This window comes from Xanthomonas sp. LF06-19 (assembly GCF_034105425.1).
GTDB classification, from domain to species: domain Bacteria; phylum Pseudomonadota; class Gammaproteobacteria; order Xanthomonadales; family Xanthomonadaceae; genus Xanthomonas_A; species Xanthomonas_A sontii.
Window position 1 is genome coordinate 338,411 of record NZ_JAXGGH010000002.1, and the last position, 56,102, is coordinate 394,512.

The 56,102-nt window shown below is 69.6% G+C and carries 51 protein-coding genes, 1 tRNA gene, 1 pseudogene and 2 riboswitches (2 of these 55 running past the window's edge); of the genes and pseudogenes, 21 read left to right on the forward strand and 32 right to left on the reverse strand.

Features of this window, described 5'->3' with window-relative positions; genetic code table 11:
- From SLW55_RS05515 to SLW55_RS05525, 3 genes are all read left to right on the forward strand, one after another.
- Nucleotides 1–801: the 3' portion of an FtsX-like permease family protein gene (locus tag SLW55_RS05515; RefSeq protein ID WP_017908953.1), read on the forward strand. It extends 357 nt beyond the left edge of the window; the window shows 801 of its 1,158 coding nt (coding positions 358–1,158); the start codon falls outside the window, past its left edge; the stop codon is at nt 799–801.
- 64 nt (nt 802–865) lie between these two features.
- On the forward strand, nt 866–2,176 hold the full coding sequence (locus SLW55_RS05520) for an ABC transporter permease (protein ID WP_320744787.1): 1,311 nt from the start codon (nt 866–868) through the stop codon (nt 2,174–2,176).
- A 150-nt stretch (nt 2,177–2,326) separates the two neighbouring features.
- Nucleotides 2,327–3,469: an alpha/beta fold hydrolase gene (locus SLW55_RS05525; protein ID WP_320744788.1), complete on the forward strand. Its 1,143-nt coding sequence runs from the start codon at nt 2,327–2,329 to the stop codon at nt 3,467–3,469.
- A gap of 132 nt (nt 3,470–3,601) precedes the next feature.
- Here SLW55_RS05525 and rarD read toward each other — a convergent pair whose 3' ends face one another.
- Nucleotides 3,602–4,504 (reverse strand): EamA family transporter RarD, encoded by a 903-nt coding sequence (gene rarD, locus SLW55_RS05530; protein WP_320744789.1) that lies wholly within the window; start codon nt 4,502–4,504, stop codon nt 3,602–3,604.
- Complete coding sequence (gene yedA, locus SLW55_RS05535; protein ID WP_295964540.1) at nt 4,501–5,397, reverse strand: drug/metabolite exporter YedA; 897 nt, start codon at nt 5,395–5,397, stop codon at nt 4,501–4,503. Before yedA ends, rarD begins: the two co-directional genes overlap by 4 nt.
- A 122-nt stretch (nt 5,398–5,519) precedes the next feature.
- On the opposite strand from yedA, the gene SLW55_RS05540 reads away from it, so the two are divergent.
- Both SLW55_RS05540 and SLW55_RS05545 read left to right on the forward strand, forming a co-directional pair.
- Nucleotides 5,520–5,933, forward strand: coding sequence for a Rap1a/Tai family immunity protein (locus SLW55_RS05540; RefSeq protein WP_320744790.1), 414 nt, complete (start codon nt 5,520–5,522; stop codon nt 5,931–5,933).
- A gap of 473 nt (nt 5,934–6,406) precedes the next feature.
- On the forward strand, nt 6,407–6,988 hold the full coding sequence (locus tag SLW55_RS05545; RefSeq protein ID WP_320744791.1) for a hypothetical protein: 582 nt from the start codon (nt 6,407–6,409) through the stop codon (nt 6,986–6,988).
- Nucleotides 6,989–7,369: 381 nt separating this feature from the next.
- On the opposite strand, the pseudogene SLW55_RS05550 reads toward SLW55_RS05545, so the two are convergent.
- From SLW55_RS05550 to SLW55_RS05560, 3 genes and pseudogenes are all read right to left on the reverse strand, one after another.
- Nucleotides 7,370–7,480 (reverse strand): annotated as a pseudogene (locus SLW55_RS05550) (peptidase); the annotation flags it as partial.
- A gap of 107 nt (nt 7,481–7,587) precedes the next feature.
- A complete protein-coding gene (locus SLW55_RS05555; protein WP_267103629.1) occupies nt 7,588–8,520 on the reverse strand; it encodes an MBL fold metallo-hydrolase in 933 nt (310 codons plus the stop codon).
- Nucleotides 8,521–8,881: 361 nt separating this feature from the next.
- Nucleotides 8,882–10,174 (reverse strand): tryptophan--tRNA ligase, encoded by a 1,293-nt coding sequence (locus SLW55_RS05560; protein ID WP_152236650.1) that lies wholly within the window; start codon nt 10,172–10,174, stop codon nt 8,882–8,884.
- A gap of 156 nt (nt 10,175–10,330) precedes the next feature.
- Here SLW55_RS05560 and SLW55_RS05565 point away from each other — a divergent pair, with 156 nt between their 5' ends.
- Complete coding sequence (locus tag SLW55_RS05565) at nt 10,331–11,233, forward strand: hypothetical protein (RefSeq protein ID WP_320744792.1); 903 nt, start codon at nt 10,331–10,333, stop codon at nt 11,231–11,233.
- A gap of 70 nt (nt 11,234–11,303) precedes the next feature.
- On the opposite strand, the gene SLW55_RS05570 is transcribed toward SLW55_RS05565, so the two are convergent.
- From SLW55_RS05570 to rocF, 4 genes are all read right to left on the reverse strand, one after another.
- The gene (locus tag SLW55_RS05570) at nt 11,304–11,519 is read right to left on the reverse strand and encodes a CsbD family protein (protein ID WP_043093613.1); all 216 of its coding nucleotides are present in this window, start codon (nt 11,517–11,519) and stop codon (nt 11,304–11,306) included.
- A gap of 186 nt (nt 11,520–11,705) precedes the next feature.
- Nucleotides 11,706–11,840, reverse strand: coding sequence for an entericidin A/B family lipoprotein (locus SLW55_RS05575; RefSeq protein WP_026143575.1), 135 nt, complete (start codon nt 11,838–11,840; stop codon nt 11,706–11,708).
- A gap of 52 nt (nt 11,841–11,892) precedes the next feature.
- The gene (locus tag SLW55_RS05580) at nt 11,893–12,045 is read right to left on the reverse strand and encodes an entericidin A/B family lipoprotein (RefSeq protein WP_017908941.1); all 153 of its coding nucleotides are present in this window, start codon (nt 12,043–12,045) and stop codon (nt 11,893–11,895) included.
- Between the two features lie 142 nt (nt 12,046–12,187).
- Nucleotides 12,188–13,111 (reverse strand): arginase, encoded by a 924-nt coding sequence (rocF, locus tag SLW55_RS05585; RefSeq protein ID WP_026144365.1) that lies wholly within the window; start codon nt 13,109–13,111, stop codon nt 12,188–12,190.
- A 47-nt stretch (nt 13,112–13,158) separates the two neighbouring features.
- On the opposite strand from rocF, the gene SLW55_RS05590 reads away from it, so the two are divergent.
- Nucleotides 13,159–13,608, forward strand: a complete 450-nt coding sequence (locus tag SLW55_RS05590; protein ID WP_267118058.1) for a hypothetical protein — start codon at nt 13,159–13,161, stop codon at nt 13,606–13,608.
- A gap of 233 nt (nt 13,609–13,841) precedes the next feature.
- On the opposite strand, the gene SLW55_RS05595 is transcribed toward SLW55_RS05590, so the two are convergent.
- The 4 genes from SLW55_RS05595 to birA form a co-directional block, all read right to left on the reverse strand.
- Nucleotides 13,842–13,917: transfer RNA gene (locus tag SLW55_RS05595), tRNA-Thr, on the reverse strand.
- 102 nt (nt 13,918–14,019) lie between these two features.
- Nucleotides 14,020–14,868, reverse strand: a complete 849-nt coding sequence (locus SLW55_RS05600) for an SPOR domain-containing protein (protein ID WP_295964524.1) — start codon at nt 14,866–14,868, stop codon at nt 14,020–14,022.
- A gap of 122 nt (nt 14,869–14,990) precedes the next feature.
- A complete protein-coding gene (locus SLW55_RS05605) occupies nt 14,991–15,740 on the reverse strand; it encodes a type III pantothenate kinase (RefSeq protein ID WP_320744793.1) in 750 nt (249 codons plus the stop codon).
- Nucleotides 15,737–16,714 (reverse strand): bifunctional biotin--[acetyl-CoA-carboxylase] ligase/biotin operon repressor BirA, encoded by a 978-nt coding sequence (gene birA, locus SLW55_RS05610; protein ID WP_320744794.1) that lies wholly within the window; start codon nt 16,712–16,714, stop codon nt 15,737–15,739. The genes SLW55_RS05605 and birA overlap by 4 nt, the downstream gene beginning before the upstream one ends.
- A gap of 143 nt (nt 16,715–16,857) precedes the next feature.
- Here birA and SLW55_RS05615 point away from each other — a divergent pair, with 143 nt between their 5' ends.
- Complete coding sequence (locus SLW55_RS05615) at nt 16,858–17,142, forward strand: hypothetical protein (protein WP_017917075.1); 285 nt, start codon at nt 16,858–16,860, stop codon at nt 17,140–17,142.
- A complete protein-coding gene (locus SLW55_RS05620; protein ID WP_152238998.1) occupies nt 17,109–17,897 on the forward strand; it encodes a M90 family metallopeptidase in 789 nt (262 codons plus the stop codon). The genes SLW55_RS05615 and SLW55_RS05620 overlap by 34 nt, the downstream gene beginning before the upstream one ends.
- Before the next feature lie 181 nt (nt 17,898–18,078).
- Here the strand turns inward: SLW55_RS05620 and SLW55_RS05625 are convergent, their stop codons facing one another.
- The 6 genes from SLW55_RS05625 to dusA all read right to left on the reverse strand — a co-directional run bounded on the left by SLW55_RS05625 (nt 18,079) and on the right by dusA (nt 25,149).
- Nucleotides 18,079–19,269 (reverse strand): DUF1501 domain-containing protein, encoded by a 1,191-nt coding sequence (locus SLW55_RS05625; protein WP_152238999.1) that lies wholly within the window; start codon nt 19,267–19,269, stop codon nt 18,079–18,081.
- A 29-nt stretch (nt 19,270–19,298) separates the two neighbouring features.
- Nucleotides 19,299–20,882 carry a DUF1800 domain-containing protein gene (locus tag SLW55_RS05630; protein ID WP_320744795.1) on the reverse strand — a complete coding sequence of 528 codons (1,584 nt, stop codon included), beginning with the start codon at nt 20,880–20,882 and terminating at the stop codon, nt 19,299–19,301.
- Nucleotides 20,883–21,097: 215 nt separating this feature from the next.
- Nucleotides 21,098–22,468: a sensor histidine kinase gene (locus tag SLW55_RS05635; protein WP_320744884.1), complete on the reverse strand. Its 1,371-nt coding sequence runs from the start codon at nt 22,466–22,468 to the stop codon at nt 21,098–21,100.
- Between the two features lie 82 nt (nt 22,469–22,550).
- Complete coding sequence (locus tag SLW55_RS05640) at nt 22,551–23,234, reverse strand: response regulator transcription factor (protein ID WP_003469280.1); 684 nt, start codon at nt 23,232–23,234, stop codon at nt 22,551–22,553.
- Between the two features lie 73 nt (nt 23,235–23,307).
- Complete coding sequence (locus SLW55_RS05645) at nt 23,308–23,691, reverse strand: hypothetical protein (RefSeq protein ID WP_039726258.1); 384 nt, start codon at nt 23,689–23,691, stop codon at nt 23,308–23,310.
- A 414-nt stretch (nt 23,692–24,105) separates the two neighbouring features.
- Nucleotides 24,106–25,149 (reverse strand): tRNA dihydrouridine(20/20a) synthase DusA, encoded by a 1,044-nt coding sequence (gene dusA / locus SLW55_RS05650; RefSeq protein WP_152236658.1) that lies wholly within the window; start codon nt 25,147–25,149, stop codon nt 24,106–24,108.
- 238 nt (nt 25,150–25,387) lie between these two features.
- Here dusA and SLW55_RS05655 point away from each other — a divergent pair, with 238 nt between their 5' ends.
- The 5 genes from SLW55_RS05655 (at nt 25,388) to SLW55_RS05675 (ending at nt 32,758) form a co-directional block, all read left to right on the forward strand.
- Nucleotides 25,388–25,717, forward strand: coding sequence for a type II toxin-antitoxin system RelE/ParE family toxin (locus SLW55_RS05655; protein ID WP_226978545.1), 330 nt, complete (start codon nt 25,388–25,390; stop codon nt 25,715–25,717).
- Nucleotide 25,718: 1 nt separating this feature from the next.
- Nucleotides 25,719–26,006, forward strand: a complete 288-nt coding sequence (locus SLW55_RS05660; RefSeq protein ID WP_148827261.1) for an XRE family transcriptional regulator — start codon at nt 25,719–25,721, stop codon at nt 26,004–26,006.
- A 63-nt stretch (nt 26,007–26,069) separates the two neighbouring features.
- On the forward strand, nt 26,070–27,356 hold the full coding sequence (locus tag SLW55_RS05665) for a hypothetical protein (protein ID WP_152236659.1): 1,287 nt from the start codon (nt 26,070–26,072) through the stop codon (nt 27,354–27,356).
- A gap of 410 nt (nt 27,357–27,766) precedes the next feature.
- Nucleotides 27,767–28,020, forward strand: a riboswitch (cobalamin riboswitch).
- 210 nt (nt 28,021–28,230) lie between these two features.
- Nucleotides 28,231–30,522 (forward strand): 5-methyltetrahydropteroyltriglutamate--homocysteine S-methyltransferase, encoded by a 2,292-nt coding sequence (gene metE, locus SLW55_RS05670; protein WP_320744796.1) that lies wholly within the window; start codon nt 28,231–28,233, stop codon nt 30,520–30,522.
- A 238-nt stretch (nt 30,523–30,760) separates the two neighbouring features.
- Nucleotides 30,761–32,758 carry a choice-of-anchor X domain-containing protein gene (locus SLW55_RS05675; protein ID WP_320744797.1) on the forward strand — a complete coding sequence of 666 codons (1,998 nt, stop codon included), beginning with the start codon at nt 30,761–30,763 and terminating at the stop codon, nt 32,756–32,758.
- Nucleotides 32,759–33,012: 254 nt separating this feature from the next.
- Here SLW55_RS05675 and purU read toward each other — a convergent pair whose 3' ends face one another.
- The 5 genes from purU to SLW55_RS05700 all read right to left on the reverse strand — a co-directional run bounded on the left by purU (nt 33,013) and on the right by SLW55_RS05700 (nt 38,253).
- On the reverse strand, nt 33,013–33,864 hold the full coding sequence (purU, locus tag SLW55_RS05680; RefSeq protein ID WP_017911840.1) for a formyltetrahydrofolate deformylase: 852 nt from the start codon (nt 33,862–33,864) through the stop codon (nt 33,013–33,015).
- Nucleotides 33,865–34,687: 823 nt separating this feature from the next.
- Nucleotides 34,688–35,128 (reverse strand): XVIPCD domain-containing protein, encoded by a 441-nt coding sequence (locus SLW55_RS05685; protein ID WP_017908683.1) that lies wholly within the window; start codon nt 35,126–35,128, stop codon nt 34,688–34,690.
- Between the two features lie 121 nt (nt 35,129–35,249).
- Nucleotides 35,250–36,128, reverse strand: coding sequence for an NAD(P)-dependent oxidoreductase (locus tag SLW55_RS05690; RefSeq protein ID WP_320744798.1), 879 nt, complete (start codon nt 36,126–36,128; stop codon nt 35,250–35,252).
- A gap of 58 nt (nt 36,129–36,186) precedes the next feature.
- On the reverse strand, nt 36,187–37,284 hold the full coding sequence (locus tag SLW55_RS05695) for an NADH:flavin oxidoreductase/NADH oxidase (RefSeq protein ID WP_152239010.1): 1,098 nt from the start codon (nt 37,282–37,284) through the stop codon (nt 36,187–36,189).
- Between the two features lie 87 nt (nt 37,285–37,371).
- Nucleotides 37,372–38,253 (reverse strand): NAD-dependent protein deacetylase, encoded by an 882-nt coding sequence (locus tag SLW55_RS05700; protein WP_267124028.1) that lies wholly within the window; start codon nt 38,251–38,253, stop codon nt 37,372–37,374.
- 243 nt (nt 38,254–38,496) lie between these two features.
- Between SLW55_RS05700 and SLW55_RS05705 the strand changes: the two genes are divergently transcribed.
- Nucleotides 38,497–39,237 (forward strand): response regulator transcription factor, encoded by a 741-nt coding sequence (locus SLW55_RS05705; RefSeq protein ID WP_152236666.1) that lies wholly within the window; start codon nt 38,497–38,499, stop codon nt 39,235–39,237.
- Here SLW55_RS05705 and SLW55_RS05710 read toward each other — a convergent pair.
- On the reverse strand, nt 39,218–40,618 hold the full coding sequence (locus SLW55_RS05710) for an ATP-binding protein (RefSeq protein ID WP_320744799.1): 1,401 nt from the start codon (nt 40,616–40,618) through the stop codon (nt 39,218–39,220). The two genes, SLW55_RS05705 and SLW55_RS05710, sit on opposite strands and share 20 nt — an antisense overlap.
- A gap of 135 nt (nt 40,619–40,753) precedes the next feature.
- Here SLW55_RS05710 and SLW55_RS05715 point away from each other — a divergent pair, with 135 nt between their 5' ends.
- Nucleotides 40,754–43,108 (forward strand): YadA-like family protein, encoded by a 2,355-nt coding sequence (locus SLW55_RS05715; RefSeq protein ID WP_267093079.1) that lies wholly within the window; start codon nt 40,754–40,756, stop codon nt 43,106–43,108.
- 65 nt (nt 43,109–43,173) lie between these two features.
- Nucleotides 43,174–45,138 (forward strand): S8 family peptidase, encoded by a 1,965-nt coding sequence (locus SLW55_RS05720; RefSeq protein ID WP_320744800.1) that lies wholly within the window; start codon nt 43,174–43,176, stop codon nt 45,136–45,138.
- A 37-nt stretch (nt 45,139–45,175) separates the two neighbouring features.
- Here the strand turns inward: SLW55_RS05720 and SLW55_RS05725 are convergent, their stop codons facing one another.
- Together SLW55_RS05725 and SLW55_RS05730 are read right to left on the reverse strand one after the other, a co-directional pair.
- Entirely contained in the window at nt 45,176–45,556 is a 381-nt protein-coding gene (locus SLW55_RS05725; protein WP_267098812.1) for a VOC family protein, read from the reverse strand.
- A gap of 33 nt (nt 45,557–45,589) precedes the next feature.
- Entirely contained in the window at nt 45,590–46,843 is a 1,254-nt protein-coding gene (locus tag SLW55_RS05730) for an MFS transporter (protein WP_017908688.1), read from the reverse strand.
- 99 nt (nt 46,844–46,942) lie between these two features.
- Here SLW55_RS05730 and SLW55_RS05735 point away from each other — a divergent pair, with 99 nt between their 5' ends.
- Complete coding sequence (locus tag SLW55_RS05735; RefSeq protein ID WP_267098813.1) at nt 46,943–47,848, forward strand: LysR family transcriptional regulator; 906 nt, start codon at nt 46,943–46,945, stop codon at nt 47,846–47,848.
- Between the two features lie 106 nt (nt 47,849–47,954).
- Here SLW55_RS05735 and SLW55_RS05740 read toward each other — a convergent pair whose 3' ends face one another.
- The 5 genes from SLW55_RS05740 to SLW55_RS05760 form a co-directional block, all read right to left on the reverse strand.
- A complete protein-coding gene (locus SLW55_RS05740; RefSeq protein WP_017911175.1) occupies nt 47,955–48,287 on the reverse strand; it encodes a thioredoxin family protein in 333 nt (110 codons plus the stop codon).
- Nucleotides 48,288–48,375: 88 nt separating this feature from the next.
- Nucleotides 48,376–48,936 (reverse strand): flavodoxin, encoded by a 561-nt coding sequence (locus SLW55_RS05745; protein WP_152236672.1) that lies wholly within the window; start codon nt 48,934–48,936, stop codon nt 48,376–48,378.
- Between the two features lie 120 nt (nt 48,937–49,056).
- Nucleotides 49,057–50,097: a ribonucleotide-diphosphate reductase subunit beta gene (locus tag SLW55_RS05750; RefSeq protein ID WP_010340146.1), complete on the reverse strand. Its 1,041-nt coding sequence runs from the start codon at nt 50,095–50,097 to the stop codon at nt 49,057–49,059.
- 108 nt (nt 50,098–50,205) lie between these two features.
- The gene (locus SLW55_RS05755) at nt 50,206–52,620 is read right to left on the reverse strand and encodes a ribonucleoside-diphosphate reductase subunit alpha (RefSeq protein ID WP_320744801.1); all 2,415 of its coding nucleotides are present in this window, start codon (nt 52,618–52,620) and stop codon (nt 50,206–50,208) included.
- 180 nt (nt 52,621–52,800) lie between these two features.
- Nucleotides 52,801–53,020, reverse strand: a riboswitch (cobalamin riboswitch).
- Between the two features lie 187 nt (nt 53,021–53,207).
- Complete coding sequence (locus SLW55_RS05760; RefSeq protein ID WP_320744802.1) at nt 53,208–53,681, reverse strand: hypothetical protein; 474 nt, start codon at nt 53,679–53,681, stop codon at nt 53,208–53,210.
- 178 nt (nt 53,682–53,859) lie between these two features.
- Here SLW55_RS05760 and ompR point away from each other — a divergent pair, with 178 nt between their 5' ends.
- The 3 genes from ompR to SLW55_RS05775 form a co-directional block, all read left to right on the forward strand.
- Nucleotides 53,860–54,588: a two-component system response regulator OmpR gene (gene ompR, locus SLW55_RS05765; RefSeq protein ID WP_267098816.1), complete on the forward strand. Its 729-nt coding sequence runs from the start codon at nt 53,860–53,862 to the stop codon at nt 54,586–54,588.
- Nucleotides 54,585–55,853: an ATP-binding protein gene (locus SLW55_RS05770; RefSeq protein ID WP_295942154.1), complete on the forward strand. Its 1,269-nt coding sequence runs from the start codon at nt 54,585–54,587 to the stop codon at nt 55,851–55,853. Before ompR ends, SLW55_RS05770 begins: the two co-directional genes overlap by 4 nt.
- 77 nt (nt 55,854–55,930) lie before the next feature.
- Nucleotides 55,931–56,102 carry the 5' portion of an alpha/beta hydrolase gene (locus SLW55_RS05775; protein WP_320744803.1) on the forward strand. Its footprint extends 749 nt past the window's final position, so the window shows 172 of its 921 coding nt (coding positions 1–172); the start codon lies at nt 55,931–55,933; the stop codon falls past the right edge of the window.

A 56,102-nucleotide genomic window follows, 5' to 3' on the forward strand; every position in this document is an offset into this window, starting at 1 on the left:
CCGGAGCAGCTCAAGGCGTTTCGCGACACCCGCACCGGTGCGGCGGTGGGCGAGGCGCTGGCGAAGAAGAACGGCTGGAAGGTCGGCGACGTGATCCCGCTGCAGGCCACCATCTTCCCGCGCGGCGGCAGCAACGACTGGCCGCTGGAACTGAAGGCGATCTTCCGCGCCAAGGACCGCGCCAACGTGCAGGCGGAGAACCAGTTGATGATGAACTGGAAGTACTTCGACGAGAGCAACGACTACATCAAGGGCCGGGTCAGCTGGTACACGGTGCGGCTGGACAACCCCGAGCACGCCTCGCGCGTGGCGCAGGCGATCGATGCACTGTCGGCCAACTCCGACCACGAGACCAAGTCGCAGACCGAGTCGGCGTTCCAGCAGGCCTTCGTCAAGCAGTTCGCCGACATCGGCCTGATCGTCACCTCGATCATGGGCGCGGTGTTCTTCACCCTGGTGCTGCTGACCGGCAACACCATGGCGCAGGCCGTGCGCGAACGCATTCCGGAACTGGCCACGCTCAAGACCCTGGGCTTCCAGGACCGCACGGTGCTGACCCTGGTGATTGTGGAGTCGGTGCTGCTGATCGTGCTCGGCGGCCTGCTCGGCATGGCGCTGGCGGCGGCGGCGATCCCGGTGCTGGCCAGCGCCAGCCGCGGCGCGCTGCCGGTGCACGCTGTGCCGGCGCAGACCTGGCTGATCGGCGTGGCACTGATGCTGGTCATCGGCGTGGTGGTCGGCCTGCTGCCGGCGCTGCGCGCGCAGCGGCTGAAGATCGTCGACGCCCTGGCCGGGCGCTGAGCCCGCCCCTTCTCTCCAGCACAGCGATGCCACGGACGGCGACGCAGACCCGAGGAACAACGCAATGAAGATGCAATGGTTATGGAATGTCCTGGCGATCGCGGCGCTGGCGCTCGGCCTGGGAATCTGGATCGCCCTGCCCTGGTTCCTGGTGCTGGCGCTGGTGGCGGTGCTCGCCGTGCTGCTGCTGGCCACCCGCAGCGGCCGGCTGTCGCTGGCTGCCGCGCGCATCGGCATCGCCAGCCTGCCGCAGCGCTGGGGCGCCAGTTCGGTGATCGTGGTCGGCATCGCCGGCGTGGTCGGCGTGCTGGTGGCGATGCTGGCGATGGGCCAGGGTTTCCAGGCCACTCTGGACAGCACCGGCGACGACACCACCGCCATCGTCCTGCGCGGCGGCTCGCAGGCCGAGACCAACTCGGTCATCACCCGCGACCAGGTGCCCTTGATCGCCAGCCTGGCCGGTGTGGCGCGCGGCGCCGACAACCGCCCGCTGGTCTCGCCGGAACTGTCGCAGGTGGTGAACCTGCAGTCCAAGTCCGACGGCACCGACGTCAACGCGCAGTTCCGCGGCGTCGGCGAGCAGGGCTGGGCGGTGCACGACAAGGTCAAGCTCCTGCAGGGCCGTCGCTTCCAACCGGGCCTGCGCGAGATCGTGGTCGGCAAGGGCGCGCAATCGCAGTTCCGCGGCCTGCAGCTCGGCCAGACCCTGACCCTGGGCAACCAGGCCTGGACCGTGGTCGGCGTGTTCGCCAGCGGCGACGCGCACGACTCGGAGCTGTGGACCGACACCCAGACCCTGGCCACCACCTACAACCGCAGCGCCTACCAGTCGATCAGCGTGCGCACCCAGGGCCAGGACGGCTTACGCCAGTTCAAGGCGGCGATGGACGCCGACCCGCGGCTGAAGCTGGACGTGTTCACCACCCGCGAGTACTACCGCAAGCAGGGCGGCAACCTCAGCAAGGTGCTGGAGGTCCTGGGCACCTTCATCGGCACCATCATGGCGATCGGCGCGGTGTTCGGCGCGCTCAACACCATGTACGCGGCGGTCGCCACCCGTGCCCGCGAGATCGCCACGATGCGCGCGCTCGGCTTCCGCGGGTTGCCGGTGGTGGTGGCGGTGATGCTGGAGACCATGCTGTTGGCGCTGCTCGGCGGGGTGCTGGGCGGGCTGATCGCCTGGGCGATCTTCAACGGCTACAGCGTCTCCACCCTGGGCAGCAACTTCAGCCAGGTGGTGTTCCAGTTCAAGGTCTCCCCGCCGCTGCTGTGGACCGGGCTGAAGTGGGCGCTGGGCATCGGCCTGGTCGGCGGCCTGTTCCCGGCGCTGCGCGCGGCGCGGCTGCCGATCACCACCGCCCTGCGCGCGCTGTAGCGCCAGGGCTGAACGCGCCGGGCCGGGACCGCTGTCCCGGCCCGGCCCAATGGCGGCTGACGCGTCATCGTTCCGTCATCGAAACGCGGTAGAACGGCCGCCGCCGAGGCGCTAGCCTGCGCGGCCATTTGGTTCCACGCCGCCACGCCCATGTCCTCGCGCCTGCGCCTGCTGCTCGTCCTCTGCGCCAGCCTGTGGCTGAGCGCCTGCTCCTCCACCTCGCTCAGCGACCGCCTGGTCGCGCCGGGCGGCGTGTCGCCGTTGATGGACGAGGAGCGCATCCAGAGCCTGCTGGCGACCCTGCCCAACCGCAGCGGCCACGTGGTGGTGCCCGGCGGCATCCCGATCTTCTGGCGCGCCATCGACCCGGGCGACTACCACATGCGCTACCGCTACGAGCATGCCGGCCGCGACGCCAGCGGCCACGAGCACGCCGATTTCGCCATGGACGTGGCCACCCCGGCGCCGACCACGCACATGGCCCCGCGCGGCACCGTGGTGCTGCTGCACGGCTGGATGATGGACGGCGACTCGCTGCTGCCGTGGTCGCTGGACCTGGCCCAGGCCGGCTACCGCAGCATCAGCATCGACCTGCGCAACCACGGCCGCTCCGGCGGCGGCCCGGCCGGCTACGGCACCCGCGAGTCCGACGACGTGGTCGCGGTGATCCGCGCCCTGCGCGCCAGCGGCGAGGTGCAGGGTCCGGTGTACCTGTTCGGCGTGTCCTACGGCGCGGCCACCGCGCTGTTCGCTGCGCAGAAGCTCGGCGATCAGATCGACGGCGTGGTTGCCATGGAATCCTTCGCCAACGCCGGCCGCGGCATCCGCGACATGATCCCGCACATGCTCGCCAGCCGCCCGCGCGGCTGGATGGCCAGCGCGGCGATGGACCTGGCGCGCTGGCGCTACGGCGGGCAGAACCTGGATGCGGTGATCGCCAACGCCAACCAGCGCCTGGCGCTCAACCTGGACCAGGTCGACGTCACCGCCGCCGCGCGCGCCGCACCGGCCTGCGTGCTGCTGCTGCACGGCAGCGCCGACCAGCACATCCCGGTGGCGCACGGCCGCCTGCTGGCGCTGGACGCCCCGCGCGCGCACTACCTGGAAATGCCCGGCGAGAACCACCTCAGCCTGCCGATGCGGCTGGACCTGCTGGCGCCGACCGTGGAGGACTGGTTCGCCGACCTGCAGTCGCCGAGCCACGGCGGCCGCTGCCCGCAGCCCTTGCCGCCGCGTGCGGATCCCGAGTTGCAGCTGACGGGTGGGCCGGCGGCGAGCGATAGCCGCGGCTGAGCGGCGGGATGACCAGCCATTCGGCTGTGGAAAGCAGGGAGTCGGGATTGGGGATTCGTAACAGCGGGCTGTACTGTCGGCCTGCTGGTTCCGCGGCGGCTCATGCTCTTGCCAATCCCCAATCCCCAATCCCTAATCCCTAATCCCCGCTCGCCGCCACAAGCTCTCGCCGGCGAACAGCAGCAAGCCGATCCAAATGGCGGCAAAGCCGATCGCCTTGCCCGCGTCGAACGGCTCGCGGAAGAACCACACGCCCAGCAGCAACTGCAGGCTCGGTGCGATGTACTGCAGCAGCCCCACCAGCGACAGCGGGATGCGCCGCACGCCGTAGGCGAAACCGATCAGCGGCACCGCGGTGACCACGCCGCCGAATGCCAGCAGCAGGTCGTTGCGCCAGCCCCACGCACCGGCGAAGCCGCCGCCGTGGCCGGCTTCGCCCCACAGCACGAAGCCCAGCGCCGGCAGGAACAGGTACAGGCTCTCCACGCCCAGCCCGGCCACCGCATCCACCTGCACCAGCTTGCGCAGCAGGCCGTACAGCCCGAACGAGCCGGCCAGGCCCAGCGCGATCCACGGCAGCGTGCCGGCGTCGACGGTCAGCCAGGCCACGCCCAGCGCGGCGCAGGCAACGGCCAGCCATTGCAGCGGACGCAGCCGCTCGCGCAGCACCAGCACCCCGAGCAGCACGTTGACCAGCGGATTGATGAAGTAGCCCAGGCTGGTCTCGATCACGTGGCCGGCATTGACCGCCCAGATGTACAGGCCCCAGTTGAAGGCGATCGCCACGCTGCTCAGCGCCAGCGTGGCCAGCGCGCGCGGCTGCGCGGCAATGCGCCGCCACCACTGCAGGCGTGCGCTGTACACCAGCCAGGCCACCACCAGCAGCGTGCTCCAGACGATGCGGTGGGCGATGATGTGCGGCGACGGCACCGCCTGCAGCAGGTGCCAGTACACCGGCACCACGCCCCACAGCGCGAAGGTCGCCGCGGTGATCCACAGGCCGCGCCGGGCCTCCTGCGCGGCGACCGCGGTCATCGCCGGGTCCTCGCCACGGTGATCACCACCACGCCGGCCAGGATCACCGCCATCGCACCGAAATCGCTGGCGCTGAAGCGTTCGCTGCCGAGCCAACTGCCCAGCGCCACCGCGATCACCGGATTGACGTAGGCATAGCTGCCGGCCAGTGCCGGGCGTACGTTCTGCAGCAGCCACACGTAGGCGGTGAAGGCGACGATCGAGCCGAACACGCACAGGTAGGCCACCGCCAGCATCCCCTGCGTACTCGGCAGCGTGTGCAGGCGTTCGCCGCTGAGCAGGCCGATCGCCACCAGCATCACCCCGCCGCACAGCATCTGCCCGGCGGCGGCCATGAACGGCATCGGCAGATCGCGCCCGCGCGACCACACCGAGCCGATCGCCCAGCCGACCGGCGCGATCAACAGCAGCACCAGGCCCAGCGGGCTGGCATTGAGACTGCTGCCGGCGTTGAGCCACACCACGCCGGCGAAGCCGACCACGATCCCCAGCCATTCGCCGCGGCTGGCGTGATGGCCGCGCAACGTGCCGAACAGCGCCATCCACAGCGGCACCGAGGCCACCGCCACCGCCGCCAGCCCCGAGGACACCTGACGCTCGGCCAGCACCACCAGACCATTGCCGCAGACCAGCATCAGCGCACCGAGCATGGCCAGCGGCCGCCACTGCGCGCGCGTGGGCGCGGGCACCCCGCGCCAGCGCAGCACCGCGTACAGCACGCTGCCGGCGATCACGAAGCGCGTGCCGGAGACCACGCTCAACGGCGGCGCGCCGCCTTCCAGGGCGAAGCGGATCGCCAGATAGGTCGAGCCCCAGACGACATAGACCAGGAACAGGGCGAGAACGACGAAGCCGCCGCGCGCAGGCGCAGCGGCGACAGGAGCAGAAGGCATCGGACGGCGCCAGAGACAGCGGGGGCGCTATTCTAGAGCACCTGGTCTGCGCGCAAGCCGTCTCGCCCGCGCGCGGCGCGCTGCCGCGGCGTACAGATCGTTCGTCGAGAAAGGAGTCGTGGATGACATCACACCGCACCTGGCTCGCGCTGCCCCTGCTGGCGGCGCTGGGCAGCAACAGCGCGGCACGCCCGCCTGCCGGACCCTGGGACTTGAACGGACATCAGTTGCTGGAAGCCCCGCTGGACGGCTCGCTGGCAGACGACCTGGGTCCGCAGCAACCGCAGGAACTGCGGGTCATCGTGTCCTCGCGCACGGCGGCCGCCTACATGCTCGGCATCGCGGCCGGCAGCGAGGGCGCGCGATGGTGCCGACCGGCCGGCCAGTCCGGTCCACCGGATGTCCAGGCCCTGGTCGCCGATCTCGTCGCGCTGCCCGATACGCGCCTGGACGAACGCGCCAGCGACCTGGTCGTGCAGGCCCTGGCCAAACGGTACCCCTGCAAACCTGCCAAGCCACGCCGCCCATCGCACTGAGGGCGCCGCCTGCCTCAAGGTCGCGTCGGCGCGACGAGGCAGTGATGAGCCGCTGGCGCGACGATGCGTCGGGTGCCGCACGGGCATCCACACTGGCACCGCAGCCACCGCCAGCGGCGCCCGGCGCTCCACCGTGATCACCAGGCCGCGGCGCTGCAGGTCCGCGTGGGCGCGCCAACAGCCAGACCAGCAGCGCGCAGCAGATGAAGGATCTCAATCAGGTCGCGTCAGCTGCCGCCACTGCGCATGGCCGACCCGCGCCGCGCTCTGGCCGAAGAAACGAGACCGGCCTCGCGCAAGGAGCGTGCTGCTCAATGCAGTTCTGACCCCTGAAGTTTCCACCGATCAGCCGACGTCCAAGACAGCGCAACTGCAGCCCGCTCCGGCGCTCCGCAGCCCCCGAAAAACCTAAGAGACGGTTCAGCCGCACGGGCGTATCTGTACGCACACACACCTGCTCGCTGCGCACTGCCATGGCCATCGATACCGCACTGTCGCCGCTCGGCACCGTCACGCCTTATGGCACGTCGCCCTATGGCTTTTCCGCAGAGAGTGCCTCCAGCGGTTCGGCTCAAGCCGGCAACCCGATCGTGGCCAGCAACGACCCGGCAGCGGTGCAGCAGGCGGTGGAATTGTCCGGCGAGGCCTCGGTGATCTTCAGCCTCGGCGGCCTCGCGGGAACCATCCCGGCCGACACGGGCCTGACCTACAACGCGGCCGGGCTGTTCAACAGCATCGTCAGCGCCGGCCCGAGCGATGTGGCCTCGTCTGCCGGCACTTCCACCTCGACCGCCGGCGCGTCGACCTCGACCGGCACCGCGCCCTACCCCACCCTCGATCAGGCCACGCAGACATACGACCAGGGCCTGCTCGGCACCATCACCGCGCCGCCGTCGACCCCGGGCCTGTACAACGCCTCCGGTGTCTTCAGCAGCCAGGGCCTGACCCCGCAGCTGTCTTCGCTGCTGCAGTCCGATCCCAGCCTCAGCGGCACGGTCAGCGGCGACCTGCTCAATCAGGGCATCGTCGGCGGGTTGATCGACACCACTGCCTGAGCAGTGCGGCATGGTCGCCTGCGGCACCCGCACGCACCTGGCACGGTAGAAACGGCTTCAGGCCACTTCTAGCGCGCGCTTTTCGCAGCCTTGCCGAACACCGCGTTGTTCTCTCGCAGGAGCGGCTTCAACCGCGACAGGCATTGCCGGTCACGCCCCGTCGCGGCTGAAGCTGCTCCTACGCGTGGCCTTGCGCCACCCGCGAAGATCCCCTTCTACCGCATCCCCAGCGCAACGCACGTATCGCCGGCCATGGCCAACGGCTCCGGCACCGCCCAGCCAACGTGCTGTGACGGCACTCGTATGTCGCTCGACCGGCGTCGCTCAGCCCGGCATCGCCGGACCACAGGCCTCGGCCGGATCGCTGTTCGCCGGCAAGGCATGCCGCTCCAAGGCATCGGCGTCGCCGCCCGCATCGCCGGCCAGCGCATCGTTGGCCGCCTGTGCCGCACCTCCCATGAACAGGGAAGCGGACAGCAGCAACATGCGCATCGGGTTCACGGTCACGACCTGGCAACAAGCGGGCCGCACAGTGTAGAGAATGGCGTCGTGCGGAGACAGCACGGCGACGCATTCGTGTGCGCGAAACCGGCCGCCGTTCAGCGCGCGGGACGATCCAGCCAGCAGGCCAGGCCCTGCGCATTGAGTTCGATGTCCATGTGCAGCACGCGCTCCACGCCGGCATCGTCCAGCGGACAGCCATGCAGCCGCGCCCGCTCCAGATACAGCGCGGTCAGCGCCGCGACCAGGCAGCGATGGCGGTCGGAACGGCCGTCGCAGCCACGCGCGATCGCCACCATCGCCTCCAGTTGCTCCAGCAGCTCCGCCGCCAGCGTCTCGGCGCCCTCCACCGGACCGTAGTGGGTGAGATACAGCGTCTGCGGCGCGTAGCCGAGCATGCGCTGGATCGAGGCCTGCATCGCTTCCGGCTCGAACTGCACCGGCGACGAGGTCGGGATCGCGAACGCACCGCGCGCGCTGTCCAGTTCGCGGTAGGACAGGCCGAAGGTGTCGCCACTGAACCAGCTGCGGCTGCGTGCGTCCCACACGCACAGGTGATGGCGGGCGTGCCCGGGGGTGTCGATGCACAACAGCTCGCGCCCGGCCAGCGACAGGCGATGGCCGTCCTCGGCCACCACCACGCGCTCCGCCGGTACCGGCACGATGCTGCCGTAGCTGCGCGCCATCTCCGCCTCGCCGTACACCGCGGTGGCGCCGGCGATCAGCCGCGCCGGATCGATCATGTGCGGCGCACCGCGCGGATGCACCAGCAGACGCGCGTTCGGCAGGTGCTGCAGCAGCGCACCCGCACCGCCGGCATGGTCCAGGTGCACGTGGGTGAGGATCAGCCAGTCCACGTCGGCCGGCGCCAGACCGGCGTGCGCCAGGGCGTCCAGCAGCAGCGGCACGGCATGGCTGGTGCCGCAGTCGACGAAGGCGCCGCGCCCGTTCTCCACGATCAGATAGGCGGCATCGAACTGCGCGCGCTGGAAGCCGGTATCGACGAGATGGATGCTGGGATCGCGTGGCATGGCGCAGAAGCGTGGCTGGGCGAAGCTCCATTCTAGGCGGTATGGAGGATGCTGCCAGTGCCGGGCGGCAAGGGCCGGATGAGGACGAATAACGGAAACGCCGGAGACCCGACAGCCCATTGTGGGAGGGACTTCAGTCCCGACTGCATGCGGCCGGCAAACACACGCGCTTCGGATGTCGCGATGGAACGCGTCATTTGTCTGTAGGAGTCGACCGTCATGCAGCCGCGAAAAGCGAAGCCGAGCGCCGCCTGACACCCTCCGTCGTCGGGACTGAAGTCCCTCCCACAATGCAATCCTCCGACAAGGCTTAGTGCCGCCCTGTCGGAGCCGCTTCTACGACGGACCGCCGCGCTTGCGCTCAGCCCGCCTCGCGCAAGCGCGCCAGCGCCGCCAGCACCGTCTCGGCCGGCGCCTCCAGAATCACCGGCGCCGCCTGCAGCGCCTCGGCCTGTGCAGCCTGCTTGAGCGCAGCGATGGTCTGCCCGGCATCGCGCGGCGAGGCGAAGCCGCCGCTCTGCAACAGCAGCACGCCCTCGCCATCAAGCAGCTTGAAGTAGAACTGGCCGTCGGCCTCGCGGTACTGCTTGAAGCTCGGCAGCGCCTGCTTGGCCGTCGCCGCTTCGGTAGCGCCATCGGCCTGCGCCGACAGATCGCGCAGGCCCACCGCGTGCCGCAGCTCGGCCAGGAACGGGATCGCATAGCGTTCGCGCAGGCGCTGCGCGTTGTCGCGCAGGATCGCCTCGATGTCCTGCGGACGCGCCATCAGCGCTTCGTAGCGCACGCGCATCGGCGCGATCTCGGCATCGATGCGCTCGAACAGCTGCTGCTTGGCCTCGCCCCAGCCGATGCCGGCGGCGAACGCCTGCGCGAACGCGGCCGTCTCCTCGGCGCTGGCGAAGGCCTGGTACAGCTGGAACAGCGCGGAGCCCTCGGTCTCCTTCGGCTCGCCGGGCGCGCGCGAATCGGTGACGATGGCGAACACCCGCTTCTTCAGCTCCTCGCGCGGGGCGAACAGCGGAATGGTGTTGTCGTAGCTCTTGCTCATCTTGCGCCCATCCAGCCCGGGCAGCGTCGCCACCTGCTCGTCGATCAGCGCATCGGGCAGCACGAAGTGCTCGCGGCCGTAGACGTGATTGAAGCGCTGCGCGAAATCGCGCGCCATCTCGATGTGCTGGATCTGGTCGCGGCCCACCGGCACCTGCTGCGCCTTGAACAACAGGATGTCGGCGGCCATCAGCACCGGATACATGAACAGGCCGGCGGTGACCCCGGCATCGTCGTCCTCGCCGTCGGCGCGGTTCTTGTCCACCGCCGCCTTGTAGGCGTGCGCGCGGTTGAGGATGCCCTTGCCGGCGACGCAGGTCAGGAACCAGGTCAGCTCGTTGGTCTCCGGCACGTCCGACTGGCGGTAGAACCACACCTGCGCCGGATCCAGGCCCGCCGCCAGCCAGGTCGCCGCGATCTCCAGGGTCGAACGCTGGGTCCGCGCCGGGTCCTGCGCCTTGATCAGGCTGTGCAGATCGGCCAGGAAGAAGAAGCTCTCGATGCCGGGACGCCGGCTGGCCTGCAGCGCGGGGCGGATGGCGCCGACGTAGTTGCCAAGGTGCGGCGTGCCGGAGGTGGTGATGCCGGTGAGAACGCGGGTGGTCATGCGGAATGGACGGTCAGGGGGAAACCCGGCGAGTTTACCCGCTGCGCGACAACCCCGTTCCGGCGCGTGGTGCGTTCAATCCGGCGTCCCCGTCCTGGAGTCGCCGCGATGCACGTTCCTGCTCCTTCCCTGCCCCGCCGTTCCCGTTCCCTCGCCGTGCTCGCCTTCGCGCTGCTGTGCATCGGCGGGCTGTGCGGCTTTCGTCCATGGCCGTCGCCACCGAGCTCGGCGCCGGCGGTGCAGCTGCAGGTGATCGATCGCGATGCCGGCGACGATCCGCTGCCCGCGCATGCCTGGCGCGGCGAGCGCTGGATCGCCGCCACGCCCGGCCACCGCTACGCGTTGCGCCTGACCAACCTGACCGGGGCGCTGGTGCTGGTGGTGCTGTCGGTGGACGGCGTCAATGCGGTCAGTGGCCAGACCGCGGCCAGCGACCAGCGCGGCTATGTGCTGGCGCCGTGGCAACAAACCGAGATCGCCGGGTGGCGCAAATCGTCCGAGGACGTGGCGCAGTTCGTGTTCACCGACCTGGAGGACAGCTATGCGGCACGCACCGGACGTCCGCGCAACGTCGGCGTGATCGGCATGGCGGTGTTCGACGAAGCGCGGGCATGGCCCGATACCGTCCCGGGGAACGCAGGCGTCGACGCCGAGAGAGCTGCCAACGCAGCCGCGCGCGCGGCAACGCCCGGCGTCCCGACGCCGGAAGCAATGCCTGCACCGGCAGCGGCCGCCGACGCCCCGCAACGCAGTGCGGCCGCACCCCTCGCGGCGGCACCGTCCGCGGACGCACGCACGTATGCACGCGAAGGCACCTCCGCTGCCCGCGTGCAGCAGCGCCTGGGCACCGGCCACGGCGCGCGCGAATGGTCGCCTTCGCGCGTCACAGAATTCGAGCGCGCCAGCGACGTGCCGATGCAACGGACCGAGCTGCGCTACGACAGCCGCGCACGGCTGATCGCACGCGGCGTGCTGCCGCGGAACCTGCCGCCGCGGCGCGTGGCGGTTGCGCCAAGCGCGTTTCCCGGCGACTACGTGCCCGATCCGCCGGAGCGCTGAGCGTCCCGCGCACCAAAAAAGCACGGGCCGCAATGCGGCCCGTGTCGACGACGCTGGGGCGGTGTGCGCCTCAGTCGTGGTATTCCTTGCCCAGGCCGTCGCGGAACGCGTGCACTTCCTTCTCGGCGCGATCGCGCGCCCAGCCGTAGCGCTCCTGCAGCTTGCCGGCCAGGTACTGGGTGTTGCCTTCGGCGACGTCGAAGTCGTCGTCGGTGAGGTCGCCCCACTGCGCCTTGATCTTGCCCTTGAGCTGGGTCCACTTGCCGGCAATGATGTCTTTGTTCATGGCATCTCTCGTGATGTGTAAGCGGCGCCTTACGCCGCCCGCGCAGCATTGCGCGGCCTGCGTCGCGAACCGATCAACGCAGCGTCAGCGATGCATGAGCATCGTGAACCGTTACGCGGTGGTCGGCAGCCGCGCAAAAAAAAACGGGCCGGCAAGCCGACCCGTTTCTGGTCACCGAGACGAGGCTCAGTTCTTGGCGGCGTCTTGGACCTTCTCGCCCGCCTTCTGCACGTCCTTGCCGGCACCGGCAACGGTGTTGCAACCGGCCAGCAGGCCCACAGAGAACATCGCCAGCAGCATCCACGCAAACGTACGCTTCATGGGTTTAACTCCTTCACTTGGTCATGGGACGCGGCACACGGCCGCGCGAAACTCAGCACTTGCCCGCGCTGCAATCCTTGGCGGTGTCTTCCACCTTCTCGCCCGCCTTCTGCATGTCCTTGCCGGCGCCGGCAACGGTGTTGCAGCCGGTCAGCACACCAGCGCAAAACAGGGTCAGCATCAACAGGGTGGTCAGTCGCTTCATCGGGTCGTCCTCGGCAATCGCAGGTGGTCGGGGTGGGCGGCGATAGGCGTCGCCGCGCTACCGTCTGGGGGTGAATCTGCCGTCACGACTGTGGATTTCACGTGAATGAACCGGCGACCCATTCAGGGTAAGCCCGCGTCGCTCAGTCCCGCATCAGGGTCGATTTGCCGAACAGGCTCTCCACCAGGTCCACGGCCAGCTCCGCGGTCAGGTTGCGGTGGTCCAGCACCGGATTCAGCTCCACGATGTCCAGCGAGGCCATGCGCCCGCTGTCGGCGATCATCTCCATCACCAGCTGCGCCTCGCGGTAGTTGGGGCCGCCAGGCACGGTGGTGCCGACACCCGGGGCGATGCTGGGGTCGAGGAAGTCCACGTCGAAGCTGACGTGCAGATGGGTGTCGGCGTCGAGCCCGTCCAGCGCCGCCTCCATGGTCCGCTTCATGCCCATCTCGTCGATGTAGCGCATGTCGTACACGTCCACACGATGCTGCTTGATCAGCCGCTTCTCGTCCGGGTCGACCGAGCGGATGCCGATCTGCCGCACCTGCTCCGGGCGCAGCGCCGGCGCGCTGCCGCCGAGCTCGGTCAGCGCCTGCGGGCCCAGCCCGCACAGGCAGGCCACCGGCATGCCATGCACGTTGCCCGACGGCGTGACCTCGCTGGTGTTGAAGTCCGAGTGCGCGTCCAGCCACAGCACGCGCAGCTTGCGGCCCTGCTCGCGGCAGTAACGCGCCACCGCGGTGATCGAACCGATGCCCAGGCAATGGTCGCCGCCGAGCACGATCGGCATGCGCCCGGCGCGCAGCTCGGCGTAGCTGGCCTCCATCAGCGCGCGGTTCCAGGCCACCACCTCGTCCAGGTGGCGGTAGCCGTCGACCGGCGCCTGCCAGGGATTGCGCGGGCCATCGATGTTGCCGATGTCGCGCACCTCCACGCCACGATTGGCCAGCGCCTCGTGCAGGCCGGCGATGCGCAGTGCCTCCGGCCCCATGCGCGCACCGCGGTGGCCGGCCCCGATATCGGTGGGAACGCCGATCAGGGACACCGGCAGAAAGGACGACTTCATGCGCATACGCTCCAGCCAAAAAAGTGGCCCAGTCTAGCGGGACCGGCATGTCACGACTCGCCGCGGCGCAGCAGGCGGAGGCGCGCGGTTGGACGTCGATGGCAGCGCCTGGCTACGCTGCTCCGCCGTTTCTGGAGATCGCCTTGGAAAAACCGTTGACCGTGACCCTGGAGGCCGCGTTCGCCGGGCTCACGTTCCTTCCCTGGTTCGCGTGGGCGCACAACAGCCTCAACCCCATGCTGATCCTGCACGCGGACCACGTGGAGTACCGCGTGCTTCGCACGCGCACCCGTCCGTACAGCGAGATCGCCAGCGTGGACTATCGGAAGGCATGGGGAACCGAGAACGTCGTGCTGGCCTTCCAGGGAGCGAAGACGACCTTCATCGCGAACACCGGGCTGCTCCGGCGCACCAGAGAGGCCATCGCCTTCTTGCAGCAGCAGGGTTGTCCGCTTTCCGCGCGCGCGCAGTTCTTGCTCATGCCGCGAAGCCCGTAGCGCAGCTCGCGACAACACGCGGCGATCCAACCGCGCTTCGGTTGAGCGGCTGTTGCCTCGCGGTTGTGCTGCTGCGTGCTTGCCATCCGCCACGCCACACCCTGCTCGCGTGACGCGCAGTTGCTCCCTGCTCGACTGGATGTTCGTGAGGGCACGCGACAGAAAGCAAAAACCGCTGTTTCAGCGGATTGATGGCGCAGCGCTGACATCTGCGGATGCCGGCGGATCGAAGATGGTGCCGCTTATCCGAATCGAACGGATGACCTACTGTTTACAAGACAGTTGCTCTACCGACTGAGCTAAAGCGGCAAGGTGGACGACGCCCGCGGGCGGGCCCGGGGCAGTCTACCTGCTGGCGCGGGCCTCGGCACGCGCGACGGCGCGGCGCCGAACACCGGCAGGCGCGGCATTCTAGCGCAGCGTGCCGCAGTCCACGGTGCGCTGGCGCGCGGCGCCGAGCTGGCGGCGCAGGGTCGCGGCCTGCGCCGCGGAGTCGGCGCGCAGGTCCAGCCACCAGCGCGACTGACCGCTGCCGCCGCTGGGGATCAGGTCGGCGTTGAAGCCGGCACGGGCCAGTTCCTGGCGGCGGCGCTCGGCCCCCTCGCGGCTGCGGTACTGGCCCAGGGCGATGGCATTGCCGGCATCGCCCTGGCGCAATGGGTAATAGTCGCGGATGCCGGCGGCGACGATGCGCTCGGTGGCCTGCCTGAGGCCGTCCTCGCCGCCGATGGTCGGCAGGATCACGCGGAAGCTGGTGGCATCGCTGTCGGCGGCCTCGCGCAGGCGTGGACGCGGCGCGCCCGGGGCCAGCGCGGCGACGGCCGCCTGGGCGGCATCGCGATCCGGGTAAGGCCCCACGCTCAGGCACACCGCCGCGTCGGCAGGGGGCTTCGCCGCAGGCTCGACCTGGGCCTGGGTTGGAGCGGGCGCAGGCACGGCAGCGGGCGGCGCGGGCGCATTGGAGGGTGCAGCTGTGGTCGGAGCCACCGGCGCGTCAGCCTGCGCCGGAACCGCTCCGACAATATCGGCGGCGACGGCGGTGTCCGCTTGCGCATCGGCTGGCGCGGCGACAGGCGCAGACGCCGGCGGAGTTGGCGCAGCAGCCGGCGCCGGCGCTTCATTGACCAGTTGCAGCGTCGCCACCCCGGCCGGCACGGCCGGCATCGGCACCGGGGGCGGCGTCGGCGGCTGCATCGCCCACCACACCGCGACGCCGAGGTTGAGGATGGTCAGGACGACGAGCAGGGCGCGAACGAGCATGGCCGGATTCTAGAGCGTGCGATGCACGTTGGGAGAGACAGTGGCGTTTGCGTGGGACGTTGCGACTTCGGCGCAACGTCCGCCTTCGCCGCGCCGCATCGCGGCCGCCTGCGCCGGCCGGCTCAGGCGGCACCGGCACCGGCACCGGCCACGGCGTGCGCCTGCGCCCACAGCGCCAGTCCGTCCAGGACCAAGGCGGGGCGATGCTCGGCCGGCGGCAGCGCGTGCAACAGCGGCGGCACCCCACCGCCGTGCAGCAGCAGCCGCGGTCGACGTCCGAGCAAGGCCTCGCCCTGCTGCAGGCTGCGCTCGATCAGCGCCACTGCCGCGCCGTCGCAGCCGGAGGCCAGGGCGTCGGCGGTGTCGGCGGCGAACTCGTGGTAGTCGCCGCCCTCGGCCGGCAGCTGCGCCGCCTTCTGCTGTAGCGCCTGGCGCATCACGGTCGGCGACGGCGCGATGCGGCCGCCGTGGTGCAGGCCGTCGCGATCGAGCAGGTCCACGGTCAGCGCCGTTCCCACGCCCACCACCAACACATCGCCGCCGCCATGCGCGGCGAGCAGGGCCAGGAACCGGTCCACGCCGAAGGCCTGCGGTCGCGCGTACGCAATCCGCACCCCGACGCACGCGGCCTCGGTGCGCGCCACCTGCACCTGCGCGAAGCGGCTGCGCAGCGCCTCCAGCACGGTGGCGGTCAGGGCCGGCGCGGCGACACTGGCGACGTAGGCGGTGCCACCCTGCGGCAGCGCCGCGACCGCCGCCGCGTCCATCGCCTCGGCACCATGCGGCCAGGCCTGCACCGCGCCCACCTGCCCGTGTTCCAGCGCGGCGAACTTGAAGCGCGAGTTGCCCAGGTCGAACAGCCAGTCGCTCATGCCGGCCTCACGCTGACGTCGCCCGCATGCACCAGCTGCTCGCCGTCGGCGAAGGCCACCCGCAGCGCGCCGTCCTCGGCCAGCCCCAGGGCCGTGCCTTCGCGCACCTGGCCGCCATCGTCGATGCGCACGGCGCGTCCGGCCAGCAGATCCAGCGCGGCGTAGCGCGGCAGGAACGGCGCCAGTCCCTCCGCGTCGAACAGCGCCAGCGCCGGCAGCAGCTGCGACAGCACCGCCGCGGCGATCGCGTTGCGCGACACCGCGCCATCGGCCAGCCGCGTCAGGTCGGTCCACGGCTGGTCGATGTCCGCGGCAGCGGCCGCCGGCATCGCCACGTTCAGGCCCAGGCCGATCACGGCCCGCGCCGGCCCGGCGAACTCGCCGCCGCCTTCCACCAGCAGGCCGCCCAGCTTGCGCCCGTCGGCCAGCAGGTCGTTCGGCCACTTCAGCCCGACCGTGGCGAATCCGGCCGCACGCAGGGCTTCGGCCACGGCCACGCCGGCCGCCAGGCTCAAGCCGCCCAGCCGGCCCAGCCCGCCCTGGAAGCTGCGCGCCACCGACAGATACAGATGCGCCGCCAGCGGCGAGGCCCAGACCCGGCCACGGCGGCCACGGCCGCCGGTCTGGCGCTCGGCCATCAGGACTTCGCTGCCCTGCGCCGGCGCCGGCCGCTGCAGCAGGGTGGTATTGCTGGAGACCAGGCTCCAGGCGATCTCCAGCCCGGCCAGCTCGGCGCCCGCCGGCCCGCTCAGTCCGGCCCGGATCGCCGCGGCGTCGAGCAGTTCCAGCGGCCGTGCCAGGCCATAGCCTTCGCCGGCCCGGCCCTCGATCTCCACCCCGGCCGCGCGCAGCGCCTGAATGCGCTTCCACACCGCCGCCCGGGTCAGCCCGCAGGCGCGCGCCAGGGCATCGCCGGACAGGGGCCCCTTGCTGAGCCTGGCCAACAGTTCGCGCTCGTCCAACGCCGGTTCCATCGCCTCGTTCCGCCCCTGGGCGTGCAGTGGCGCGCCCTCGTGAACCGAAAAGTATGCGGCAACGCCCCCCGGGCGCCCAGGGCCGGGGCCCTGCATTGGGTGAAAACCGCGTTAGAATCGGGATTCACCGCCGCTCGCCCTGGATGCCGACGATGCGCCGTTCCCTGCCCTGCCTGCTCCTGTTGCTGCTGCCACTCGCCGCCGCCCACGCGTCCAACGTGCTGGCGGAGAAGCCGCACACCGACTGCACCTACGGCGACGCGGCCGATGCCGACAGCACGCCGACGCGCCCGCCCGCGGCGCTGCATGCGCCCGCCTCCACCGGCAAGCCGGCCTCGACCACCACGGGCGGCGGCAGCGACAGCGACCTGGTGCCGCGCATGCGCATGCCGAAGTGGCACAGCTTCCTGCCGGGGATGTTCCGCTGATTCCACGCTGGCTGCGCGGGCTGTGGTCGAAACCCGCCGCCATCGATGACCCTACCTGGCAGGCCGTGCGCCGCGACTGCGCCTGGGTCGCCGCCCTGGATGCGCCGCGCGAACAGCGCCTGCGTACGCTGGCCAGCGAATTCCTGCATCGCAAGACCATCTCGCCGCTGGGCGGCCTGCAGCTGGATGCCCGGCAGTGCGGCCTGCTCGCCGCACTGTGCTGTCTGCCGCTGCTGGAGTACGGCAGCGAGGGCATGCGCGGCTGGTCGCAATTGCTGGTCTACCCGGACGCGTTCCGCGTGCAGCGCAGCCATGTCGACGCGGCCGGCGTGCTGCACGAGTGGGAAGACGAACTGATCGGCGAATCCTGGGACAGCGGCCCGTTGATCCTGTCCTGGGCCGACGTGCAGGCCGACCTGGACGATCCACGTGCCGGCTACTGCGTGGCGGTGCACGAGATGGCGCACAAGCTCGACGTGCTCGACGGCGCCCTGGACGGCACGCCGCTGCTGCCGCGTACGTGGCAACGGCAATGGGCCGACGATTTCCAGCGCAGCTACGATACCTTCTGCGCGCGCGTGGACCGCGGCCGCGCCAGCGAGATCGACGCCTACGCCGCCGAAGCGCCGGAAGAATTCTTCGCGGTGGTCAGCGAATATCACTTTTCCGCGCCAGAGCGGCTGCAACGCGAGATGCCGGAAGTGGCGGCGCATCTGGCGCGGTTCTATGGTCGCTCTCCGTTTGCCGCGGACTGAGCGGCCATCGCGTCTTGAGGCATCGCTTCAAGACGTCGCCGCGATGAACGCGACAACGCATGCGTTACGGGGAGTCGAGCGCGTCACGCGTCGGGACTGAAGTCCCTCCCACAGTGCACCCGTCGCGGCTGAAGCCGCCCCTACAGGACATTTCCCGAATCCCTCCATCGCGGAAAACGCATCACACCAACTTCAAATCCCGCGCATGCGCCTGCGGAAACACCTTCTGCAGTTGCGTCGGCGACAGGCCCCACATGCGGCCGAGCAGGCCGGCGAACATGTCGCGGTAGTTGGTCAGCACCGGATAGTCGCGGTCCTGGAACAGCTTGTCCTTGCTCACCGCCACCTGCTCGCCGGCGATGCGGCCGCCGTTGACCCCGCCGCCCAGCACCCAGTACGTGGTGCCGTGGCCGTGGTCGGTGCCCTTGTCGCCATTCTCGCGGAAGGTGCGGCCGAACTCGGACAGCACCACCACCACCGTATTGCGCCACTCCGGCCCCAGCGCCTCGGCATAGGCCGACAGCCCCTCGGACAGGTTGGCCAGGTTGTTGGCCAGCGCGCCGTCGGTGCTGCCCTGGTTGACGTGCGTGTCCCAGCCGCCGACATCGACGAAGCCGAGCCGGTAGCGCTCACGCATCAGCGTGGCGATGCGCCGTGTCTCGTCGGCGAAGGTGCGCGCGCTGGCGGCGCCGCGGTTGGCCTGCTGCATCTCGTCGCGCAGGGCCTGCGAGACCTGCTGGCGCAGCGCCAGGCCGTCGTGCGCGGCACTGGCCAACTGGGTGCCGTGGTACATGCCGGCGAGGATGTCGGCCTGGCGCTGGTCGAAGGCCGGGGTCGGATTGCGCTTGAGCGAGAGATTGGGAATGTCGCCGCCGCCCTGGAAACTCAGCGGCAGCGAGTCGGTGAAGGCGATCGACGGCGTGCCGGTGGCCACCTGCGACAGCCGCGCCAGGAAGCCGGTGCGGTAGTCGCTGCGCTGCCCGGCCGGTTGCCCGGCCTCGATGCTGTCCTGGGTCTCGAAGTGGCTGCGCGACAGGTCGTCGGTGCCGGCGAAAGGCACAAAGGCCAGCTGCTTGTCGGTCCACAGCGGCATCAGCGTGTCGCGCAGCCTTGGGTTCAGGCCCCACTGCGTGTCCAGCGCGATGGCGCTGTTGGGATTGGCCGGATCCGGCCTGGCGATGGCCAGGCTCGGCCGCGAGGCGTAGTAGAAGTCGCTCGCGTACGGGACCAGCAGGTTGTTGCAGTCGTAGCCGCCACGCAGGAATACCACCAACAAACGCGGCGACGGCGCCGGTGCGGCGAACAGGCGCCCGGCGAACGGCAGGCTGGCCGCGGCGGCGGCGGACGCGAGCAGGAAGCGGCGACGGTGCATGGCGGATCTCCGTGCGGCGAAGGCCGCGGTCAGCGGTAATTGAAATCGGGCGAGGCCAGCAGGTAGCCGTTCCACTCCTGCTGCGAGCGCGCCTGCGCCAGCGCCTGGCGCGTGGCGTCGCTCAGTTGCGGCTCGATCGCGTGGTAGTACAGCGGCGTGCTCAGTTGCGGAAAACCGCCGCGCTGCTGCCCCTCGACGGTGAACAGCTGGGTGTTGCCGTTGCCGATCGCACGCGCGATCTCGAAGCGCTGCGCCATTTGCCCGGAACTGTTCCAGGCACTGGACTGCAGCGACCAGCCATCGGGCGTGATCCGTCCGAAGCTCGGCTCGCCCATCTGGTTCAACCAGCCCAGCAACGGCTGCGGATTGACGATGGTCTGCCCGTCGTAGGCCAGGCGCAGCGCCGAGACCAGGAAGCGGTACGGATCCTTGAACTTGTGTGGCGCGCCGGCCGCCATCTCCGGTGCGGTGAACATCACCTGCAGCACCGCCGCGATATCGCCGTCGCTGCGCTGGAACGTGCGCGCCATCTTCTCCACCAGCGCCGGCGGCGGATCGTCGGCGACGAAGTACTCGGCCAACTGCCGCGAGATGAAATGCGCGCATGCCGGCTGGCGCACGATCAGTTGCACCGCGCGCTCGACCTCGTCGAAGCCGCCGCCGGCGATGCGCTGGCCGAGCAAGGTCTTGTCGCCGGGTTCGTGCCGCGCCGGGTTGAACTCGAATGCACCGCGACGCACATACTGCGCCTGCAGCGCAGGCGGCAACTTCGGCGGACCGTCGCGGTCGACCGGCGCGATGCCGACGCCGGTGAGGATCAGCGCCAGTTGCTGCACGTCCTTCTGCGTGTAGCCGGCATCGACGCCGAGGGTGTGCAGTTCCATCAACTCGCGCGCGTAGTTCTCGTTGACCTTGCCTTTGGCGTTCTGCGCGTTGTCCAGGTACTCCAGCATCGCCGGACTCTCCAGCGTCGCCATCACCAGGTCGGAGAACTTGCCCAGCGCGTGCGGGCGGATCGCGTTGTCGGCGTAGTCGGCCACGGTCCAGTGCAGGCGGCCCTTGTCGGCGAACACGCTGAAATGGTTGAGCCAGAACCACACCATCTGCTCGCGCAACTGGTCGGGCGCGTAGATGGCGCGCAGCAACTGCGCCTGGCGTGCCTGGTTCAACAGCAGGTCGCCGCGCTGCTGCGCGGCCTTCTTCGCCGCGACCTTGGCATCGCCATCCGGCATCGCCTTGATCGCCTGCTGCGCGGCGGCCTGCTGCTTGAGCAGTTCCTGGACCGGCGTGTGCAGCGCGGCGTAGCCGTCCAGTTGCGCGCGCACCGGCGCCGGCAGGGCGGCATCACCACCGTCGGCCTGCAGTTGCTCGCGCAGGAAGCGCTTGCGGCCATCGCGCTCGAACTGCGCCACGCTGGCGCTGTCCAGGCCGGTGGTCATCGACTGCAGCCAGCGCGCGTCGTCGCGCTTGAGCACCTTGTCGGTGGCAGCGATGGCGCCGACGGTGAACAGCACCAGCAGCAACGACAGCAGCAATCGCTGGGTATTGCGCAGCGCGCGCCGGCCGCGCACGCGCAGACGCGTTGCTGCAGGACGATGCCGGGATGCGGACATGCGGGGCTCCTGGACGAAAAGCGGCGTGAAGACCGGCGCAGTATCGCCAGCTGGACGTCGGTCGCGTTAAGCCACTGTCGGAAACCTCCCGGTCATTTGCACGGGATTCACCTGCTGCTGCACTGCAGCGGCGCGCGCGTCTGCCCGATTGGCGCGGGTCGTCGCTGCGCAGCGGGATGCCGGTCCCAGACCAGCACAGGAGCGCGCTGTCGGGCTTACAACCCCGGCGGCAGGGTGACCAGGAAGCGCGCCCCGCCCAGTTCCTCGGAGCGGCTGACCTGCAGCTCGCCGCGGTAGCCCTTGACCAGGTCCTGCACGATCGCCAGGCCGATGCCGTGGCCATGCACGCGCTCGTCGCCGCGCACGCCGCGCTGCAGGATGTGGGCGACCTCTTCCGGCGCGATGCCGGGGCCGTCGTCCTCCACGGCGATGATCAGGCCGGCGCGGCGGCTGCCGGCGGCCGGCTCCGGCCGCACGCTCAGCAACACCCGCCGGCGTGCCCACTTGAAGGCGTTCTCGAGCAGATTGCCGAGCAGTTCCTGCAGGTCGCCGGGCTCGCCGTGGAAGCGCGCGCTCGGCTCGATGTCGAACTCGCACAGCACGCCCTTGGCGGCATAGACCTTCTCCAGGCCGCGCACGATCTCCTCGGCGTTGGGTTCGATCGGCAATGGCGCGGCGAACAGCTTGTGGCCGCTGGAGGCGGCGCGGGCCAACTGGTAGGACACCAGGTTGTTCATGCGCCGCAGCTGCACGTCCAGCTCTTCGCGCAGTTCCGGCCCCTGCGCGCCGCTGTCGAGCTGGGTGCGCAACACCGCCAGCGGCGTCTTCAGGCTGTGCGCCAGGTCGGCCAGGGTGTTGCGCTGGCGGTCCAGGTTCTCGCGCTCGCTCTCGATGAAGGCATTGATGCTGTCGGTCAGCGGCTCCAGTTCGCGCGGGTGGCGATCGCCCATGCGCAGCGCTTCGCCGCGCTGCACCTTGGTCAGTTCGTTGATCACCCGGCGCAGCGGGCGCAGGCTCCATTGCAGGATGAAGGCCTGCAGCACCAGCAGGATCAGGCCGGCGCCGCCGAGGTTGAACCACACCCGGCCGCGGAACACGCGCAGCTGCGCGCCCAGCGCGCGGGTGTCCTCCATGATGTAGATGGTGACCGGGGTTTCCTTGTCGCGGCGCACGTAGGCCAGGCCGATGCCGTAGCGGTAGACCTCGCCTTCGCTGCCGTCGATCTGGGTCATCGGCCAGGGCCCGTCGAAGGTTTCCTGGCGCGGTTCGAGCATGCCCCCGCGCGGTGGCAGCGGGCCTTCGCTGGACATCGAGATCCAACGCTCGTTGGGCATCACGATCTGCGCGTACAGGCCGCTGCCGGGCCGGTCGAAATGCGGGTCCGGCGGCGGCTTGTCGTTGTTGATGTACAGCGAACCGTCGCGGGCGACGTCGATGTTGTTGGCGTACGCGGTGGCGTAGCTCTTCAGGCGCTCGCGCAGGTTGCTCAGCGCGGTATCGGCGAAGGCCTGGTCCAGCGCGTAACCTGCCGCGGCAAGGAACGCCAGCAGGCTGAGGCTGGCGGCGAGCAGCTGGCGCGCCTGCAGCGAACGCGGGCGCCAGCGCTTGTACCACCTGGGCCGTGCCGCCACGCGGTCGCTTCCTCGGTGTGCTCGCCGGCGCCTGCGATCAGCCTTCGGTACGCGGAATCGCGAACCGGTAGCCGCGGCCGCGCACGGTCTCGATCGGCTTCAACTCGCCGTCCGGGTCCAGCTTCTTGCGCAGGCGGCCGATGAAGACTTCCAGCACATTGGAGTCGCGGTCGAAATCCTGCTGATAGATGTGCTCGGTCAGGTCGGCCTTGGAGACCAGTTCGCCGGCATGCATCATCAGGTACTCAAGCACCTTGTACTCGTAGCTGGTCAGGTCGACGTTGCTGCCGCTGACGCTGACGGTCTGCGCGGCCAGGTCCAGCGCAACCGGACCGCATTCCAGGGTCGGCTTGCTCCAGCCGGCGGCGCGGCGCAGCAGTGCATTGACGCGCGCCAGCAGCTCTTCGACGTGGAACGGCTTGACCAGGTAGTCGTCGGCGCCCTGCTTGAGGCCTTCCACCTTGTCCTGCCAGCTGGAACGCGCGGTGAGGATCAGCACCGGAAACTTCTTGCCTTCGTCGCGCAGCGCCTTGATCAACTCCATGCCCGACATCTTCGGCAGGCCCAGATCGATGATGCCCACGTCGAAGGGCACTTCGCGGCCCATGTACAGGCCTTCCTCGCCGTCCTGCGCCGCATCCACCGCAAAGCCTTCGCGCTTCAGGCGAGCGGCCAGGGTCTCTCGCAGCGGAGCTTCGTCTTCGACCAGAAGGATACGCATGAACTCTCCCTAGTAACTTACAGGTGGCCGGTGGCCGGGGCGGTGTGTGGAACCTGAACCGAACTATCCGGACTCACGGGTGATCGTCGCGTGGTGGCTCGGGAGGCTCGCCCGACCGCGGCGCCCGCGGCGGCGCCGCACGGCCAGGTTGCGGATCGTCCATGTAGCGTACCCGCCCACGGCCGTCCATGTACTTGACGCGGTTGATGTCGCGGCCATCGAACGGCACGCGCTCGGCGCCGAGAATCTGCCCGCCGGTGGAGCGCTGCACCCGGCGCACCGCGTCGGACAGCGAACTACCGCCATAGTCCCGATTACGCCCCGCATCGCGCTCCGGCGGCGCCATCACACCCGGCATGGGCGGCTGCTGCGCACGGCCGTGCCCAGCCGCGACCGACGCCAGCGCGAGCGCGAAGACAGCGGCAAAGCGGTAGTGGCGGGAAGCGGAAGAAGTCACGACGGGCATCCTAACGGACTGATCGGAAACGTTCAAAACTTGTGAAGCGCGACACCTCGCGGGAACGAAGACGACCTCGAGAAATCGAGGCAAATTCTTGATTTTTCGGGGTGAATCCGGTCTGAACTTTTCCAGACGCCCCCGGTAGCATTCAGTCAAATGAACCTGCCGAAGGCCGATGCAAGGGCCGCGCCAGGGGTCTGGAGAGGCCCTTCGGCAGGTGCTTCGCGGCGTCTCCGCAGGACCAGAGATTAGCCCCAGAAACCTGAACGGAATCCCTGAACGCCGCACAGAAGACGGCGGCGTGGCAGTCGTCGATCGAGACGCCGCATGGGTCGGCGACCGCTTGGCGACGAGAGCGATCAGGTCATCGATGCGAAAGGTGCCCCGCACCACGCGGCGGCGCCCGTCGGATCACGCCGCCGCGCGTGCCGCCCCGTCGGTGACCGCCAGCGCCCGCTCCAGCAGCGCCCAGTCCGCGCCCGGCCGGTGCGCACCTTCGCTGAGCACCTGGCGGAAGGCGCGGCCGCCGGGCTGGCCGTGGAACAGGCCGAGCAGGTGCCGGGTGATGTGCTTGAGCGCCAGGCCCTCGGCCAGACGCGCCTCGACGTAGGGGCGCAGCGCGCGCAGCAACTCGGCACGCGGGCGCAGTGCGGCGCCGGTCAGGGCCGCGTCCAGCCGGTGCAGGACGTAGGGATCGTGGTAGGCGGCGCGGCCCAGCATCACCCCATCCACCGCCTGCAACTGCGCCTGTGCCGTCTCCACCGCGGCCAGGCCGCCGTTGAGCACCACCTGCAGTTGCGGCCGCTCGCGCTTGAGCCGGTGCGCCCAGTCGTAGCGCAGCGGCGGCACCTCGCGGTTCTCCTTCGGCGACAGGCCCTGCAGCCAGGCATTGCGCGCGTGCACCACGAACAGCCCGCAGCCCGCCGCGGCGACCTTGTCGACGAAGGCCAGGAACACCGCGTAGTCGTCGTCCTGGTCCACGCCCAGCCGGCACTTCACCGTCACCGGGATGTCCACCGCCGCGACCATCGCCGCCACGCAGTCGGCGACCAGCGCCGGCTCGCGCATCAGGCAGGCACCGAAGCGCCCGGCCTGGACCCGGTCGGACGGGCAGCCGCAATTGAGGTTGATCTCGTCGTAGCCCCAGTCCTGGCCGATCCGCGCCGCCTGCGCCAGCAGCGCCGGCTCGCTGCCGCCGAGCTGCAGCGCCAGCGGATGCTCGGCCGCATCGAAATCCAGCAACCGCGCGCGATCGCCCAGCACCACCGCGTTGGCGTGCACCATCTCGGTGTACAGCCGCGCCGACGGCGCCAGCAGCCGGTGGAAGACCCGGCAGTGGCGGTCGGTCCAGTCCATCATCGGGGCGACGGACAGGCGCAGGGAGGCGGCATAGCGAAATTTTTTTCGCAGGCCCAATGGCTTGCCTTGTTTTTCGTGATCTTCAGTTCCGCTCATGATTGGTCGACTTCGAGTTCTCGGGCCTCGCTGCTACGCTGCGTGTCAGTTGGCCATGTCGCTCGGGCCACATAAATCATCGCCGGTCGTCTCCGCGAGGACGTAGCGCTAGGGTACACGGCTCAGATCCGCGTCCATCGGCGCGGGAGGTGATACACCTATCAAGACCAGGCAAGTCGGGGAAAGCCCGACCAGGGCTCTTCCGGACGCACTTGCCGTTTATATCGATACGGATATAATCATGCCCATCAAACCGATCGAATTCCTTGGAGACTCCCTGCGCAATCTTCGGGATTTTCCAGATGACGCGAAGCGAGAGGCCGGATATCAGTTGGATCGCGTGCAGCACGGATTGCAGCCCGACGACTTCAAGCCCATGCCGACGATCGGCCAAGGCGTTGAGGAAATTCGGATACGGGACAACAACGGCGCCTACCGCGTCATCTACACGGCCAGGTTGGCCGATGCGATCTACGTGCTTCATGCGTTCCAGAAGAAGACGCAGGCTACATCGAAGCAGGACATCGACCTTGCAAAGCAACGCTTCGCCCTGCTGGACAGGAAGTGACATGAACAAAAACAAGACCGAACGATTCGCCAGTGTCTGGGATGCGCTTGCCGACACCGCCCAAGAAGCGGCCAACCTCAAGGTCCGCGCCGAGCTGATGAGGAAGATCGCCTCCCTGATCCAGGAAAACGGTTGGACCCAGGCTGCTGCGGCTGAAAGATGCGGCATCACTCAGCCACGCATCAATGACCTGTTGCGTGGTCGCATCTCTCGATTCTCGCTCGACGCCTTGGTGAACATCGCTGCTTCCCTGGGCCGGCAAGTCCACGTCGAGCTTGACGCTGCCTGATCGATACCAATGACAGTGCGCACCCTCTCCAGATGGGTCGATCGCCTACTGAAGGGTTCGGTCATGATCGAATGCCCGCGCATGGAGATCCTAGGACGTGATCACGAGCCACCCGTCTTTACTGGACCAGGGCACATCAAGGTCGGCCAGGACAAGCGTATCCGCTTTGTCATGCACGGCACTCCACGTGACGGATCCGATGCCTTTAAAAGGATAGTCCTAGCCCAGAAGCATCCGCATGACATCCGGCACCAATTCAGGATCAATGCGACTGCATACGATGGAACGGAATGGTCGGGAGGGTGGACTAAGCTGACTTTGGGCGAAGAGGCAGCAAATATCTGGCAGCTATCCGGCCCCATACACAGCCTTCACACAGACTCCACAGGGTTCGGGGTCGCCAAGAAGAGCGGTGTTGAGCTGGTATTTGATCGATCTTTGCGGCTACCGATACCCATGAACATGGTCAAGACCGTGCTTCGGGGCGACAAGCAGGTCTTTTGGGCACGAAGCTCAGGCACTAAAACCATCAATGTGCTGGATGCAGAGATTGAGTTCTTCCTTTCACCTGAGCACGAACATGTCTGGGCCGTGGCGAATACCACCCAAAATTTCCCACATCCGCATCTGGAAAACTGGCTCAGCGAACCCCTGAATCTACTGCTTGGTGAAATTGTCGTGCCGAGCCTATGTGCCCGGAATTTCGGCGACGGCAGGGCCTTTATCAGGTTCCGCCCATCACCGTGGAAACCAGCAACCACGCTGACTGCCAGCATCTTGCGCGAAGATCCGCTTGGAGCCGACGAGCGCTTTTGGAACCTGTACTGCGACATCCTGACGATAGTTGCCACAGCTCGAGACGCCGATGGTCACCCAAACTTCGAGGCGCATCCACTGACTCAATACTACTGGGAGATCGTCCAAGCAAGCGGGGGCTCCAACTGGGTCCTTTGCATGACGTTGGCCAGCACGGTCGAAGGCATCGCAAAAGCGATGTTCTCTGAGACAGAGTGGAAGGCCGACTGGGCAACCAGCGAAGTCGATAGCCTGAAGCAGGTTGTCAAGGACTGGAAAGGCGATAGCAACCTTCGCAGCAGAGTCCTGGACTACCTCAATGGATTCAAGAAAAAGGGCATCGCCAAAGTTCTGAAATCGCTGGTTGAACAAGGGATTGTTACTTCTGACCAAGTCGATGCATGGAGTCGCATCCGCAATTCCTCGATGCATGGCGACATGGTTCTTCCTTGGTCGGATGAAGACCAAGAAGGTCGCATCATCAATCTGATCGAGCTCACGCACAGGCTGAGCGAGGCTTACATCAAACGCGAGTTAGGCAAAGTCACTGCATAGGCAACTTCCTAAAACTTAACCACAACGGTTACAACGCGAATTTTTCCCTTCATCCGGACAACAGACAGGCGGAGTTGCTCGGAGCCCACGAGGTTGCGAGCAGCATGCCCGCGTTGCAAAGACGCTGTCGGTCTGGAGTGCGGTCGCAGCGTATTGAGGACAGCGAGTGACTTTCGTCCGGGAAACATTCGCGCGCAACATTGGCCTGGCGCGCTGTTGTGTGCACAGATCGGCATGACGATTTCCTAGGCTGGATGAGAGTGGGATCTGGACTGCTGCACTACCCCGTTACGCCGTAATCAGGCGTATGCGTATCTGGCGATGCCTGCGATCAGGGCAACGACTCATCCATGATGTGAAACCCAACGCATCACGTGGCACCGACGCTTGACCGCCCGCCGCTTCCAGCCTATCGTGCGCTCGCCGAAGGTATTCATCGCTTCATTCGGATGAAGGGATGAATTTAAACGGGAATCCGGTGACGGCCGGCGCCGCAAGCGCCTGCCCATTCCGGAGCTGCCCCGCAGCGGTGAATGGAAACGACCTCCGTCAATGGCACTGGGCCGGCGCATGCCGGCCTGGGAAGCGACGGACAGTAGGTGCGCAGCCGGCACGGTACGCGTGTCCATCAGCCCGAATACCGGCCCCGGCCGGAGGACCGTGCGTCCTCCGATTCGACCTGGCGCCTCCGCGGGGAGGCGGCCGGACCGCGACCCGGCCTTGCGCCGCGCCGCGCCGTCCGCCTGCCCGCGCGGTACCGGTTCGCCCGCGGGGGCGAAGGTCGCTGGCGTGGCGGGCGGTCCGTGCGAACGGGACGCGCGGCGCGCGGTTCCTTCGTTCCTCAATGCCCTTGAACGCAATGAGGAAACGCAACATGACGATCGTGACCAACCTGGGCTTCCCGCGCATCGGTGCGCGGCGCGAGCTCAAGCAGGCGCTGGAACGCTACTGGCGCCGCGACATCGACGGCGCGCAACTGCAGGACACCGCACGCGAGCTGCGCCTGCGCCACTGGCAACTGCAACGCGAGGCCGGGGTGGACGTGCCGCCCAGCAACGACTTCAGCCTGTACGACGCGATGCTCGACACCGCGTTCCTGTTCGATGCGATCCCGCAACGCTACCGCGCGCTGGCCGATGCCGACCCGCTGGCCGGCTACTTCGCGATGGCCCGCGGCACGCAGGAACACGGCCTGGACCTGCACGCGCTGGAAATGACCAAGTGGTTCGACACCAACTACCACTACCTGGTGCCGGAGCTGGCGCGGCGCCAGCACTTCCGCCTGCGCGGCGACAAGCCGGTGGTGGAGTTCCTGGAAGCCAAGGCGCAGGGCATCCAGACCCGGCCGGTGCTGATCGGGCCGGTGACCTTCCTGGCGCTGTCCAAGACCGTGGACGGCAGCGACCGCTGGGCGCTGCTGGACAGCCTGCTGCCGGTGTACGCCGAACTGCTGCAACGCCTGCATGCGGCCGGCGCCGGCTGGGTGCAACTCGACGAACCGGCGCTGGTGCTGGACCTGGACGACGCCGCGCGCGCCGCCTATGAGCGTGCCTACGCCTTCCTGGCGCAAGCGCCGCGGCCGAAACTGCTGCTGACCAGCTACTTCGGCGAACTGGGCGACAACCTGGAACTGGCGATGGCGTTGCCGGTGGACGGCATCCACGTGGACCTGGTGCGTGGCGTGGCGCAGTTGGACGCGGTGCTGCAGGCGCTGCCGGCCGGCCGCGTGCTCTCCGCTGGCCTGGTCAACGGCCGCAACGTGTGGCGCACGCCGCTGGACAACGCGCTGACCCTGGCCCGCTATGCCGCCGGCCATGTCGGCCGCGAGCGGCTGTGGCTGGCGCCCTCGTGCTCGCTGCTGCACGTGCCGGTGGATCTGCAGCAGGAGACCAGGCTGGACCGCGAACTGGTCGGCTGGCTGGCCTTCGCCAGGCAGAAGCTGCAGGAACTGCGCACCCTCGCCGATGCGCTGGACGACCAGCCGCAGGCGCAGGCGGGGCTGGACGCGGCGCGCGATGCGTTGGCCAGCCGTCGCGCCTCTGCGCGCGTGCACCGCGCCGAGGTGGCGCGGCGGGTGGACGCGCTGACCGACGACGCCGGCCGTCGGCAATCGCCGTATGCGCAGCGCCGGCAGGCACAGCAGGCGGCGCTGCGGCTGCCGCTGTATCCGACCACCACGATCGGCTCGTTCCCGCAGACCGAGCAGGTGCGGCAGGCGCGTGCGCAGCACAAGGCCGGCAAACTCGACGATGCCGCGTACGACGCGTTCCTGGCCGCCGAGACCGAACGCTGCGTGCGTGCGCAGGAGCAACTGGGCCTGGACGTGCTGGTGCACGGCGAGTTCGAGCGCAACGACATGGTCGAATACTTCGGCGAGCAGCTGGACGGCTTCGCCTTCACCCGTCACGGCTGGGTGCAGAGCTACGGCTCGCGCTGCGTGAAGCCGCCGATCATCTACGGCGACGTGCAGCGCCCGGCGCCGATGACGCTGCGCTGGACCACCTACGCGCAGTCGCTGACCGAGCGGCCGATGAAGGGCATGCTGACCGGGCCGGTGACGGTGCTGCAGTGGTCGTTCGTGCGCGACGACCAGGAGCGCGCGCAGACCTGCCGGCAGATCGCGCTGGCACTGCGCGACGAGGTGCGCGACCTGGAGGCGGCCTGCATCGGCGTGATCCAGATCGACGAGCCAGCGATCCGCGAAGGCCTGCCGCTGCGCCGCGCCGACTGGCAGGCGTACCTGGACTGGGCGGTGCAGTGCTTCCGCATCGCCGCGGCCGGGGTGCGCGACGCCACGCAGATCCATACCCACATGTGCTACTCGGAGTTCAACGACATCATCGAGGCGGTGGCGGCGATGGACGCGGACGTGATCTCGATCGAGACCTCGCGCTCGCGCATGGAACTGCTCGATGCCTTCGTGCGCTTCCGCTACCCGAACGCGATCGGGCCGGGCGTGTACGACATCCACTCGCCACGCGTGCCGAGCACGCAGGAGATGGTGGCGTTGTTGGAGAAGGCGCGTGCGGTGCTGGATCCGCAGCAACTGTGGGTCAATCCGGATTGCGGGCTGAAGACCCGAGGCTGGGCGGAAACCCGCAACGCGCTGCAGGCGATGGTGGCGGCGGCGCAGCAGTTGCGCAGCCAGCACGCGCAGGCGGCGTGACCTGGCGATGCCCGGCGCCACGTGCGCCGGGCATCGCGATGGTTGCAGCATGTCCGGCATCCCAGTTCGGCGTGCATTGCTGCATTGCGTCTTTGTCCGGCAATGTGCGCTGGCTATAACCACAGGCGAACGCGTGGCGAGGGGGCGCTGCGTCCTCGCCGACGTGCTGCCGGCGGCGCACGGCGTCGCGGTTCCGGCATGTGCGTCTGCTTCTCAGCACCGCCAGGGAGAGCGCGTCATGCCGAAGCTGTCGAACCTGTCCGCCGTCTGCGTCCTGTGTCTCGTCGTCCCCGCCGCCGCACTGCACGCGGCCGAACTGATTCCCAAACAATTGGCCGGACCGCCCGAGGAGTTCGCGCAGATGCGCGCGCCCGCCCCGGCGGAAGCGGCGATCCTGTCCAAGAGCGCGTTGCTGCCGGTGGAATTCTCCGCCGCGCGCAGCAGTGGCCCGGCGCAATGGCAGACCACCCTGCCGGTGGAGAACGGCAAGCTGCGCTTCGTGGTGCTGTCCGGCGAACACGATTGGCAACCGCGCCTGAGCGCACCGGCCACGGCCAGCGCACGCATGGGCACCGCCGCCGCCACGCCGATGCTCGCGCCCAGCGCCAAGGCCACCCAACTTGGCGCCGGCGGCGCCGCGCTGCCGGCCCGCGAGTACCACGTGGACAGCGCCGCCAACGGCGACTGGACCCTGACCCTGCAGGCCGATGGCAGCAACACGGCGCAGCGCGGCTATGTGCTGATGGAAGGCGACCCGCGCACGCAACTGGCGTCCTATCCCAGCGACCGCGCGCAACTGCAGCGCGGCCAGCGCATCGGCCTGACCGCGCTGCTCGGCGGCATCGATGCGCAGGGCGGCGTATCGCTGGCGCGCAGCGCCGGCAGCGGCCGCATCGACACCGCACAGCTGCGCGTGATCGCGCCGGACGGTTCCGTCAGCCAATGGCCGATGGCCGACGACGGCCGCCACGGCGACGGCGCCGCGGGCGATGGCGTGTATGCCGGCGAGTTCCCGGCGACGGCCACCGGCACCTACATCGCACAGGTGGTGGTGCACGGCCACGACGCCGGCGGCCAGGCCTTCGTGCGCACCAGCGAGCACGTGCTGCCGGTGCTGGACACTACCTTGCGCATCACCGCCGACGCGGTCGCCGCCAGCGCCCAGCCCGGCACCCGCCTGATCCTGCCGATCCCGGTGCGCATCGGCGGCGGCCAGGCGCCGGCGCATTACCGCGTGCTCGGCGAGCTGTGGGGCACCGGCCGCGACGGCAGCGCGGTGCCGGTGGCCTGGCTCGGCGGCATGCTCGCGCCGCAGGACGGACGCCTGCCGCTGAGCGTGGACGAACGCTGGATCGCCCGCGCCGGCGCGCGTGCACCGTTCACCCTGCGCAACCTGCGCGTGGAGGATCCGGACAACTTCGTGCCGCTGGCCACGCGCGCGACGTTGCCGCTGACCCTGCCGGCACTGCGTCGCAGCAGCGTGGCGCGCAGCACCGGCGCGATCGACGAGAGCATGCGCATGGGCGAGCGCCCGGCGCAGCTGAGCACCGCCGCCACCGACATGCAGGCGCAGGCCACCGGCAAGCGCCTGGTGCTGGTGCACGGCTATTGCTCGGGCGGGGTGTGGCCGGTGGCGCAGTTCACCAATGCCTCCGCGTTCCTGGACGTCAACCAGAACCGCAGCAACGACCAGTTCGCGCAGCGCCTGGCGCAGTTCGGCAGCCAGTGGAACTCGTTCGGCACGGTGGCGCACAGCCAGGGCGGCATGGCCGCGCTACACCTGTACGTCTACTACTGGAGCGGCCTGGACAACGCCAGCGGCGGGCGGGTGATGCAGTCGGTGGGCACGCCCTACCAGGGCACCAACCTGGCCGGCATCCTGGCCACGGTGGGCTCGTGGTTCGGTGTGGGCTGCGGCACCAACAACGACCTGACCTACGACGGCGCCAAGGCCTGGCTGGCCGGCATCCCCAACTCGGCGCGGGCGCTGGTGAACTACTACACCACCTCCTTCGCCAAGACCAACTGGTACACCAACGACTACTGCAATGCGGCCTCGGACCTGGTGCTGAGCGACCCGGAGGACGGCACCGTGGAGCAGGTCAACGGCCAGCTGCCCGGCGGCGTCAACCGCGGCCACACCACCGGCCAGTGCCACACCACCGGCATGCGCGATCCGGCGCAGTACCTGGACGCCAGCCGCAACGCGACGATGAACGCCAACGCGGCGCGTTGAGGGCTGGGAATGGGGAATCGGGAATGGGAATCGGCAGAGCGAACGCCGCGCTGCGGCTGCTGATGGTGCCCTTCCCTATTCCCGACCCCCATTCCCCGCTTCATCGGAAATGCCACGGTGCAGTGACTGGAGAGCGGCGATGATCGTCGATGCAGACGGTCGGCGCCGCGACCATGGATTAGGGCAAGCGGGTGCTTAGCCGCTGTTGCTGTTGCTGCTCCCCATTCCCGATTCCCGAATCTCCACTCCCCGCCTCAGCGAAATACCACCGTGCGATGCCCGTTGAGCAGGATGCGATGCTCGACGTGGCGGCGCACGGCGCGGGCCAGCACCTGCGACTCGGTGTCGCTGCCCAGCCGCACCAGTTCGCGCGGGGTCATGGCGTGGTCCACGCGGGCCACGTCCTGCTCGATGATCGGGCCTTCGTCCAGATCGCCGGTGACGTAGTGCGCGGTGGCACCGATGATCTTGACCCCGCGTGCGTGCGCCTGGTGGTACGGCTGCGCGCCCTTGAAGCTGGGCAGGAAGCTGTGGTGGATGTTGATCGCGCGTCCGGCCAGCGCCGCGCACAGCGTCGGCGACAGGATCTGCATGTAGCGGGCCAGCACCACCAGATCGATGCGTTCGCGTTCGACCAGCGCCAGCAGCTGCGCCTCCTGTTCGGCGCGGTTGGCGGCACTCACCGGCAGGTGGTGGAACGGCACGCCGTAGGACCCGGCCAGCGCGGCGAAGTCGGGATGGTTGGAGGCCACCGCGGCGATGTCCACCCGCAACTGCCGGCTGTGCGCGCGAAACAGCAGATCGTTGAGGCAGTGGCCCTGCTTGCTGACCAGCACCAACAGGCGCGCGCGGCGGCGCGCGTCGTGCAGTTGCCAGTCCATCGCGTAGTCGGCGGCCAGCGGCTCCAACTGCAGCTTCACCGCGGCGACGATGCCGTCGGCGGGTACGTCGAAGTGCACCCGAAGGAAGAAGCGGCCGCTTTCCTCGTCGCCGAACTGCTGCGCATCGAGGATGTTGCAGCCGTGCTCGAACAGCAGGCCGCTGACGCGGAAGACGATGCCGGTACGGTCCGGGCAGGACAGGGTCAGGATGTAGTCGGGGCGCATCCGGCGATGATAGGGGAAAGACGGGGATTCGGGATTCGGGACAGTCCGTCTCTGGAACGTGGTGAGGCAACTGTCATGCAGCGACGGCGGACAAAGTCCGCTGTGCATCCGATCTTGCACGACGTCGGGACTGAAGTCCCTCCCACAGTGCAGTCCCTGACCGTGCCGGTGCTGCAGTGTGGGCGCGGCCTCAACCAGGACGGTGAGAAGAGGCCACGCCATCCAGCCGCAGCCAGCTTTTCCTTCTCCCTCCGGGACCATGGCCCCCTTTTTGGAGAAGGTGCCCCGAAGGGGCGGATGAGGGTCTGGGCGGAGCCTCGTGCAGTCGAAACACCGCATGCGCTGCGCGCCCGGACCCTCACCCCAACCCCTCTCCCGGAGGGAGAGGGGCTAAGAGCCATCCAATCGAGGCCGGCTTTTCCTTCTCCCTCCGGGACCATGGCCCCCTTTTTGGGGGAAGGTGCCCCGAAGAGGCGAATGAGGGTTCGGGCGGAGCCTCGTGCAGTCGAAACACACCGCATGCGCTGCGCGCCCGGACCCTCACCCCAACCCCTCTCCCGGAGGGAGAGGGGCTAAGAGCCATCCAGTCGAGGCCGGCTTCTCCTTCTCCCACCGGGACCATGGCCCACTTTTTGGGGGAAGGTGCCCCGAAGGGGCGGATGAGGGTTCGGGCGGAGCCTCGTGCAGTCGAAACACCGCATGCGCTGCGCGCCCGGACCCTCACCCCAACCCCTCTCCCGGAGGGAGAGGGGCTCAGCCATGCTTACCCGGAAACAGTGTCGAAGCTGACGCCTCACCCAGGACGCTGCTCACTCGCCTGCGCTCACTCCGGGCGCAGGCGCAGCGCCAGGCGGCGGTTGACCTTTTCCAGGCGCGCCAGCGAGTCCTCCACCGACATGCCGACCGCTTCGTGGGTGGTGATGTGCGCGCGCAGGTGCGCCGGATCGTCCAGGTCGCCGCGCACCAGGAACACGTTCTCGCCATCCTCCACGTCGCCGATCTCGCGGCTGAGCACCACGTGGTCGACCTGGTCGAAACCGTATTCCTTGGCCAGCGGCAGCAGCCGCGCCACCATGCGCTCGCTGATCGCATCCGGCGCGCGCCCACAGGCGGCGTCCAGCGCGTGCACGCCCTCGCGGATCTGCGCGTACAGGAGATGGTCCGGATGCTCCGGGTGATCGGGCCCGGGCACGGGCTCGCGCACCACCGCGCGCGGTGGCTGGATCGGGGCTCTGTCGCCGGGATCGGACGAATTCGGACTCATGGCATCCTCCTGTGATGCGCCAGCAAATCGCCGCACCTTAGCGGCAAGCGCGCGCCAGGCTCAAGCGGGTGCGCAGTGTGCGGCATGCGCCGCCAAGGTCCGCTGAAGATCCGTCGGCGCTTCAGGCCTGGCCGGCGCGGCGCGCGGCGACCTTGGCCAGCGCCGCCCAGTCGAGGTCGCCATCGCCGTGCGCGATCGCCTCGATGAAGGCATCGCGCAGCACCGCCGCCAGCGGCATCGGCACGTGCCGGGTCTCGCCGGCGTTCAGGGCCAGGCGCACGTCCTTCAGGCCCAGCGCGGCCTTGAAGCCGGCCGGGCTGTAGCGCTGTTCGGCGATCATGCCGCCGTAGGTCTGGTAGGCCGGTGCGGCGAACACGGTACTGGTGAGCATGTCGAGGAACTCGGCCGCTTCCACGCCGTGCCCGCGCACCAGCGCCGACGCCTCGGCCATGGTGCCGATGGCGCTGGCCAGGCACAGGTTGGCGGCGAGCTTGACCGCGTTGGCCTGTTCCGGCGCGGTGCCGAAGTACCAGGTCTTGCGCCCGATGACATCGAGCAAGGGCTGCACCCGCGCCAGCGCCGCGGCGTCGCCGGCGGCGAGCAAATTGAGCTGGCCGGCCGCGGCCACCTCCACCCGCCCCAGCACCGGCATCGCCAGGTAGGCGACGCCGCGCTCGGCATGCAGCGCGTGCAGTTCGCGCGCCAGCGCCACCGAGATCGTGGCCATGTTGACGTGCACGCTGCCGGCGGTGAGCGCGTCCAGCGCGCCGCGATCGAGCAGGGTCTCGCGCACCGCGGTGTCGTCGGCCAGCATCGAGAACAGCACCGGCCCGCGCACCGCATCGGCCGGTTGCGCGGCCTGCTGCGCGCCGGCCTCGAGCAGGGGCTGCGCCGCCGCGGCGCTGCGGTTCCAGACCGTCAACGCATGGCCGGCGCGCAGCAGGTTGAGCGCGATCGGCTGGCCCATCGTGCCCAGGCCGAGAAATCCAATCGTCGTCATTGCAGGCTCCCTGAAGGAATCGAAATGGAGGACGCCACCAGCGCGCGCGGCGCGCCGGTCAGGCGTCGAACACGCCGCGCGCCGCATGCGGCTCGCAACGCAGGTATTGCGGCGACGGGCGTACCCGCGCGCCCAGCGCGGCGGCCGCGTGCCACGGCCAGCGCGGATCGTAGAGGATGCCGCGGGCCAGCGCGATGGCATCGGCACGGTCCTCGGCGAGGATGGCCTCGGCCTGCTGCGGCTCGGTGATCAGGCCCACTGCGATCACCGGCATGCGCACCGCACGGTGCAGCGCCTCGGCCAGCGGCACCTGGTAGCCGGGCGCCACCGGAATGCGCTGACGCCGGTCCAGCCCGCCGCTGGATACGTGCAGATAATCGCAGCCCTGCGCCTGCAATGCCTGCGCCAGCGCCTCGCTCTGCGCCAGGTCCCAACCGCCGTCGACCCAGTCGGTGGCGGAGATGCGCACGCCCACCGCGATGCTCGGCGCCACCGCGGCGCGCACCGCCGCATGCACGCGCAGCAGCAGGCGCATGCGGTTCTCCAGGCTGCCGCCATAGGCATCAGCGCGCTGATTGCTCAGCGGCGACAGGAACTGGTGCAGCAGGTAGCCGTGTGCGGCATGCAATTCGATCAGCTCGAAGCCGAGTCGCTCGGCGCGCCGTGCCGACGCCACGAACGCCTCGACGATGGCGTCGATGCCGGCCAGGTCCAGCGCCTGCGGCGACGGGCCGTCGTCGGCGAATGCCTGCGCCGACGGCGCCACCGTCTGCCAGCCGTTCGGCTGCTCGGGCGCGATCGCGCCGCCGCCGTCCCAGGGCTTGTGCGTGGACGCCTTGCGCCCGGCATGCGCGAGCTGGATGCCCAGCGGCATCGGCGACCAGCGCCGTACCGAACGCAACACCGTGGCAAGCGCCGCCTCGGTGGCGTCGTCCCATAGGCCCAGATCGGCGTAGCTGATGCGCCCGCGCGGCTCCACCGCGGTCGCCTCCAGGATCAGCAGCCCGGCGCCGGACTGCGCCAGTTGGCCCAGATGCTGCACATGCCAGTCGCTGGCACGACCGTCCTCGGCCGAGTACTGGCACATCGGCGCGATCACGATGCGGTTGGACAACGACAGCGGCCCCAGCGCGAGGGGCGAGAACAAGTGACTCACGATACGGATCCATGGAAACGCCGCGCGCGGCGCGGGAAGCGGCCATTGCACTCCTGCCGCACAACGCGATCAACCACTGCCGATGGATCAGTTCGTGCCGGGATTCGGAACGCGCGCCGCTGCCGGCAGCAGGAACGCCAGCGCCTGCGCGCACGACTGCTCCACTTTCAGGCTCAGCAGATCGTCGCCGCGGGTGCGGCCCAGGTTGACCGCGGCGATCGGCAGGCCGGCCTTGGCCGCGGCCTGCACGAAGCGGAAGCCGGAATAGACCATCAGCGACGAGCCCACCACCAGTACCGCGTCGGCGCGCTGCAGATGCGCGAAGGCACTGGCCACGCGCTCGCGCGGCACGTTCTCGCCGAAGAACACCACATCCGGCTTCAGCACGCCGCCGCAGTACGTGCAAGCCGGCACCACGAAGCTGGCGAAATCCTCGCCCTCCAGGTCGGCATCGCCGTCCGGCGCCGGCGCGGCCTGCAGCGTCGCCCACTGCGGGTTGTGCTGCAGCAGGTGCTGCTGGAACGCCTCGCGCTGCATGCGCCGCTCGCAGCCCATGCAGCGCACCACGTCCAGGCGCCCGTGCAGGTCGATGGTGGCGCGGCTGCCGGCGGCCTGGTGCAAGCCGTCCACGTTCTGGGTCAGCAGCAGTTCGACCTGGCCGCGCGCTTCCAGCTGCGCCAGCGCGGCATGGGTGGCATTGGGCCGCGCATGGCCGAAGCGCGGCCAGCCGAGCAGGCTGCGCGCCCAGTAGCGCTGCCGCGTCGCCAGTTCGCCCATGAAGGCCTGGTAGGTCACCGGCTGCGCACGCTTCCAGTCGCCGGCGGCGTCGCGGTAGTCGGGAATGCCCGAGTCGGTACTGCAGCCGGCACCGGTCAGCACGAACAGGCGCCGATGGCGGTCGACGAACGCTTCCAGCGCGGACGCCGCCGGCGGTGCGGACGCGGCGTGATCCTGCAGCAACTGCGACATCGTGAAGGTCCCGGAGGTGGTGGAGGCGCACGCGACGATGGCGTGTCGGCTTCCTATCTAGGGGGTGGGCGGCAGCAACGCAAGCCCTGGCCGCCACGGCCGCTGAAGCGTTGCCGCGCGCATTGAAAGCCCGCTGGAAACTGGCTACTGTCCAGGGCGCGGCAGGATGCTCGGCGTTCACTGCACCCTGCTGGCCGCACGCCGCCTCCGTGAGGAATGCCATCCCTTCGCCGATTCCGTCTCGTGAGCCGCGTTTCCGATCCCACCCCGTCCCCGCTCGCCGCTGCCGCCAACGCCCCACTGCGGGTGGCGTTGCTGGAGGACGACGATGTGCTGCGCGACCGCGTGTTGCTGCCGGGCCTGCAGCGGCACGGCTTCGAGGTCACGCCGCTGCGCACCGCGCAGGCGCTGTGGGCGGCGCTGGAGGCGCAGCGTTTCGATCTGATCGTGCTCGACATCGGCTTGCCCGACAGCGACGGCTTCACCCTGACCCAGCAACTGCAGGAACGCCGCCCCGGCATGGGCATCGTCATCCTCAGCGGCCGCGGCGAGCAGCCGGATCTGGTGCGCGGGCTGGTCCAGGGTGCGGATGCGTACCTGATCAAGCCGGTGCAGATCGAGATCCTCGCCGCCACCTTGTTCAGCGTGGCCCGGCGCATGCTGCGGCCGAGCGCGCCGGCCAGCGAGGAATGGCAACTGCAGGACGACGGCTGGTGCCTGTTCGCGCCGGACGGGCAGGCGGTGCCGTTGACCGCGTCCGAACGCAAGGTGCTGCAGAGCCTGTGGCAGGCGCGCGGGCGCCTGGTCAGCCGCGATGCGTTGGTCGGCATGCTCGGCGGTAATGCCGGGCTGGAGATCGATCCGCACCGGCTGGACGCGTTGTTGCATCGGCTGCGGCAGAAAGTGCAGGAGCGCACCGGCAGCGCGCTGCCATTGCGCGCGGTGCGCGGCGAAGGCTATCTGCTCATGCCGCAGGAGCGTTGAGCCCGGCCAGCGGCAGGCGCAGCACGAAGCAGGTGCCGGCGCCGGGCGCGCTGCGCACCTGCAGGCTGCCATGCGCCTGTTGCGCCATCTCGAACGCCACCGTCAGGCCCAGCCCGGTGCCCTGCCCGGCCGGCTTGGTGGTGAAGAACGGCTCGAAGATCTGCCGTTGCACGGCCTCGCTCATGCCCACGCCGGTATCGGCGATGGCGATGGCGATGGCCTCGCCATCGCGGCGCAGTTGCAGCGAAAAGCAGCCGCCGCCGGGCATCGCATCGCGCGCGTTGGCGGCGAAGTTGAGCAGCGCCAGATCGAAGCGGCTGCGATCCAGGAACACCGGCGCCGCTTCGGTGGCCAGATCCAGACGCACCTGTACCGCGGCACCGAACAGTTGTCGCAGCATCGGCTGCAGGCTGCGCAGCGCTTCGCCGGCATCGAAGCGCTCGGGCACGCTCGCCTCGCGGCGACTGAAGCTGAGCAGCTTGCGGCTGACCGCCACGCCGCGATGCGCGGCCAGCGCCACGCCTTCCAGTGCATCGGCCAGCACCAGCGCATCGCGCGGCGGGTGATAGTCCAGTTCGTGCACGCAATGACGTTGCTCGGTGTAGCCGAGGATCGCACTGAGGATGTTGTTGAAGTCGTGCGACACGCCGCTGGCCAGCTGCTCCACCAGCTCGATCTTCTGCAGATGCAGCAGGCGTTGCTGCGCCAGGGTGCGTTCGCGCATCTCCACGCGCAGGCGCGCGGCGCTGCGCCGCGCACGCCACAGGCTCTCGCGCAGCGCGGCGACGGTGCGATCCAGCACCAGGGTGATCATCAGGTAGCTCAGCGCCAGCGAGGGCAGGTTCTGGAACGGGCTGCGGGTGCCGCGCGGGTCCTGGCCCCAGGGGCTTTCCATGCCCAGCCAGAAGATCAGTGGGATGCACAGGTACACCAGCCACAGCGCGCGGCGCCCGATCACCAGCGCGGCCAGGGTCAGCATCATCATCGGGTACGGATCGAAGGCCTGCAGCTGGTAGCCGAACGCCAGGTTGGCGGCGACCGCCGAGCACAGCACCACCGCGATGAACATGGCCGTGGCCTGTTTCAGCAAGCCGCGGCGGATCATCCAGACCCCGCCCCAGGCCGCGGCGGCGATCGCCGCATCGGTGCCCACGTCCACCGCCAGCTGCATCGTGCTCATCTCGATGCGCGGTGCGGTCAGCAGGTGGTAGAGCTTGTTGAGCGGGATCTCGCTGCCCAGGAACACGAACAGCACCTGCAGCGCGGGCGCGTTGCGACGGTCGAGCGGATCGGCGATCGGCACCCGGCGCAGCCACAGCGAGAGGCGCCGCCACAGCCGCGCGGCAAGCGCGACCGGCGCAGAGTGCGCACCCCATCTCACCCAGGCTCCCATGACGGTGAGTCTACCGTGAGGGAGACGTGAATTTGCGTGCATTGAAGGGGGCTGGGCTTGCGGCCTTAATCGGGCCTGACTCGTTGTCGGGACGACGCTCCCGGCCCCAGCCCGGAATCGACCATGCCTCTTCTGCCCAATGCCCTGCGCGCCGCCGTGCGCCCGCTGTCGTCGTCCTCGTCCATCCTGCCGCAGGCCTCTGACGGTCTGTTGACCGCCGCGTTGCTGCTCGCGCTGAGCCTGCCCTCGAGCGCTTTCGCGGTCACTGCCACGGCACCGACCGCGGCGACCCAGCCGCCATCGCAGGCGCCGCAGGGCAACGCCACCCCCACCGAGACGGACAGCGCCGACGCCGACGCGGCGCCGCAGGACGCCACCACCCAGGACGTGCAGCCCGGCACCCAGAACACCACCCACTACTTCCTGGCCGAAGGCTTGAACGACGGCAGCGACTACGCCAGCGCCGCCGGCCTGCGCGCGGTGGCGATGGGCGCACGCGCAGACGCCTCCGGCGCCTTCGCCATCGCGATCGGCCACCACACCGTCGCCTCCGACAGCGCCGCCATCGCCATGGGCGACGGCGCGGTCGCCAGCGGCACCTCGGCGATCGCGATCGGCGGCAGCTTCTTCGGCAGCACCTACGGCGACTCGGCCGGCGCGCAGAGTACCGGCTTCGGTTCCCTGGCCCTGGGCACGGCCGCCACCGCAACCGCTGACAGTGCCAGCGCGCTGGGCTGGAACACCAGCGCCAGTGGCTCCGGCGCCACCGCAGTGGGTGCCACCGCATCGGCCAGCGCCAAGTACGCCACCGCCAGCGGCTCCTCGTCCAGCGCCAGCGCCGAGCAGGCCAGCGCGTTCGGCTATGCCGCCAATGCCAGCGGCACCGGCGCCGTCGCCAACGGCGGCTACAGCGTCGCCTCCGGCTTCTTCGGCGTGGCGATGGGCTACACCGCCACCGCCAGCGGCGACGGCGGCATCGCGATCGGCGACAGCGCCTCGGCGGCCGGCCAGCAAAGCGTGGCGATCGGCGCCAGCAATGCAGGCGTGCCGGCGCAATCCAACGGACTGGGCGCGGTCACCGTCGGCGCCGGCGCCTGGGCGCTGTCCGACTACGGCACCGCGCTGGGCTTCGACAGCCATGCCGACGCGGACTACAGCATGGCGCTGGGCGCCTCCGCGCTGGCGACCAGCACCAATGCGCTGGCGGTGGGCGCCAGCTCCTTCGCCGACGGGCAGGACGCCAGCGCCTTCGGCGCCATCGCCAGCGCCAATGCCGCCGGCGCCACCGCGCTCGGCAGCGGCGCCTCCGCACTGACCGCGGGCAGCGTCGCGCTGGGCTACAACAGCGCCGCCACCGGCGCCAACAGCGTGGCCATCGGCGCCGGTTCGATGGCCGACCGCGACAATGCGGTCGCCTTCGGCAACGACGGTGCGCTGCGCCAGCTCACCTACATCGCCGCGGGCACCGCCGACACCGACGCGGTCAACGTGCTGCAGTTGCGTAGCATCGCCAGCGCGCTCGGCGCCGGCAGCGCGGTCGGCGGCGATGGCAGCTTCAGCGGCGGCAGCTACCTGATCCAGGGCCGCAGCTACGGCACGGTCGGCTCGGCGCTGTCGGCGCTGGATGGCGCACTGTCGGCGCTGGACACCCGGGTCGGCAGTGGTGCCGGCGGCGTGGCGGTGGGCGGCGGCGGCACCGGCGGCCCCAGCGTCGGCGCCGGCACCAATGCCGTGGCAGTGGGCGCGCAGGCCACCGCCAACGGCCAGAACGGCACGGCAATCGGCTCCAACGCGCTGGCCTACGGCCCCAACGACACGGCGCTGGGCGGCAACGCGCAGGTCAACGCCGACGGCAGTACCGCGGTCGGCGCCAACGCCAGCATCAGCGCCAATGCCACCAACGCGGTGGCGGTCGGCGAAAGCGCCACGGTCACGGCCGCCTCCGGCACCTCCGTCGGCCAGGGCGCGTCGGTCTCGGCGAACAATGCCGTGGCGATCGGCCGCGGCTCCTCCGCCACGCGCGCCAATACCGTCTCGGTCGGCAGCGCCGGCAACGAACGCCAGATCAGCAACGTCGCCGCCGGCAGCGCGGCCACCGATGCGGTCAACGTCGCGCAGATGCAGGCCGGCGACAGCGCCACGCTGAGCAGCGCCAACGCCTACACCGACAGCCGCATGGCCGGCTGGGACGACAACCTGACCAAGCTGCGCACCGACACCGACCAGCGCTTCCAGCACCTGGACCGGCGCATCGACCGGATGGGCGCGGTCAGCGCCGCCTATGCCGGCATGGCGGTGAACACCTCCGGCCTGGCCGGGGCCAACCGCATCGGCGTCGGCGTCGGCTCGCAGGGCGGCGAAAGCGCGCTGGCGGTGGGCTACCAGCGCGCGATCGGCAACCGCGCCAGCGTCTCGCTCGGCGGCGCCTTCTCCGGCAGCGAGAAGAGCGTGTCCGCCGGTGCCGGCTTCAGCTGGTGACACGACCGTAGGTGCCGCCCTTCCTTGATTTCCACGCCTTCGTCGATCTTCGCAGAGACACCGCCATGACCCATGCCACCCCGCTTTCCCGCAACCTGCTGACCCTGTCGCTGGGCCTGGCCCTCGCCGGCACCGCGCAGGCGCAGACCGCCCCGCGCTTCTCGGTCCTGGCCCAGGCCGCGCCCGGGCAATCCACCGTCTACGACGGCCTGATCGTGACCTATCGCGACGGCAGCAGCGCCGTCCGCGACACGCGCGCCGCCAGCGCCACGCTGAACCAGATCATGGCCGCGCGCAGCACCGCCAGCACCTGGACCAGCACCTACCGGCAGACCGCCCCGGCCTTGAACCGGGTGCGTCGCCTCGCCATCGGCGCCGACCTGGTGCGGCCCAGCCGCGCGCTGACGCCATCGCAGTTGCAGACGCTGATCGCCAGCCTGAAGGCCGACCCCGCAATCGCGCACGTGGAGCCCAACCTGGTGCTCAAGCCGGTACGCAGCGCCGCGCAGGCCACGGCCAGCGCGGCAAGCGCGGCAAGCGCACCGAACGATCCCGGCTACGCCGTGCAGTGGCACCTGCGCACGCCCGATGGCCACCTGGAAACTTTGGCGCCGGAGACCACCGGCTATCCCAACCGTGGCGGCATCGATCTGTTGCCGGCCTGGCAGTACGGCACCGGCCAGGGCGTGGTGGTGGCGGTGATCGATACCGGCATCACCGCGCATCCGGACCTGGACACCTCGCTGGCCAGCGCCGGCTACGACTTCATCAGCGATGCGCTGATGTCCGGCCGCGCCAGCAACGGACGCGTCGCGGGCGGCTGGGACACCGGCGACTGGACCACCGACGACAAGTACCTGGTCGCCAACGGCGGCTGTGCGCAACCGCAGGAACAGACCGACAGTTCCTGGCACGGCACCCACGTCGCCGGCACCATCGCCATGCGCACCAACAACGGCATCGGCATGGCCGGGATCGCGCCGGACGCGAAGATCCTGCCGATCCGCGCGCTCGGCCATTGCGGCGGCACCACCGCCGATATCGCCGATGCCATCGTGTGGGCCTCGGGCGGCCACGTCGACGGCGTGCCCGACAATGCCAACCCCGCCGAGGTGATCAACATGAGCCTGGGCGGCGGCGGCGCCTGCGCGCAGGATTCGGTCACCGCCAATGCCATCGCCAGCGCCATCGCGCGCGGCAGCGTGGTGGTGGTGGCCGCAGGCAACGACAACGCCGACGCCGGGGGCTATTCGCCGGCCAGTTGCCCGGGCGTCATCAACGTCGCCGCCACCGGCATCACCGGCGGTCGCGCCTACTATTCCAACTTCGGCAATACCATCACCCTGTCCGCGCCCGGCGGCGGCGTGTACGCCAACGATGCATCCAGCGGTGCGGGATCGGTGCGCACCGGCCTGGTCTGGTCCACCCTCAACAACGGCACCCATGGTCCGGACCAGCCGGCCTACGCCGGCTACGCGGGCACGTCCATGGCCTCTCCGCACGTGGCCGGCGTGGTCGCCCTGGCGATCAGCGCGGCGATCAACGCCGGCCGGCCGGTGCCGACGACCGCGCAGATGCGCGACATCCTGACCCAGACCTCCAACGTGTTCCCGGTGAAGCCGACGCTGCGCATCGGCGCCGGCATCCTCAATGCCGGCAAGGCGGTCGCGCGCGCTGCAGGCGCCAGCGGCGGCGGCGAGGAAGCCACCGCCACGACCATCGCGCGCGGCACGCAGAGCCGGCTGTCCGCCGCTACGGGCCAGGGGCCGCTGTACCGCCTGGATGTCCCGGCCAACGCACGCAACCTGCAACTGCGCACCTTGGGCGGTAGCGGCCAGCTCCGGCTGTACGTACGTGCGGTGCGCGCACCCAGCGCCGACGGCAGCGATGCCGACTACAGCTCGGTGCGCAACGGCACCACGCAGAACGTGCAGATGGCGCTGCCGGCGACCGGCAGCTACTTCTTCCGCCTGGTCGGCGGCAGCGGCGGCTACGCCAACGTGACCCTGTCGGTGAGCTACACGGAGTGACCGAACGCCACGGGCGCTGCCGCGGCGGCGCCCCTGTTCACGACGGGTTGGCGACCTCGATCAGGTTGCCGTCCGGATCGCGAAAGTACAGCGACAGGATCGGGCCGCGGGCGCCGGTGCGTTGCACCGGCCCGTCCTCGATCGGCACGGCGGCAGCGCACAGTTCCTCGGCCACCTGCGCCAGCGGCGTGGCGGTGAGAAAGCACAGATCGGCCGAGCCCGGCGTAGGCACCTGCGCCTTCGGGTCGAACGCGTGGCCATGCCGATGCAGGTTGATCTTCTGCGCGCCGAACGCCAGCGCCTTGCGGCCTTCGCCGAAGGTCACCACGCGCATGCCCAACACCCGCGCATAGAACGCGCAGGTGGCGTCGATGTCGGCGACGGTGAGGACCAGATGGTCGAGATGGTCGATCTGCATTGCGGAACCATCGTTGGATGACGGCAGCGCGGTTCACTCGCCGCGCGGCGGATGCGGCCCGAAGCGGCCGTAGGGGCGGCTGTCGTCGGCGCCGCGGCGCAGCACCTGCGCGGCGACCAGGCCGATGCCCAGCAACACCAGGCAACACGCGACCAGTGCGCTCCAGCCGCCGTGCTGCCACGCCGCACCGCTGAGCGAGCCGATCACGCTGGCGCCGGCGTAGTACGCCAGCAGGTACAGCGAGGCGGCATGGCCCTTGAACTGCCCGCCCAGGCGCCCGACCCAGGCGCTGGCCGCCGAATGCGCGACGAAGAAGCCGATGGTCAGCAGCACGATGCCGGCGATGACCGGCACCAGCGCATGCGCCAGGGTCAGCGCCACGCCGAGCGCCGCGGTGGCGATGCCGGCCAGCACCACCGGGCCGCGGCCGAACCGGTCCGACGCCGCGCCGGCCACCGATGAGGACACGATGCCGAACACGTAGGCGCTGAAGATCATGCCGAGCTGGCTCTGGCTCAGCCCGAACTCCGGCCCGCCCAGGCGGAAGCCGGCGTAGTTGTAGACGCTGACGAACACGCCCATCGCCAGGAACGGGATCGCGAACAGCCACGGCAGGTGGCGATCGCGCAGATGCCCGCCCCAGGCGCGCAGGTGGAAGCGCAGATTCACTCCCTGGCGGCGCACGAAGTGCCGCGACGGCGGCAGCAGCCACACGAAGCCGACCGCGGCCAGCAGATCCACCGTGCTCAGCGTGGCCAGCGCAACGCGCCAGTCGAAGTGGTCGGTGAGCATGCTCATGCCGATGCGGCCGACCATGCCGCCGAACGCATTGCCGGCCACATACAGCCCGGTGGCCGCGCCGAGCCGGCTCGCTGGCAGTTCCTCGGCCAGGTACACCATCGCCACCGCCGGCACGCCGCCCAAGGCGATGCCCGACAGCGCGCGCACCACCACCAGGGATCCCCAGTGCGGCAGGCACGACGCCAGCAGGTTGAGCAGCGCGGCCAGTGCGATCGACACGAACATCAGCCCGCGCCGGCCCAGCGTCTCCGACACTGCGCCGGCGCAGAAGATCGCGATCGCCAGGCCGCCGGTGGCCAGCGACAGCGGCAACGAGCTGGCCGCCGCGCTGAGCCCGAACTCGCGGGCGAACTCGGGCAGCAGCGGCTGCACGCTGTACAGCAGCGAGAAGGTGGCGAAGCCGGCCAGGAACAGCGCCAGGCGGATGCGCAACAGCGGCGCATCGTCCACGGCGTGCACCGGCGGGCATTGGCTGGAGGCGTTCACGGTGTGGGTCACGGCGGGAGACGGATGGCCAGTATTCGCCTGCCGCCACCCGGCGTCCAATATATGATATCCCCACTCTCCATATGCTCTGGATATGACATGGAACTGCGCCACCTGCGCTATTTCCTGGCCGTGGCCGAGGCCGGGCACTTCACCCGCGCCGCCGCGCAACTGGGCATCCAGCAACCGCCGCTGAGCCAGCAGATCCGCGCACTGGAGGAGGAACTGGGCACGCTGTTGTTCGTGCGCACACCGCGCGGCGCCGAGCTCACCGAGGCCGGCCGCGCCTTCCGCACCGAAGCCCGACGCGTGCTCGCCGACCTGGAGCGCGCCGGCGATGCCGCGCGCCGCGCCGCACGCGGCGAGAGCGGCGTGCTGCGGCTCGGCTTCACCGCCTCGGCCGCGTTCAACCCGATCGTGCCGACCCTGGTGCGCGGCTTCCGCCGCGGCTGGCCGGCGGTGACGCTGGCGCTGGAGGAGACCAACACCGCCGGCCTGCTCGCCGCGCTGCTGCAGGGGCGGCTGGATGCGGCCTTCATCCGCTACAGCGTGGCCACGCCCTCGGAACTGCAGTTGCTCAAGCTGCCCGACGAGCCGATGAAGATCGCCGTCCCGGCGGCGCATCGCCTGGCCAGACGCCACCGCGCGCCGCTGTCGGCGTTGGCCGGCGAACCGTTCATCCTGTTCCCGCGCAGCTTCGGCACCAGCCTCTACGACGAGATCCTCGATGCCTGCCGCCAGGCCGGCTTCGAACTGAAGATCGAACAGGAAGCGCCGCAGATGTCGTCCATCGTCAACCTGGTGGCCGCCGAACTGGGTGTGTCGGTCGTCCCCGCCTCGACCGCGCAGGTACAGTTGCCCGGCGTGCGCTACCTGGACATCGAAGGCCGCGTGCCGATGGCGCGACTGGCCTTGGCCGCGCTGCCGGCCACCGCGCAGGCGATGCCGATCGTGCGCCACCTGTGGCAGTTGGCGCAGGGGCATGCGGCGGGCAGGCGTGGGTAGGGGGCTGCACTCCCCTAGCAGCAATGCAGGAACGGCTTTAGCCCCGAAGGGCTTTACCGAGAGAGCTTATCCCTGCTAAAGCCACTCCTACCAGGAACACAAGCGCTCAACCCAGATGCGTGCGCACCGCTTCGTCGATCTTGGCCGGCGGCACGAAGCCGGGCACACGCGCCACTTCCTCGCCCTGGCGGAACAGCATCAGGGTCGGCGTCTGGCGCAGGCCCTGGGCGCGGAAGAACTCCTCGCCCACGTCTTCCATCTTCACCTTGAGCAGGGTCACGCCTTGCGCGCTCTCGCCCTCGGCGAAACGCTCCAGCGACTTGTCGAGCATGCGGCAGCCCGGGCAGTTGTCCTTGTTGAAATCGGCCAGCACGCGCGGATGCGCGGCGAGGGCATCGGCGAACTGTTCGGCACTGGAAACGGTGATGGTGGTGAGCATGGAACGAAACCTTGTCTGATGTCGGAAGAAGCCCGGCGTGCGATGGGGACGCCGGCGATGCCAGGAAAACAGATGAACGACGACGGCGTCAGCCGCTGCCATGCAACGGCAACACCCTCGCAGCGAAGCCAGCCGCGCCCGCGGGAGCGGACTCGGCAGCGGCCACCGGCACATCGCCTGCCAACGACGCGCGCGCCGCGCACAACGCCAGCACCTGCGCGCACCACGCGTCGATGGCCGCGTTGTCGCGGTCGCCGTGCGGCATCTGCTCGATCTCCAGCAATGGATAAACACTCTCGAAGAACCGCGCGATGCGCTTGACCGCCCCGCAGTAGTACTCCAGCCCCCACTGCGTCTCGCCGGTGCCGAACGCCGCCACTTCGATCGTCTTGCCTGTCGCCTCGACCAACTCGGCGATATAGCGCTTCATCTCCGCCGGCGTGCGCCCGGCGTTGTCGCTCCAACTGCCGAGCAGATGCAGGTCGAAGTCCGCCGCACGCGCGGCGTCGCCGAGCGCGCCCTGCAGCGTCTGCAGATCGGTGTGGATCCAGGTGACCGCGTGCCCGGCCGCCTCGCACTGCGCATGCACGCGGCGGGCGACGTCGCGGGTATTGCCGCTGAGCGAAGCGTAGGCGAGCAGGATACGCATGGGGCAGGGATTCGGGAGTGGGGATTCGGGATTCGTCAGAGCAGGATGGCGGTGCTTCACCAATCCCGAATGCCTGGCTTTTCAGCAGCCGAACGGCTGATCATCCCCAATCCCGGCCCTTCAAAGATCGTCGAAGCCGTTGTCCGAGTTGGTCTTCTTGTAGCTGGCGTTGCGCATCTCGAAGAAGTCGGTCTTGGTCTCGGTGAAGTTGTCGGCGTAGGCCTTGATCCACGGCATCACGTTGTCGCTGGCGCCGCTGTAAAGCTTCTCGATGCCGAGCATGCCGGACATCTTGTTGGCGCGGTACTTCACGTACTGGATCATCTCGTCCACGTCGATGCCCTCGATGCCGTCGAGCACTTCCGAGGACCACTCGGTCTCCAGGCGGATCGCATGCTCGAAGGCCTGGTGCACGTAGTCGGTCAGCTCGTTGGTCTGCAGCTCGGCGTTCTCGCCGATGATGGCGCGGATCAGCTCGCTGATGAACTTGGTGTGGGCCAGCTCGTCGCGGTTGATGAAGCTGATGATCTTGCCGGTGCCGGTCATGCGGTTCTGCCGCACCAGGTTATAGAAATACGCGAAGCCGGAATAGAAGTTGATGCCTTCCAGGATCGAGGACTGGATCAGCGAGCGTAGCAGGGTCTCTGCGGTCTTCTCGCGCATGAAGTCGTCGTAGGCCTGCATGATCGGCTGGTTGCGCGCGATGATGGTCGGATGCGTGCGCGCGATCTCGAACACGCGGTTCTGGTCGGCCAGGCCGGCGATCGAGGCCAGCACGTACGAGTAGCTCTCGTTGTGGATCACTTCCTGCTGGCCGATGATCGCGGCGTTGGCGTGCGCGGCCGGGTCGGTGATGTATTCGGCGACGTTGTAGATGAAGCGCGTCTGCGGCGAATCCAGCGTGGCCAGCAGGCCGATGATCGAGTCGTAGGCGTTCTTCTCGCGCGCCGACAGCTCCCCGTACTGCTTGGCATCGCCCTTCATGTCCACTTCGTCGGGGATCCAGAAGTTGGTCGACAGCTCCTTGTACGCCCGGTAGAAGGACGGGTACGGGATGTCGTTCCAGTTGAGGATGCCGCTGGTGGTGCCGTTGATGATGCCGGTGGAACGGTTGGGGTGCAGCGGTTCGAGGATCTTGATGCGGTCGAGCGCGATGGCCATGGATGTGCTTCGGTAGTCGGGTGAACGGCGCCGGCGGACGGCGCGGGAATGCGGGACGCGCGCGGCAGGTCGAGCCTGCCGCGCGGCGCGGGCGTCAGACGCCGGCGATCAGCTCGAGCACCACTCGCACTCGCTGATGTCGATGTCGTTGGAACGCACGTAGTAGGTGGTCTTCAGACCTTCCTTCCACGCGGTCATGTGCAGGTCCAGCAGGGTGCTGGCGCGGATGCCGCTGGGCACGTAGAAGTTGAAGCTGATCGACTGATCGACGTGGCGCTGGCGGCGCGCGTTCTGGCGCACGCTGGCGAACTGGTCGACCTTGTAGGCGCCCTTCTCGTAGTACGGATAGGTGTCCACGGTCAGCCCCGGCGCCACCACCGGACGGCGGAAGTCCTTCTTCTCTTCGTAGTAGAACGCGCTGTAGATCGGGTCGATCGACGCGGTGGAGCCGGCGATCTGCGCGGTGCTCATGTTCGGCGCCACCGCCACCATCCAGGCATTGCGCACGCCGTGCACGCTCACCTGCGCGGCCAGTTCCTGCCACTGCGCGCTGTCGTAGCCGCGCTTGGTGAAGTACTCGCCGTTCTGCCAGTCGCTGCCCTTGAACACCTTGTACGCGCCCTTCTCCTTGGCCAGCGCCAGGCTCGCCTGGATGGTCAGGTAGTTGATGCGCTCGTACAGCGAATCGCTGTACGCCTCGGCGTCCGGCGAATTCCAGTCGATGCCCTTCTGCGCCAGCAGGTGGTGCCAGCCGAAGGTGCCCAGGCCGATCGCGCGGTACTTCTGGTTGGTGATGGTGGCCTGCGGCACCGGCAGCTCGTTGAGGTCGATGACGTTGTCGAGCATGCGCACCTGGACGCGGATCAGCCGCTCCAGGATGTCCGGCGACAGCAGGTCCGGCTGCGCGGTGACCGCGCGGCCCAGGTTCACCGAGGACAGGTTGCACACGACGAAGTCGCCGGCCTGCTTGGTGGTGACGATCTGGTCGCCGCTGATCATCTCCTGGATGACCCGCGTCGGGCTCATGTTCTGCAGGATCTCGGTGCACAGGTTGCTGGAATACACCATGCCCTGGTGCTTGTTCGGGTTCATGCGATTGACTTCGTCGCGATAGAACATGAACGGGTTGCCAGTCTCCAGCTGGCTGACCATGATCCGCTTGAACATGTCGATGGCCTTGACCACCTTGCGGCCGATGCGCTCGTCGGCCACCACCTCCTCGTAGCGGGCGCGGAAGCTGCCTTCGCCGCGCTTCTCGTCGAAGAAGTCCTGCAGATACCAGCCCTTGACCTCCTTCACCTCGTGCGGGTCGAACAGGTACCACTCGCCGCGGCGCTCCACCGCTTCCATGAAGATGTCCGGCACGCACACCGCGGTGAACACGTCGTGCGCGCGCAGGCGCTGGTCGCCGTTGTTCAGGCGCAGGTCCAGGAACGCCTCGATGTCGCGGTGCCAGATGTCCAGGTACACGGCGATGGCGCCCTTGCGCTGGCCGAGCTGGTCCACCGACACGGCGGTGTTGTTGAGCTGCTTGATCCACGGCACCACGCCGCCGCTGGAGTTCTTCACGCCGCGGATCGCCGAACCGGAGGAACGCACGTAGCCCAGGTAGGCGCCGACGCCGCCGCCGTGCTTGGACACGCGCGCCACGTCGGTGTTGGAGTCGTAGATGCCCTGCAGGCTGTCGTCGACGGTGTCGATGAAGCAGCTCGACAGCTGCCCGCCGATCTTGCCGGCGTTGGCCAGGGTCGGCGTGGCCACGGTCATGTACAGGTTGGACAGCGCCCAGTAGGCCTCGCCGACCAGCTGCATGCGGCGCTCGCGCGGCTTCTCGTCCTGCATCAGGTACAGGGCGATGGTCAGCCAGCGCTCCTGCGGCAGTTCGTAGACCTTGCGCGAGTTGTCGGTGGCCAGGTAACGCGTGGCCAGCAGGTACAGGCCGTTGTAGGCGAACAGCTTGTCGCGCTCCGGATCGATCATGCGGCCGGCTTCGGCCAGTTCGTCCTTGGAGTAGTTCTTGAGGATGTCGATCGAGTACACGCCGCGGTCGGCCAGACTTTCCTGCAGGCCGACGTAGGAGCCGTACTTCTCGCCGGCATCGTAGAAACGGTTCTTGCTGGCGCGCTTGTACAGGCGGTCCAGGTACAGGCGCGCGGCGAAGTACTCCCACTCCGGCGTGGCGATGTCCACGCGCGACTCGGCCTCGCGGATCAGGTAGTCGACCATGTCGTCGGCCGACAGGCTTTCCTTCTTCTCGATGAAGGCGAAGGCCTTGCGCTCGTAGTCGCTCACGTCCAGCTGCGGGAACTCGGCGTGGATCCGGTCCAGGGTGCGCTGCAGGCGCGAGCGGTCGAAGGCCATGCGGCGGTTGCCGCCGTCCTTGACGATCCAGGTCACGGCGCGCTGGTCGTTGCTCGGCTCGCTGCTGGCCGTCGGCTTCGGCTGGGCAGTGGCGGCAGCGGTCGTGGGGTCGACGGCGGCGTCGACGGACGCGGTGGCCGGCAGGCTGTGGGTCTGGCTCATGAAGGTCTCCAAGCGTGGTGCACGCGGCCGCCCGACCCTCGCAGGCAGCGGTCCGACCGGGTTCGCAGGTGGGCAGGCGGTGTCGCGAAGACTGCAAACGGCGCAGGCACCGGGCCTGCGGGCGGTCAACGCTGCACCGACCCTCTCCCCCCGGAGAGCGCGCGGTCGGCGCCGCGCGGTGTGCTTCGCGCGGCTGTCGGCAGGTCTTCGGGCTGATGGGCAACGGCCGTGGCCGGTTCCTAGCCCGTCGCTTCCCAAGGCGGGCGCCTCAGTGCGGATGACGGGTTCGTTCCCAATTACCGCTGCGGGGCAGCGCCGGAGTTGGCGTTGGCACGCCGCACCGGCTTCCCTTTTGATCCCGCGGCTTGGGGCCGCTGGAACCGACCACCCCAAGATAGTGGGGTCGGTCGACGACGTCAACGCTAAATATGGGTGAAATTACGAAAACCTAAGCCTGGCAACGGTTTGCCGTCGACGGCCGATTCCGGCCCTGCCGCGGCGGCCGTTCGCGGCCGTGACGGGGTCGTGAAGCCGGCCGCAAACACGGGCGTTGGCGCCCCCGGACGACCCCGACACCGCCACCTCGCTTAGGGCCGGCACGGCACCACCGCGCCGCTGGCGTCGGTGCAGGTGCCGGTGTGGACGACACTGCCGTCCTGCACGCTGGTGCTGCCCTGGTAGCTGCCCTGCGTGCCATCGACGCTGCTCTGGCGGCTGCCGCTGAGCGTACCGTCGGCGGCCCGGGCCAGGCTGCCGCTGCTGCTCGCGCTGGCACCGTCGGCGCGCTGGACGCTGGCACTGCCCTGGCGGCTGGCACTGCCGTCGGCGTTGCGCTCGGCACGGCCCTGGCGCGTGGCGCTGCCGTCGGCCTGCCATTGGCGGGCGCGTTGCACGCTGCCGTGCGCGCCGCTGGCGCTGGCCTGCACGGCGGCGTGGCGGGCGCCCTCGGCGCCGCCGGCGGTGCGCGTGCGGGTGTGTTCGCGTGCCGGTGCACTGGGCGCGACCAGGACGCCGGCGGCCAGCGCCAGCAGCAAGGGAGTGATGCGACGGGACAGCGACATGGCGTTCTCCGATGACGGCAGCGGCGTGCTGCCGAGTGTCACCGTAGCCATGGCGCCGGCGCCGCGGGCGCCGCATCGGCCAGCAAATGTTGCCGAACGCCGCGGCGGAAACATCCGCTTACAGTTGCGTCGCGGCGGCCGTTGCCGCGGGGCCGCGGCGCAACCGATAGTGGCGTCCATGGACGATGCCGCGCCCGCTCCCCGCCTGCTGCTGGTCGACGACGACGACCGCCTGCGCGCCCTGCTGTGCCGCTACCTGGAGCGCCAGGGCTTCGCGGTCAAGGCGGTGGCCGACGGCGTGCAGCTGCAGCAGGCGCTGGCGCGCGGCCACTACGACCTGGTGGTGCTGGACCTGATGCTGCCCGGCGAGAACGGCCTGGAGATCTGCCGGCGCCTGCGCGGCCAGGGCGACGCCACCCCGATCGTGATGCTGACCGCCAAGGGCGACGAGATCGACCGCATCGTCGGCCTGGAGATCGGCGCCGACGACTACCTGCCCAAGCCGGTCAACCCGCGCGAGCTGCTGGCGCGGATCCGTGCGGTGCTGCGCCGTACCCGCCCGGGCGGGGCCGGCGCGCCGCAGCCGGACGGCGGGGAGATCGGCTTCGGCCGCTTCCGCCTGCACCTGGGGCGGCGCGAGCTGCGCCGCGACGGCGAACCGCTGAAGCTGACCACCGCCGAGTTCGCGGTGCTGTCGGTGCTGCTGCGGCACCCGCAGCAACCGCTGAGCCGCGACCGCTTGTCCAGCCTGGCGCACGGCCGCGAACACGAGCCGTTGGGGCGCAGCATCGACGTGATCGTCGCGCGGCTGCGCAAGCTGCTGGAGGACGACGTGCGCACGCCGCGGCTGATCCAGACCGTGTGGGGCGTGGGCTATGTGTACGTGCCGCCGGAGCCGCAGGCGTGAGCGCGCCGGCTTCCCGCGTCGCCGGCTGGCCGCGCAGCCTGTTCGGGCAACTGGCGCTGGTGATCGCGCTGGTGCTGGCCGGCGCCGGCCTGCTGGCGCTGCTGCTCGGCCGCGAACTGGCAGTACGGCCGGCAGCGCAGCAGCAACTGCGCATGCTGCACGGCTTCGCCAATGTCGCCGAGGCGCTGCAGCGCTCGCCGGCCGCTGCGGCGCTGACGCCGGCGTTGCGCGAGGCCGGGCTGCAACTGCGCAGCGCGCCGCCCACCGCCAGCGCCGCCGGCCCGCTGGCCGACGCGATGCAGCGCCGCGCGGCCGATCAGCTCGGCCCCGGGCGCGCGCTGCGCCGCGATGCCGACGGCACCCTGTGGCTGCAACTGGCCACGCCGACCCCGCTGTGGGTGGCGTTCTCCAGCCAGCCGCGCGAGCACGGCCTGCGCCGGTTCTCGATGGCGATGCTGGCCGGTTGCGCGCTGCTGGTCTGGCTGGCCGCTGCGCTGGTCGCGCGGCGCCTGGTGCGGCCGCTGCGGCAACTGGCGCAGGCCGCGCCGCACCTGGTCCGCGGCGAACAGGCCGCACCGATCGCCACCGGCGGTCCGCGCGAGGTCGCCGCGCTGGCGCAGGCGCTCACGGCGGCCAGCGCCGACGTGCGCCACGCCGCGGCCGAGCGTGCGCTGCTGCTGGCCGGCATCTCCCACGACCTGCGCACCCCGCTGACCCGGCTGCAGTACGCGCTGGCGCTGCTGCCGCAGGTGGAGCCGGAACTGCGCGAGGGCATGGAGCGCGACATCGGCGAGATCGACGCGATCCTGGCGCAGTTCATCGCCTACGCCCGCGACGGCCGCGACGAACCGGCCGTCGCCCTGGACCTGGTCGACCTCTGCCGGCAGGCGCTGGGCGCGGCGCAACCCGGCTGGGAGGCCGTCCTGCCCGCGCAGGCGCCGCTGCACGGGCGGCCGCTGGCGCTGCAGCGCGCGCTCGGCAACCTCATCGGCAATGCCGAACGGCATGGCGCGGCGCCGTTCCAGCTGCGCCTGCACGGCGACGGCGGCGATGGCTGGCGCATCGAGGTACGCGACCACGGCCCCGGCCTGGACCCGGCGCTGGCCGCACGCGCGCCGCAGCCGTTCGTGCACGGCGGCCATGGCGGCAGCGGACTGGGCCTGGCGATCGTCGAGCGCGTCGCCCGCCAGCATCGCGGCGCGTTGCTGCTGCAGCCCATCGCCCCACACGGCCTGTGCGCCATCCTGCATCTGCGCCCGGCCTGAACCCGGCGCGCGCCGACGCCCGCACGCGTCGGCCGCGCCACGCCCCTCCTCGCCGTCCTCCATGGAGTGATCCGCCCATGCGCCTGTCCCGCCCCTCGCCCACCCACGGCCTGCTCGCCCTGATGTTGCTGCTGCCGTTGCTCGCCGCTCCCGTCCACGCCCAGGACGGACGCCTGCGCGCACGCCTGCTGCAGCGTCTGCAGGGCGACCGCGCCGACACCGCGCGTGCGCCACTGCCCGCCGGCGCGC

Excerpts from the sequence above, each read along its gene's own strand:
- SLW55_RS05665 (WP_152236659.1), top strand. The coding sequence starts at position 26,070 with ATGATCGAATGCCCGCGCATGGAGATCCTAGGACGTGATCACGAGCCA.
- SLW55_RS05700 (WP_267124028.1), bottom strand. The coding sequence starts at position 38,253 with ATGTCGCAGTTGCTGCAGGATCACGCCGCGTCCGCACCGCCGGCGGCG.
- SLW55_RS05630 (WP_320744795.1), bottom strand. The coding sequence starts at position 20,882 with ATGTCCGCATCCCGGCATCGTCCTGCAGCAACGCGTCTGCGCGTGCGC.
- rarD (WP_320744789.1), bottom strand. The coding sequence starts at position 4,504 with ATGACCGCGGTCGCCGCGCAGGAGGCCCGGCGCGGCCTGTGGATCACC.
- dusA (WP_152236658.1), bottom strand. The coding sequence starts at position 25,149 with ATGAGCGGAACTGAAGATCACGAAAAACAAGGCAAGCCATTGGGCCTG.
- SLW55_RS05745 (WP_152236672.1), bottom strand. The coding sequence starts at position 48,936 with ATGCGTATCCTGCTCGCCTACGCTTCGCTCAGCGGCAATACCCGCGAC.
- SLW55_RS05590 (WP_267118058.1), top strand. The coding sequence starts at position 13,159 with ATGTCACGACTCGCCGCGGCGCAGCAGGCGGAGGCGCGCGGTTGGACG.
- SLW55_RS05525 (WP_320744788.1), top strand. The coding sequence starts at position 2,327 with ATGTCCTCGCGCCTGCGCCTGCTGCTCGTCCTCTGCGCCAGCCTGTGG.
- birA (WP_320744794.1), bottom strand. The coding sequence starts at position 16,714 with ATGGAACCGGCGTTGGACGAGCGCGAACTGTTGGCCAGGCTCAGCAAG.
- SLW55_RS05615 (WP_017917075.1), top strand. The coding sequence starts at position 16,858 with ATGCCGACGATGCGCCGTTCCCTGCCCTGCCTGCTCCTGTTGCTGCTG.
- SLW55_RS05685 (WP_017908683.1), bottom strand. The coding sequence starts at position 35,128 with ATGAGTCCGAATTCGTCCGATCCCGGCGACAGAGCCCCGATCCAGCCA.
- SLW55_RS05755 (WP_320744801.1), bottom strand. The coding sequence starts at position 52,620 with ATGAGCCAGACCCACAGCCTGCCGGCCACCGCGTCCGTCGACGCCGCC.
- SLW55_RS05735 (WP_267098813.1), top strand. The coding sequence starts at position 46,943 with ATGGAACTGCGCCACCTGCGCTATTTCCTGGCCGTGGCCGAGGCCGGG.
- SLW55_RS05580 (WP_017908941.1), bottom strand. The coding sequence starts at position 12,045 with ATGAAGCGACTGACCACCCTGTTGATGCTGACCCTGTTTTGCGCTGGT.
- SLW55_RS05560 (WP_152236650.1), bottom strand. The coding sequence starts at position 10,174 with ATGACCACCCGCGTTCTCACCGGCATCACCACCTCCGGCACGCCGCAC.
- SLW55_RS05720 (WP_320744800.1), top strand. The coding sequence starts at position 43,174 with ATGACCCATGCCACCCCGCTTTCCCGCAACCTGCTGACCCTGTCGCTG.
- SLW55_RS05605 (WP_320744793.1), bottom strand. The coding sequence starts at position 15,740 with ATGAGCGACTGGCTGTTCGACCTGGGCAACTCGCGCTTCAAGTTCGCC.
- SLW55_RS05690 (WP_320744798.1), bottom strand. The coding sequence starts at position 36,128 with ATGACGACGATTGGATTTCTCGGCCTGGGCACGATGGGCCAGCCGATC.
- SLW55_RS05640 (WP_003469280.1), bottom strand. The coding sequence starts at position 23,234 with ATGCGTATCCTTCTGGTCGAAGACGAAGCTCCGCTGCGAGAGACCCTG.
- SLW55_RS05740 (WP_017911175.1), bottom strand. The coding sequence starts at position 48,287 with ATGCTCACCACCATCACCGTTTCCAGTGCCGAACAGTTCGCCGATGCC.
- metE (WP_320744796.1), top strand. The coding sequence starts at position 28,231 with ATGACGATCGTGACCAACCTGGGCTTCCCGCGCATCGGTGCGCGGCGC.
- yedA (WP_295964540.1), bottom strand. The coding sequence starts at position 5,397 with ATGCCTTCTGCTCCTGTCGCCGCTGCGCCTGCGCGCGGCGGCTTCGTC.
- SLW55_RS05600 (WP_295964524.1), bottom strand. The coding sequence starts at position 14,868 with ATGCTCGTTCGCGCCCTGCTCGTCGTCCTGACCATCCTCAACCTCGGC.
- rocF (WP_026144365.1), bottom strand. The coding sequence starts at position 13,111 with ATGAAGTCGTCCTTTCTGCCGGTGTCCCTGATCGGCGTTCCCACCGAT.
- SLW55_RS05625 (WP_152238999.1), bottom strand. The coding sequence starts at position 19,269 with ATGCACCGTCGCCGCTTCCTGCTCGCGTCCGCCGCCGCCGCGGCCAGC.
- SLW55_RS05725 (WP_267098812.1), bottom strand. The coding sequence starts at position 45,556 with ATGCAGATCGACCATCTCGACCATCTGGTCCTCACCGTCGCCGACATC.
- SLW55_RS05675 (WP_320744797.1), top strand. The coding sequence starts at position 30,761 with ATGCCGAAGCTGTCGAACCTGTCCGCCGTCTGCGTCCTGTGTCTCGTC.
- SLW55_RS05750 (WP_010340146.1), bottom strand. The coding sequence starts at position 50,097 with ATGGCCATCGCGCTCGACCGCATCAAGATCCTCGAACCGCTGCACCCC.
- SLW55_RS05760 (WP_320744802.1), bottom strand. The coding sequence starts at position 53,681 with ATGTCGCTGTCCCGTCGCATCACTCCCTTGCTGCTGGCGCTGGCCGCC.
- SLW55_RS05520 (WP_320744787.1), top strand. The coding sequence starts at position 866 with ATGAAGATGCAATGGTTATGGAATGTCCTGGCGATCGCGGCGCTGGCG.
- SLW55_RS05545 (WP_320744791.1), top strand. The coding sequence starts at position 6,407 with ATGGCCATCGATACCGCACTGTCGCCGCTCGGCACCGTCACGCCTTAT.
- SLW55_RS05660 (WP_148827261.1), top strand. The coding sequence starts at position 25,719 with ATGAACAAAAACAAGACCGAACGATTCGCCAGTGTCTGGGATGCGCTT.
- SLW55_RS05555 (WP_267103629.1), bottom strand. The coding sequence starts at position 8,520 with ATGCCACGCGATCCCAGCATCCATCTCGTCGATACCGGCTTCCAGCGC.
- SLW55_RS05715 (WP_267093079.1), top strand. The coding sequence starts at position 40,754 with ATGCCTCTTCTGCCCAATGCCCTGCGCGCCGCCGTGCGCCCGCTGTCG.
- SLW55_RS05575 (WP_026143575.1), bottom strand. The coding sequence starts at position 11,840 with ATGAAGCGTACGTTTGCGTGGATGCTGCTGGCGATGTTCTCTGTGGGC.
- SLW55_RS05540 (WP_320744790.1), top strand. The coding sequence starts at position 5,520 with ATGACATCACACCGCACCTGGCTCGCGCTGCCCCTGCTGGCGGCGCTG.
- purU (WP_017911840.1), bottom strand. The coding sequence starts at position 33,864 with ATGCGCCCCGACTACATCCTGACCCTGTCCTGCCCGGACCGTACCGGC.
- SLW55_RS05570 (WP_043093613.1), bottom strand. The coding sequence starts at position 11,519 with ATGAACAAAGACATCATTGCCGGCAAGTGGACCCAGCTCAAGGGCAAG.
- ompR (WP_267098816.1), top strand. The coding sequence starts at position 53,860 with ATGGACGATGCCGCGCCCGCTCCCCGCCTGCTGCTGGTCGACGACGAC.